Here is a 57,117-nt window from a genome sequence, read left to right as displayed (position 1 = left end):
CAAGGGCTGGGTCACCGGCGAGTATGGCATGCTGCCGCGCGCCACCCATACGCGTGGTCGCCGGGAGGCTGCTTCGGGAAAACAGTCTGGTCGAACGCAAGAGATCCAGCGCCTGATCGGCCGTTCGCTGCGGTCAGTTTGCGATCTGTCCGCGCTGGGTGAGAACCAGATCACGATTGATTGTGACGTGCTTCAGGCCGATGGCGGCACTCGCACGGCGTCGATCACTGGCGGCTTTGTCGCGCTTGCAATGGCATGCCGTTACCTGAAGGCGGAAGGCGTGATCTCAGCCGACCCGATTACCAAGCAGGCTGCCGCGATTTCAGTCGGCGTGTATCAGGACCACCCGGTGCTGGATGTTGATTACCCGGAAGATTCGCGCGGCGAAGCAGACATGAATGTCGTGATGAGTTCGGATGGCGGCTTCATTGAAGTGCAGGGCACGGGTGAAGAACGCCCAATGACCCGCGCTGAGCTCGACGAAATGCTCCGCCTTGCTGAAAAGGGATGTATGGAACTGTTTGAAGCGCAGCGCGCGGCGCTCGGCTAAAGGCCAAGCTCGAACATCCCAAGCTGAAAGCTGCGGGCAATTCGGTTGGCGCGTTCCATGAAGTAGTCGATCGTCTCTGCAGAGTCGCTCAGCTCTTCGAGCGTTAGTCGAAACAGGGCAAGCCAGATGTTGAAATGGGCGGGCGTAACGCCCGTCAATTTTATATGCGCCGGGAACGGCTTTCCGGAGTAGCGTCCTGTATTCATGGCGACGGACGACCAGAAATCCTTCATTGTCGCCAAGTGGGGCGTCCAATGGTCACCGATCTCCGTTTCGAAGACCGGGCCGAGCAGGGGGTGGGCACGTACCCGCGTGTAGAAATTCTCGACCAGGTCAGAAATGAAGGCTTCGTCGATGCCCAAGCGGGCCGCATTTTCCTGGATTTCGCGGCGGCGGTCTTCAGCGGATCGAATTCGTACGGTCATGGCAGACCAAATGGGCAGCCTGCTGAGGCGTGTCCATAGGTAGAAGTCCTTGGTCGGTCAGTTTGCCGATGCGGGCTTGCCGTTCTGCCAGGTCACGTCCCGTCCGAACAGCGGTACGGTCGATAGGCTCATCTTGGCGGATCCGTCCACGATCTTGCGGCTATAGGAGACATACATCAGGCTGTCGGAGTCGGCATCATAGATGCGGCGCACAGCGAGTTGTTTGAAGATCAGGCTCTGGTTCTGATCGAAGACTTCCTCGCCCGATTTGTCGAGATCGATCCGTCCGATGCGAATTGGTCCTGACTGCAGGCAGGAAATGGAGGAATTGGACGGGTTCTCAAACCAGTTTCCCTTTCCCAGCCGGTCCCACACGCCGCGATCAAAGAAGGATAGATGGCAGACCACGCCTTCGATTTTCGGGTCAGTCAATTGCTTGATCTTGATCTCATTGCCGAGCCAGTCATTCTTGAACTCGCCAACTTCCTTGTCGCCTCCACAGGCGGCGATTGGCAGGGCGAGCGCGAGCAGGGCGAGAGAAAGTTTCCGCTTCATGAGACATGCTACGCCGCCCGGAGGCATGCGTTCCCGAACTGGATCAGTAAAACTTGCGCCGAGCCGACAACATGTCGCCGAGCGCGCGAACCGTTGCGGCGCCGATCTGCATCGGTGTCGGCTTGCGGCGGTGGGCGTGGCGGACAAGATGACCGCAATTGGAGCCGAAGAGATCATAGTCCCGCCCCAGCTGCCTGCGGGCGCGGTTTTCGACGAGATGCGCGTCGAGCGAGCTGTAGCGGCGGTGTCGCCGTATGTCGCGCCCTGTCGCGAATTCTTCAGGGGTTTGCTCAATCACGCCGTCATGAAGACGCGAATTGCTGATGATGGTTCCGCGCGACGTGACAACGCCATAATGTGACAAGACCACACCAAACCGCACCGACACGACGTCGCCTGGCTCGAATGGGAGTTTGTCGCGATAGCTCATCTACTCGGCCGCCACCTGTTCATGGTCGGCTGAATCCTCGTCATCAAAAACGAGCAAATCTCCCGGCTGGCATTCCAGCTCACGACAGAGGGCTTCCAATGTCGAAAAGCGCACGGCCTTGGCCTTGCCGGTTTTCAGAATGGACAAATTGGCGAGTGTCACGCCCACACGCTCTGACAGTTCGGTCAGGGACATGCGACGATCCAGAAGCACACGGTCGAGGGTCACGCGAATGGACATTTCCTGTGCTCCTATATGGTCATCTTCTCTTCATCGCGAAGGCGGGTGCCCTCCCGGAAGACTTGGGAAAGAATGAAGAGCGCCGCAACCGATGCCCATGCGATAAGGTCGAAGGAAAGCTGTATTCTCGTGCCGTCAACGACCAGGCCGACCACGATGGCGATGGCATAGCGCAGCAGTTGCGTCACGGCGATGGCGATGGCGATCCGGGTCAATCTGACGGCATTTTCCGGAACAAACGGGTCGCCTGCTGTCAGGGTTGCCAGAATTTTGCGCAATTCGAGACATACGAAAATCACGGCAACCACAACGACGAGCGCGCCGAGCAGGCCAGCGCTCAATTCCTGCAGCGTTATGTCGTGGTCGTCGATCTTGATGGCGCCGATACTGATGGGGGTGCCCGACAGTATTGAGATCAATTCTACCCCGCCGGCCAGAATGACGATTGCGCCGATCAAGGCAGTCATCCACATGACAATCGTCACCAGTACGGTCATGACCGCTGCCATGGAGTTTCCCGCATTTGTGCTCATGTGTCTCTGTTTACCTTCCGGCGATTGTTGACATGATGCTCGAGGATGAAGTTGCTCGAGGCGGTGGGCTTACCGAATAACGATATATACATTTATGTCAAAAGCAAGAATAGGGCCATTACAGAATGGGTGAAAATAAAATGATTCGAAGGCTTTCGCCCGGTCGACTGGTCGCAGCGACCCATAACAAGGGTAAGGTCTCCGAGCTTAAGGATTTGTTCGAGCCGCTAGGATTTGATGTCGTCTCCGCCATCGAGCTGGACCTTCCTGAGCCGGAAGAGACCGAAGCCACCTTTGCCGGAAATGCGATCCTGAAGGCGCGTGCGGCTGCTGAAGCCACCGGCGCACCGGCGCTTTCCGATGATTCCGGGCTCGCCGTGACAGCTTTGGGCGGCGCGCCGGGTATCTATTCTGCTCGCTGGGCAGGTGAGCCGCGCGACTTCGGAAAGGCGATGGAGAAAGTGCAGCGGGAGCTGGATGAGATTGGCGCAGTGGACCGGTCAGCCAAGTTTGTCTGCGCGCTGGCCGTTGTATGGCCTGATGGTCATGCGGAAGTCTATGAGGGCGAAGTGCATGGTGAATTGACCTGGCCGCCGCGCGGGGACAAGGGCTTTGGATATGATCCGGTCTTTGTGGCCAAGGGCGAAACCATCACGTTCGGTGAAATGGATCCGGACCGGAAGCATGCCATGAGCCATCGTGCAAATGCCGTTGCCAAGCTGAAGGCGGCTTTGCTGGCATGAGCGAGGGGGCACCCCCTTTCGGTCCAGAATATGGATTTGGAATCTACATTCATTGGCCGTACTGTGCGAAAGTCTGTCCCTACTGCGACTTTAATGTGTATGCAGCCAAGGATCGAGATCCGACCTCTTTGTTGGAAGCGATCAAGAAAGACCTTCAGATCCATCGGCCCAGACTGCCTGAGCATGGCCGAGCGGGCAGTCTCTACTTCGGGGGAGGGACGCCCTCCCTGCTGAAGCCGACTGAAATCGCCGGATTGGTGCGCGCGGCTGAAGAGAGTTTCGGGCTGGAGGCGGATGCCGAGATCACGCTGGAGGCAAATCCTAACGACATCCTGCGGATGGATTTGCAGGGTGTGAAGGCTGCCGGGGTCAACCGGCTCTCTCTTGGGGTCCAGTCACTTCGCGATGACGCGCTTGCATTTCTTGGGCGTGACCATGATGGCAGTGCGGCGCGCATTGCCATGAGCCGCGCTTTGGATGTGTTTTCAAATACATCCGTTGATTTGATTTATGCGCGACCTGGACAGTTGGCGGAGGAGTGGCAATCAGAACTCAGTGATGTTCTCGCTTTCGGTGCACCGCATATTTCCTTGTACGAACTCACCATTGAGGAGCGCACGGCCTTTGGAAAAGCGGCGGCACGTGGCGAGCTGTTGCCAATGGAAGATGATGATCAGGCGGACCTTTATGAACTTACACAGGAAATCCTGACCTCTGCGGGTCTGCCGGGCTATGAGGTTTCGAACCATGCGTGGGCGGATGAGTTCCGGTCACGGCACAATATGACATATTGGAATGGAGGCGACTGGATTGGCGTGGGGCCAGGGGCGCATGGGCGGCTCAGTGTTGGCGGGAACCGCTACGCATCCGAGGCTGAGCGCCGACCGGAGGCCTATATCGCAAATGTGCAGGCACTCGCTTCCGGATGGTCTGACGCATCAAAACTGTACCCGCTGGACAATGCACGGGAATTGCTCGCCATGGGATTGCGTTCCGAGATGGGAATTGACCGGACCCGGATCGAGACGGTCTCGGGCCGCGCGCTGCCACAGGACAAGATCGATGTCTTTGTCGAAGAGGGATGGATGCGCGAAGAAGGCGCGCGCATCGCCCTGACGCCGAAGGGACGCCTGCTGGCTGATGCGCTTACAGCAGAGCTATCCCCCTGAGGGCAATTTGGGTGGGAAGCGGCCCATGCGCTCTTCCCAATGCCGCCGACACAAGGAGAGATAGGTCGCTTTTGCGATGCTGACTTGTTCTCCCTCGGTCAGGGCTTCCCCATCAGGGCCGAGCCGGATGACCATTGTCGCCTTGCGTCCGCACTCGCAGATTGTCCGGATTTCCCGCAAGGAATCGGCGATGGCAAGTAGCGCTGCAGAACCTTCGAACAACTCCCCCTGAAAATCTGTCCGGAGGCCGTAGGCCAGGACGGGCAGGTTCAGATGATCCGCTGCCCTGGCCAATTGCCAGACCTGCTCCTTGGACAGGAACTGTGCTTCATCGACAAACACGGCGCTGAGGGCGTGGGTGTCGAGTTCATCCGCGATCAGGCCAAAAATGTCAGTGTCCTTATCATACAGGACTGCGTCAGCTCCGATGCCGATGCGAGACGAGATGTGCCCGTCCTCATCATCCTTGTAGAGCGCAGATGTCAGGAGCAGGACTTCCATTCCTCGCTCCCGATAATTGTAGGCTGCTTGCAGCAGGATCGTCGACTTGCCCGCATTCATGGCGGCATAGGAAAAGTAGAGCTTTGCCATCAGGGCTATTCCAGCGCTTTGGCAATACCTTCGCGGCGCGGATCTGCCCCGCCCTCAAGGCCAGCTTCGCGGACGATGATCACGTGAAGGCCGGAGTTTTCTCCTTCGCGCTCTTCAACATTGTAGCCGAGTTCCCGCAGCGCATCCGCGGCCTCCATACCGCCGGGGCGGTCAATTTCCACGCCAACCGTGTCACCGCGCGCGATGATGTTCGGCAGGTCGATCGCTTCCTGGGCTGACTTTCCCCACTCCAGCACACCGACCAGTGTCTTCGATACATACGCCACAATGGAGTTCCCCCCAGGCGACCCGGTGACCATGAACAAGTCTCCTGCCGGATCAAAGACGATCGTTGGCGACATGGAACTGCGCGGGCGTTTTTTCGGGCCGGGGGCGTTGGCGACAGGTTTGGTGCCCTTGGTGGGCTGCCGAGAGAAATCGGTCAGTTCATTGTTCAGCATGAAGCCTTTCACCATAATAGAGGAGCCAAACGCAGCCTCGACTGTCGCCGTCATGGAAACCGCATTTCCGTCCGCATCCACAATCGAGACATGCGTGGTGCCCGGACCATGTTCTGTTGCATCTTCACCCCATAGCGGGCGGACAGGATCCCGGCCGAGCGCGAGGCCAGGGTCGCCCGGATGGGTCGTCGCGTCGGGTGCAAATGCTTCCTTGGCGCGCACGCGCAGATAGGCTGGATTGATCAAGTCCGTTGCCGGAACGGTGACAAAATCAGAATCGGCGACATAGTGGTCGCGGTCCGCATAGGCGAGGCGCTGGGCGTCAATGAAGGCCTTGAGGTAATTCTCTTCCGTCATATCGGCTTCTTCGGTTGGCTCCAGAAGGTCATAGAGCCCCATGATCATGTTTTGCGTCACGCCGCCGGAAGAGGGGGGCGGTGCAGAGCAAATCCGATAGCCGTCAGCGCGGTCACCGCAGAGTGCTGGGCGGATCTTCACGCTGTAGTCGGCAAGGTCTTCAAGGCTCATGGCGCCAGGATTGGCGTCACTGTTGACGGCGTCCACAATCGCTTGCGCGATTTCGCCCTCGTAAAAAGCGGATGGGCCGGATTCCGCAATTGCTGACAGCGTGGCGGCATAGTCCGGATTGGTGCGGATGAAGCCAACCGGCAGGGGCTCGCCATTCGGATAGAAATAATCTGCCGATGCGGGCAGGTCGTCCAGTCTCACAGCACCCCGCAGGCGTGGATTCGCCAGAAGGCCGGCAAGGCGCGGCGAGACCTCGAACCCATCTTCCGCCAGTTTGATGGCGGGCTGGAACAGAGTTGCCCAATCAAGCTTGCCTGCAGCCTGATGCGAGGTTTTGTAGAGGGCGATCTGGCCGGGAACGCCGACAGCTTTCCCGGATTGCCACGCTTCAAGGAAACCAAGCGGCTTGCCATCCTTCATGAAATGGTTCGGTGTCGTGGAGGCAGGCGCAACTTCGCGTCCATCGAACACGGTGATCTCATCGGCGTCGCGATCATAATAGACCATGAAGGCGCCGCCGCCGATGCCTGAGCTTTGAGGCTCCACCAGGCCTAGAACGGCATGCACCGCAATTGCGGCGTCGATCGCGCTGCCGCCCTGACGCAGCATTTCAAGGCCAGCCTCCACGGCGCGGGGATCTGCTGCGGCGACCATCGCGCCCTTCGTCCAGGCGTCGACCTCTGCTTCGGTAGCAATCGCGTCCGTTTCCGACGTTGCCGTTTGCTGAGCTGCATCTGCGGCGCGACGGGCTTCTTCAGTCGCGTTGAATGGGCGGTCGTCCCCCGGTGCGCAGCTGGCGAGCGCCATGCAGGTGAGAAGGATCGGCAAACGTCTCATAAGGTGCCCCTTTGGCTTGGCGAGTGTTGCGGCTGACCTTATGAAACATGGCTCACAAGGGAAAGGCAGGGCGACAGCGTATGGCAAAACCAGGCGCAAGAAACACCATTACTGACGTGCCCGGCTTCAAGGTCGGTCAGACCGAAGACACGAAGGTGCGCACCGGAGTCAGTGTCATCGTGCCGGACGCGCCAGCCATCGCGGCCGTTGCCGTGTCCGGTGGAGGGCCCGGCACGCGCGAGACGGACCTCTTGTCTGCGGGCATGCTGGTCGATGGAATCGACGCCATCTGTCTGTCTGGCGGCAGCGCCTTTGGGCTCGCTGCAGCGGATGGCGTTGCGTCGGGATTGAAGCAGGAGGGGCGGGGCTTTGCGCTCGTACCGCTAACGGGTGTGCCGCGCACGCCGATCGTGCCCGCGGCCATCTTGTACGACTTGGCGAATGGGGGCGACAAATCCTGGGGAGATGTTTCCCCCTACGCCGCGCTGGGACTGGGAGCCTATAGAGCGCGTGGGCTGGGCGTTGAGCTTGGTCAGGCAGGTGCTGGCTTTGGCGCCAAGGCAGGCGCATTTGCAGGAGGCACAGGCTCTGCCAGCATCGTGACACATGACGGCATTACGGTCGGCGCGTTGGCAGGCGTGAACTGTTTTGGATCTGTCTTTATGCCCGGCACGGACGCCTATTGGGCCTGGCCCTACGAGATTGATGGGGAGTTCGGCGGCAAGCGACCACCTGAAGACTATGCGGCCGATGCAGAGGATTGGGGCGCTGCGAAGGCCAACCCTGCACTTGGGCAGAATACGACCATCGCCTGTATTGCAACAGATGTGGCGCTGACGGCCAGCGAAGCGAAGCGCGTGGCGCAGATGGCCCTGTCCGGCTTCTCACGGGCCATTCGGCCTGTGTTTGCGCCATTCGATGGCGATGCCCTGTTTGTCATGTCATCTGCAAAGGTGGAATCGGGTGAAGAGCGCGCGATTCTTGTCGCACGAATTGGCGAATTGGCGGCGTCAACACTGTCGCGTGCCATCGCCAGAGGCGTGCATGAGGCCAATCGCTGACTGTATCGTGTGAAGCAGGTGGCGAGATTTTGTCGTCATTTGTCGCGCAATGTCTATTGGCCGCATGAGGCCTCAGATGGGGCACTGCACAGGAATGACAGTTGGATGGCAAACAGGCTTGCATCCCCCGATTCCTCGCTGTATGTGTCCGCCTTCAATAAAGGCAGGCACCCGTAGCTCAGCTGGATAGAGCACCAGACTACGAATCTGGGGGTCGGGCGTTCGAATCGCTCCGGGTGTGCCATTATTCTTTTCCACGCACTTCGAAACTTTCATTTCCGGTTTTTCCGGGCGGTCGGGTTGACCCTGTTCGCGCGGGCGTTGAACAATGAGAGCGCATTCAGTTTAAGTGTGGGGACTCTTATGCGTTCGTTTTTTGTCGCGGCTGGAATGGCCGTGGTCGCCAGCCTGTTGCCAGCCGCCCATGCGCAGGACATTCCAATGGCCGGATGGACGGTCAAAGTCTCCCCCAACAGCGTTTATCTCACACGGCCTGACCTGCCGGGGATCAATATCGGCATCGTCAGCGATGTCCGGCCGGACCTGACACAGCAAGAGAAGTTTGAATATGTGAAAGGCTTTTTCGCCGGGCGGGCCGCGTGTCCATCCTTGGCGAGTGCGGAGACTGTAACTTCGTTTGCAGGCTTTTCCGCGAAGAGTGGCGGACCTGTTGCCCGGTGCACCCTCATCTCAATGGGGCATTGGGAGGAGGGCGGACTGCAAAGTGCGCTGATCCTCGATGAGCTTGTGGAGGAGAACAAGATTTTGGGCGGCGTGCCGGCCGGCCCAACGGCGATGAGTGTCACCGCGCTGTCCGAAAAGATTCAGCAGGAGGTCACGGAGTATCTGATGGGTCGCCATCAGGTCGCCGAAGCGGGCATGACGGCCGATCAGGTGCGGGCCGCCATGAGCGCGCAGGGGCTGGCAAAGCGTGTTTCGCCGGACCGCAAGCCGGTCGGCATGGTGCGCATGATCGATAGCAGCGGCTTCGACTCGGTCAGCTTTGCGGGCAAGGAAGACACCCAGACCCTGTTGCTGTTCGCAAAACGTCCGCAGGATTTTGCGGCGAGCGCCGTCACCTGCATGAATTGGGACGCAGCACTGTTTGACCCTTACTATTATGAGTCGCCATGGAAGGTCGCGCTCGGATGCGACCGGTACTTCTGGCGCGGCTCCGTCGATGACTTGGATTTGAAAGACCTCGACGCTCGCATGGACTGGTCCGGTGCGTCTCTCAAGCTCGGAAAGTTCACCTTCAGGAAGGCCGAGACATACCGGAAGTTCGCGAGAGGCGCGGCGCTGGACGTGCGGGTCGGCATCGGCCGTTCTCATTTCGACGATGTGCTGGCCGGCAATCGCTCGCTTTCTGAAATGCAGCCCCGGGACATCCTTTTCCTGCCGGATGGTCGGTTCATGGCCGGGCACGTGCGCGCATCATCTCTAGCAGGTGGTGGCACAGAGGGGCCCGTTGCGGGACAATACTATTTCGATGGTCATGTTGTGACCCTGCTGCTGGACAGCGGTGAGGTTGTGTACGGACATGCCGGCTGGTTCCCCGGCGCGGGGTCTTCGGACCTCGACCACAAGGCCGTCGTGAACATCAATGGCTGGGTCTATACCAGCTATTGCCGGGACGAGTGGGACAATTGCTGAGCGATCCGCGACCGCGGTCTCAGAGCCCTGCGGCGTCGCCCTGGTTCATGCTGCGATATTCATCCCGCATGCCGATATAGAGACTGAGGCAGCAGGTCAGCAGGATCAATGTAAAGGGCAGGGCAGCGGTGATCGTGCCAGCCTGAAGTGACTGAAGAACATCCGTCCCGCCGCCATACAACAGGGCAGACGCGGTCAACCCAATCAGGCACGCCCAGAAGACGCGTTGCCGCCGGGGAGAATCCGTCTTGCCTCCGCTGGTAATCGTGTCGACGACGAGTGCCCCGGAATCTGCAGATGTCACGATGAACACGACCAGCAGCATGATGGCTGCCGTTGAAGTGATCGCGGACGCCGGCAGGTCAGCCAGCATCTGGAACAGGACGAGAGAAGCGCTGCTCATCCCTTCGCCAAGCTCTCCAGTGCCGGATTTGAACTGGGCGATGGCTGTCTTGCCGAAGGCTGTGAACCAGATAACGCCGATTGTTACCGGAGCGAACAACACAACCGCGAAGTATTCACGGACAGTGCGCCCTTTCGAAATACGGGCAATGAACATGCCGACAAAAGGTGACCAGGAAATCCACCACGCCCAATAGAAGATCGTCCAATCATGGAACCAGGCGATGTCCGGCCTGCGTACCCAATTCGTCAAGGCGGGCATATCTGTGATGTAGGCCAGGAGGTTCTGACCCATGCCTGTGAAGATCAGGATGGTCGGGCCGGCAATGATCACAAAGATGAGCAGGGCGAAGGCGATCCCCATATTGATGTTGCTGAGCAGTTTGACGCCGCCATCAAGCCCTCGAAGAACAGACAGGACAGCCAGACCGGTCATCGCCACGATCAGCAGGATCTGGATGTACACGTTGGGTTCAAAACCGAGCAAATAGCCGAGCCCGCTTGCAGCTTGGGTCGCGCCAATGCCGATTGTCGTGGCCAGCCCGAACACGGTTGAGACGACAGCAAAGAGGTCGATGATGTGCCCCGGCCAGCCCCAGACATGCTCTCCCAAAATGGGATAGAAAGCCGACCGGATGCTGAGGGGGAGGCCCTTATTGTGCGCGAAGAAGCCGAGCGACAGGCCGACGATCGCATAGATGCACCAAGGCGCCAGGCCCCAATGGAAGATGGTGGCGCTGTAGGCAAGGCGTTCGGCCTCGGCCGTAAGCGGCTCGGCATTGAGCGGCATGCCGTACCAGTCGGTGTAATAGGCTAGCGGCTCGGCTGCGCCGTAGAACATGAAGCCGACGCCCACTCCGGCGGCAAACAGCATCGCGACCCAGGAAACGATCGAAAAGTCCGGTGTCGCCGAGGGGCCGCCAAGGCGGATTTTTCCCAGCGGGCTGATGGTCAATGCGATGCAGAAGCCGAACACCAGCACCGCCGTCAGGGCGAAGAGCCAGTCCGCGCTTTGAAGTGTCCAGGTCTTGGCGGCGGTCAGGTATTGAGATGACACCGTCGGAAACAGAAGCGTCAGCCCGGAAAACAGGATGATGAGGCCCGCACTGAGAAAGAAGACGGGGTTGTGGATATCCAATCCGGCGACTTCGATATTGTCCTGCCCGATTTCATAGTCCGTTTCGTAAACGAAAAGCGCCTCTTCATCTTCCTGGATGAGGTCGGCGGGCGTGTCGGAAGTATCTGTGTCCATGTCTGGCTTGTGCCGCAAATCCGTAGATTATCAAAGCATCGATGTGAGGAAAATGTCTCGCCTAGACAACGAAGTGCGCCATTGATGCAACACTTGTGAGGCGATTCCCATCCTTTGCAGGCGAATAGCTGGGCAAAACCTTTCTATCATCGAAATAAACCTGTACCTCGGACGCATCGAGCAGCCATTTGTTCCGAGCTGCGCCTGCTTTTGGCGCGCCATGGCTGGAGACGACCCAAAGGGAATACATATGAAGAAGCTAAAGTACGGAGCCTCGCTGTTTGCGATGGCCAGTCTGGTCGCGCCAGTTGCACTGGCACAGGATGCACCAGCTGAAGCTACCAGCGCCAAACGCCTGCAGACGGTGACCATCACCGCGACGAAGCGGACAGAAAGCGCGCAGGATGTGCCGGTTGCTGTAACTGCGCTCGGTGAGCAGCAGCTCAAGGAACTCGGCGTCAAGAATTTCTCCGACTATCTGGTTCAGCTGCCAGGGGTGACGGCAGGTGGGTCCGGCCCCGGCCAGAACACGATCTATATCCGCGGTCTGGCTTCGACCACGCCGAATTTGACGGTTGCCGGTGTGGCTGGCCTTGCGCCGAACGTCAGCTTCTATCTCGACGAGCAGCCGCTGGCCCAGCCGGGTCGTAACCTGGATGTCTACGCAGCTGATATCGAACGCGTTGAGGTTCTGTCCGGTCCGCAAGGCACGCTATTCGGCTCCAGCTCCCAGGCTGGTACAGTTCGCATGATTACGAACAAGCCTTCGCTGAGCGGTTTTGATGCCGGGTTCAATGCGTCGACGTCTTTCACCGATGGCGGTGAGATGAGCAACAGTGTTGAAGCGATGGTCAACGTTCCGGTCAGCGACAAGCTTGCGCTGCGCGGCGTCATCTATACGGACACTCAGGGCGGCTTCATCGACAATGTCGGCGGCACATTGTCTGTTCGTGACTCGGCCCGTTTCCGCGCTGAAGGTACGGTCCGCGACAATGGTGTGCCAGTGAATGCCAACCGCGAAGGCTTCCAGGCTGGTGCTGATCTGTCGGGTGTTACCTTCGTCGACGCCAACAACGGCAACATCGTCGAGAATGACATCAACGATGTTACCTATCAGGGCTTCCGTCTCAGCGGTCTCTACGAGATCAACGAAGACTGGGATTTGCTGATCACGCACGCCCAGCAGCAGATCGAGGCCGATGGCGTTTTCGCCGCCGACCCGGATCTGGACGATTATGACATCGTTCGCTTCACGCCAGAGAACATTGAGGACAAGTTCCACAACACGTCCTGGACGCTGGAAGGCCGCCTCGGTGCGTTGGAAGCTCTGTACACCGGTGCGTATACCGACCGGACGACGGACCAGACAGTTGACTATTCCGACTACCTCTTTGTCGGTCAGTACCTGCCTTACTATATCTGTGACTATTCGGTCACTTATCCGGCAGGCGCACCGACCGGCACATGCTATGCGCCGAACCTGTTCGTGAATTCGCACAGCGAAACCAAGGTTCAGACGCACGAGCTGCGCTTCAACACGCCAAGCGAGCATCGCTGGCGTGCGACCTTTGGTGCCTTCTACAGCGACCTTGAGCTGGCAGAGCGCAACGACTTTGTCTATCCGGGGTCCACACAGGTGGCCTATACGGATGGTTCGATCGGCTTTGCGCCGAACTATCCTCTGACCCAGACGGACGTGACCGGCGAGATTGGAAGCGCGTCTCCGGGCTATTACAGCGTCGCCGGACCGTTCCCGGAAGGCGTGATTTTCCGCAACGACGTGCTGCGGACCGACCAGCAAATTGGTCTGTTTGGTGAGACGACGTTCGACCTGACCGACCAGTTCGCCGTCACAGTTGGGGCACGCTATTACGATGTTGAAGTTGACCTTGAAGGCAGCGCCAACTCGTCCTTCTTCAACCTGTTTGCTGACACCGATCAGCAAGTGTTCGGTACGAACATTTCGGCCATCTACGGTCCGAATGGCCCCGCCGATGCGCCAGACAAGGCCGCGACGGATGGCATGATCTACAAGATGACCGGCGAGTGGACGCCGACAGATGATGTCATGTTCTACGCGACCTATTCCGAAGGCTTCCGCGCAGGCCTGCTCAACCGTCCGGGCGGTGCATCCGGTCCGGGTGGCTACACGGTTCCATATGCTGTCGATACGGATGAAGTGAAGAATTACGAACTGGGCTGGAAAACAGAACTGTTCGACAATTCGCTTCGCTTCAATGGTTCCGCCTTCTTCGTCGACATTGAGGGCCTGCAGACCACGATCTTTGATCCGTCTATCGTGAACCTGTTCTTCTCGGACAATGCGGCGAATGCTGAAATTCAGGGTCTCGAAGGCGACTTCACCTGGGCGCCGGCCTCTGTCGATGGTCTGACCGTTGCGGGCGCATTCTCGCTGCTCGATACGGAGATCACCGAAGTCCTCGTGCCGACAGATGATGTTCAGGAAGGTTCCGACCTTGCGTTTGCGCCAGCCTATCAAGGCAATTTGCGTGTGCGGTATGAGTGGGACCTTGAGCAAGAAGTCGCGGGTCAGCGCCTGACGGCGCATGTGATGCCACAGGTTGTTTTCTCGGATGACTCTGTCAGCGACGTGATCGAGATCAACAAGATGGAGCTTGATGGCTATGTCACGCTTGGCGGTACGCTTGGCGTCACGGGCGACAATTGGGGCGCGGAGATCTTCGCCACCAATCTGACGAACGAATATGCCGAGCTTAGCGGCAGCTTTGTCTACGACCGTGAGCGCATCACGCCGATGCGTCCGCGCACGATCGGCATCCGTGTGTCTTACGACTACTAAGACCGGCGCCAATTTGGTACCAAAGCAGCGCCCTGACACGTTCAGGGCGCTGTTTTCATTTTTGCGAGAGATACTTTGCCACGCCATGACGACTACCGCTGATCCGGAAGCTTCCCTGAGAGATGCGCAGAAGGCCATACAGTCAGGAAATTTTGCTGCGGCGGCCGCGATTGCGGACGCTATTCTGGCAGAACACCCTGAACACAAGGATGCGCTTTACATGGCCGCTGTCAGCGCGCGGTATGAGGGGCGTCATGAGGATGCCGCTCAGCATCTGTCGGCGTTGAAATCAGTGTCGCCGGATTTCGGTCGGGCGTATCAGGAAGAGGGGCATCTGAAGCGCAAGCTTGGGGATATGGCGGGCGCGATCTCTGCCTTCGAGCGGGCGACGCGATACAACCCCTCGCTTGTGGCAAGCTGGACAGCCCTTGCGGAGTTGTATGGGCAATCCGGAAATACAACAGCAGCGGTGAATGCACGCGCTCAAGCAGATCGTGTTCGAGCGTTGCCCCGTGAGTTGCTGGCAGTGACCAACCATATCCATGAGGGGCGCATTTTCCGCGCAGAAGAGATCGCGCGAGCCTTTCTTCAACGGAACCCGACCCATGTAGAGGGGATGCGTTTGCTTGCCGATATCGGGTCACGACTGGGCGTGCAGGAAGATGCCGATTTTCTTCTTGAAAGCGCCGTTGGTCTTGATCCGGACAATATTCAGCTACGGCTCGACTATATTCAGGTGTTGCGGAAGCGTCAGAAGTTTTCCGAGGCGCTGGAGCAAGCCAAAGCGCTGATGGCGCGCGACCCGGACAACCCTGTGTTCCAATCCCATTTTGCCATCGAAAGCATGCAGGCCGGTGACTATGAAACTGCGTTGGACCAGTTCGAGAAGGTCTTGCAAAAACTTCCTGACGATGCAGCAACGCTGGTGTCCCGTGGGCATGCGCTGAAGACATATGGCCGGACGGAGGATGCGATTGCGTCGTATCGCGCCGCAAGGGATGTTGCGCCGTGGCAGGGTGATGCCTGGTATGGACTTGCCAATCTGAAGACGTACAAATTTGACGACGAAGAGCTGGCGAGGCTGCAGGCGCAATTCTCAGCACCTGACATTGATCACATGTCACGCATTCACATCGCTTTCGCGTTGGGCAAGGCCCAGGAAGATCGCGGAAATCATGATGCAGCGTTCGCCGCATATGCGCAGGGAAATGCGCTGAAGCATCAGACTGTTCGGTACACGACTGAACAGATGCATGAAGAGTTTGACGCGCAGAAGGCAATTTGTACGGAAGACCTGTTCGATGCCCAATCCGGAAAAGGCTGTGACGCGCCGGATCCGATCTTCATCCTGGGATTGCCGCGCGCGGGTTCAACGCTGATTGAACAAATCCTTGCATCCCATCCAGTCATAGATGGAACGCTGGAGCTGCCCAATATCCTCTCGCTGGCCCATCGGCTTCGCGGGCGCAAGCAGTTGACGGATCGGGAGCGGTATCCGCGCATACTGCATGAACTAGGCGCAGACGATCTTCAGGCGCTGGGCGAGGAGTATGTTGAAACTACGCGCATCCATCGTCAGGGAGCGGCCTTCTTTACTGACAAGATGCCGAACAATTTCCGCCATATTGGCCTGATCCATTTGATCCTGCCCAATGCGAAGATCATTGATGCGCGGCGACATCCGATGGATTGCTGCTGGTCCGGCTTCAAGCAACTTTTCGCGGAAGGACAGGAGTTTACCTACAGCCTGGAAGACATCGGGAATTATTATCGCGGCTATGTTGACCTGATGGCGCATTGGGAGCGCGTCCTGCCCGAAGGACGCATCTTGCGCGTTCAGCATGAAGATGTGCTCGACGACCTGGAGGGGCAGGTGCGGCGCATTCTCGACTATTGTGGGCTGCCTTTCGACCAGGCCTGTGTCGACTTTCACAAAACAGACCGCGCTGTGCGCACAGCCAGTTCAGAGCAGGTTCGCAAGCCCATTAACAAAAGCGGGGTTGAGCAGTGGCGGCCCTATGAGGCACATCTTGAGCCATTGAAAACGGCGTTGGGGCCTGCCCTGACGCACTACCGGGACTAGGTTGATGAGTACGCGATCTGATGATGCCTTGATTGCACTTCGAAAGATCCAGCGCATGACGGAGTTGGCGTCGAAACGGCTCGCCCAGACAGCCGGTTTGACTCCTTCGCAGATGACAGTGCTGCGTATGCTGGAAGAACAAGGCGAGCTCTCAGCAGGACACGTTGCAGAAATCACGCAATTGAAACACGCGACGATAACAAGCCTTGTGGACAAGCTGGAAGCGCGCGGACTGATTGCACGTCGTCGCTGTGATACTGATCGCCGGAAGGTCTGGCTCAGCCTGCTGCCAGCGGGCAAGACCGCGCTGTCTGTGGCACCAGACCCGTTGCACGAAACCTTTGCCACTCGCTTTGACAGATTGCCGGATTGGCAGCAATCCATGCTGGTCGCAGCGCTGGAGAGATCGGCACGCCTGCTCGATGCAGAGGAGCTTGATGCGGCGCCATTCCTTGATATCGGGGATCTTGGCTAGCAGCCGCATTATATGCAATTGCAAATCATTATCATTGATGCTAGAGCGCCCTCTCACCCGTTCCGGGGAGGCAAGTATTAAGAGGGCTACCAATGGCTGCGATGAGTCGGATCGTTTTCTCCTTTTCCCTTCTGGCGAGCGCCGGGCTGGCTGGCTGTGCGACAGCACCCGTAGCCGCAGAGACAGCACCGATGCCAGTCTCTGAGTTCGTTGCAGACACGCCGGATAGTCAGTTTCAGGCAGACCGCGAAGCCATCTTGTCCATGGCCGGAAACTTCAAGGTAAAGTTCGACTTCAACGAGACCGTGTCTTTCCCCGATGATTACTATCTGAAGCCGCGCAAGGTCTCTGGCGGTGATGAAGTTGTGCTGGTGGTCGAAGATCGCGGAGACTTCATCAGTCTGCAGCACATTCTCGTGGTGGGCGGTGATCACAAGATGGCCATCAAGCATTGGCGTCAGGATTGGCAGTACGAGCCAGCGCGTGTGCTGACCTTTGTCGGCGGCAACGCCTGGGAGTGGCGTGATGTGCCTGCAGAAGAGCGAGCCGGAACCTGGTCGCAAACCGTCTATCAGGTGGATGATGCCCCGCGCTATGGCGCAGTTGCGGCCTGGTCGCACGAGAATGGTGTCGCCGAATGGCAGCCTCTTCATGAATGGCGTCCATTGCCGCGCCGCGACATGACCACGCGCGATGACTATCACGCCATTAACGCCATGAACCGGCATGTCATCACGCCGTGGGGCTGGGTACATGAGCAAGACAACAGCAAAATCATACTGAGCGGTGATGCGCCTCAGATCCTGGCCCGTGAGATGGGGCTGAACACCTATCGCCGCGACGATGATTTCGAAACCGAGATCGCGACGGACTATTGGAGCGGCACCGCCGAATTCTGGGCTGGTGTGCGCGACCATTGGAGCCGAATCGAAGCGGAACATGAGGCATTCGCGATCACCATCAAAGGCGAAACCGAGGCACTCTACATGCCACTTCTCAGTCTCGCGGCCGAAGTGGCCGACGGCAGCAAGAAGAATATGGAGGCGCAGGAAGAGGCCCGTAAGCTGATCAATGATCTTGTAACGAGCGATCTCGGAAATCTGGAAGACCGACTTCGCCCGACCGGTCATTATTCAGAAGACGCCGAGTGATTGGTGCCAAGAGTTTTGATCAGATGCTCTTCTGATTGACTCGTCTCGAGAGTTTTTCAGGGCTCTCCTTTCGCTCTGAATACCTATCTACAAGATAGTCTGCGCGATCGCGTGTCAGCAGGGTGAACTTCACGAGTTCCTCCATCACGTCGACGATTCGGTCATAATAGGGCGACGGCTTCATGCGGCCGTCGTCTTCAAACTCCAGGAAAGCCTTTGCGACCGAAGACTGGTTCGGGATCGTGATCAGGCGCATCCAGCGTCCAAGGATCCGCAACTGATTCACCGCATTGAAGCTCTGCGATCCGCCGCAAACTTGCATGACGGCAAGCGTCTTCCCTTGCGTTGGCCTGACGCCGCCGAGCGAGAGGGGAATCCAGTCAATCTGTGTTTTCATGAGGCCGGACATCGCACCATGTCTCTCTGGTGAGCACCAGACCATGCCTTCGGACCACATCACAAGGTCCCTCAATTCCTGAACCTTGGGATGGGACTCATCGGTGCCATCCGCCAGGGGAAGGCCGGCTGGATCAAACGCACGCGTTTCGCAGCCAAGTTTCTGGAGGATGCGCGCAGCCTCCTCATTGGCAAGCCGGGAATAGCTCCGCTCGCGCAGCGATCCGTGCAACAGGAGGATACGGGGCTTGTGATCACTCAGCGTCGGGGAAAGGAGCGCGTCGCGGTCGACCTCCTGGAAGCTTGAGGCATCGAGGGCAGGCAAGGATCTATCAGATTTCATAAGCGGCTTGGACCTTCGTGAGATGGGTGCGTTGCCGTGTATGTGGAGGCGCGTCATTAAATTTCAACAGATGTTGAAATATTGGGGGGGTACGTTGCGCTTCAGGATGCAACCTCAAGCTAATCCGCTGACGAAGAAACAGGAATGGCGCACCTAGAAGGAGAAACTTCGAACGCGCTTTTCGACACTCTGGCTGAGTGGAATGACCATCTCAAAGCCTCTGATCTTAAAGGACAGCCTGGGCCAAAACCGTGAGGGGGTCATCTCGCGATCCCTTCAACAGCGCGGCTGTCGGACAGCCGAGCGCCCCAGACTATGGGAAGCCGGTCTCAGTGCGTTTCACTGAAGAGGAACGTGCGGAGCTTGAACGCAAAGCGGGCGATCTGACTCTCAGCGCATACATCCGCTATCGCTGTATCGGTAATGCCGCCCCTGCTCATCGGACTCGTGGGAAGCGTCCCGTTAAGGACCATGAGGCGCTTGCGCGGGTTTTGGGTGCTCTTGGCCGTTCCCAGCTTTCAAACAATATGAACCAACTCGCTCGTGCCGCGCATGCCGGGACATTGGGCTTGCCGCATGAAACGAAAGCGGCAATTGAAGACGCCTCAAACGACATCGCCTTCATCCGTGAAGCATTGATTGAAGCGCTTGGCCTTCGAGATTCGGCACCATGATCTTCGTTGGCAACTCGCGAGCCAACGGGCAAAATCTGGCCCGCCATTTGATGAGCCCTGAGAATGAGCACGTCACCGTCCAGGAAATCTCGGGATTTGCTGGTGATGACCTGTCCAGTGCATTTAAAGAAGCGGAAGCTACGGCGCGAGGCACACGTTGCCAGAAATATCTGTTCTCGCTCAGCCTAAATCCTCCGGCCTCGCAAAAGGTCGGAACCGAAACCTTTTTGCAGACCATCTCACAGGCGGAAGAAAGGTTAGGTTTGCAAGGGCAACCGCGAGCGATCGTCTTTCACGAAAAAGGCGATCGCAGACACTGCCATGTCGTTTGGAGCCGGATCGACAGCGAGGAAATGAAGGCGATTCCTCTGGCGTTCACGAAGCGAAAGCTGATGGAGCTGTCGAAAGAGATATACCTGGAGCATGGCTGGGAAATGCCTGAGGGCTTCATTCAGCCATCCTTGCGCGATCCCAAAAATCTCACGCTAGCCGAATGGCAGCAAGCAAAGCGCGTCGGGCAAGATGCTCGTGAACTGAAGGCGATCTTCCAAGCTTGCTGGAAACAATCAGACGATCAGAGATCGTTCGCGCGCGCGCTTCAGGAGCATGGTCTTGCTTTGGCTAAAGGTGATCGGCGCGGATTTGTCGCGACTGACCTCAATGGCGAAGTTTATGCCATTGCGCGCTTTTGCGGTGTTAAATCCAAAGATGTTCGGGAACGGCTGGGCCATTCCGAGACACTACCTTCAGTTTCGCAAGCCAAAGATGATTTGGCAAAATCTGTCTTGCCCGGTGTCGAGAAGCTTAGGCAGGCTGAAGTGCGCAAGCTCGCCAAGGTCAAAGAGCATCAAAAGAACCTTCTACGGAAGCTGACCGAGAAACATCGTGGAGAGCGAAAATCTCTGCTTGAACGACAAGAGGCACGGTCGTCTGCCGAGTTGAAGGTAAGGCAGGACCGCTTCAACAAAGGGCTTCGTGGCCTCTTTGATAGGATCACTGGCGCATACAGCAGAACGAAAAAGCAAAATGAGCTTGAGGCCTATAGCGCCATCAAACGCGACCAGAAAGAGCGGGACGAGCTTGTTCATCGCCATCTGGCAGAAAAACGCGATTACCTCAGCCGGCAGCGAGCCAACCTGCAAAAAGCGCAGCGGACCGGACAGCAACTGAAAAGCGACCTCGACCGCCTCCGAAACGAAAAGCAGCGTGATCGCACAATGCGCGATGGTCCTAAGCGGTAGAGGCAAAAGCAACTCTTGGATTTTCCAAATCATAGCCCACACTATTTTTTAAAATTTTTGCTGAATTTTCTCACAAAATCTGGTTGGATAGAGCGGAAATGAAGATTGACTGCATAGAAATAAGAAACTTTCGGCGCCTAGAAAACGTATGCTGCTCCATAGAAGAAAATGAGACAGTATTTGTAGGGCCGAACAATAGCGGAAAAACATCAGCAACCGCAATTTTCCGGTGCTTTCTGGGTTATCGCAAATTTCAAATTTACGATTTTTCGGTTTCTAAAATTACGGATATTGACGCATTTGGTAATGATGGAAATGCCCAAGGACTTCCCGCTATAGAGCTCGATATCTGGTTTCAGGTTGATCCTGAGACCATTGAATTTGGGCGCGCTTTTGCACTTCTCCCCAACCTCTCTGATGACTTTGACCGACTTGGTGTCAGATTGACCTATGGTGTCGCCGAACCCCAAAAATTGAGAGAAGCCTACCTGCAAAACTTTCCGCCTGATGGCGAGAACCCACACGCCAAACGACTTTCGCAGTATCTTGCGGAAAGCGGAAATTTGAATCAACACTTTGGAATTTCATACGCTTCGCTCGAAAGAACGGCCGAAGGTGTTCAAGCATTACCTTTGGAGCAAACTGCTGGGAAACAGCTTCTTCAGAGCCTCATCAGGATCGACTTTGTCGATGCACAGCGGAACATCGATGACGATGAGGGGCACCGTTCCAATCGGCTTTCAAATGCTTTCGCAGGGTTTTATCGGAGCAACCTTGACCAAGTCGAAGCAGCTGCCGAAGCGCAAAAAGTCATTGATGAAAACAATCAGAAGCTCTCAGAACATTATGAGTTGCAGTTTGCAGGTTTGATGAAGGTCATAAAGGACCTCGGTGTACCGTCAGCCAATGACCGTGATCTGAAGATCGTTTCGACCCTAAGCCCAGAAGCAGCACTACGTGGAAACACTGATCTATTATATGTTGATGCTTCGAGGGGACATGAGCTTCCAGAAGTCTATAACGGACTTGGTTTTAAGAACCTGATCTACATGGCGATACAGGCCAAGCATTTTCATTCGCAATGGCTAAGAACCCCAGCCAACAGACCGATGTGCCACGTTATCTTTATAGAAGAGCCCGAAGTTCACCTACATGCACAAGTTCAGCAAACATTCATCCAAAATATCTGGGAGGTAATCGAGGCCTCTGCACAAGAGGAAGGTGAAGCAGGCCGAGCCCCACAGCTCGTCATCACGACGCACTCGTCCCATGTCCTCGATGCGACAGATTTTGGGAAAGTGCGCTATTTCAGGCGTTGCCGACTTGAGGATGATCCAGACGACGCAAAAATTCTGAATGCGACCGAAATTCATAGCCTCAAAGATTTCCAGCCCGAAGCGGTAAAAGTCGGTGACCAAGTTGCGACAGAGACGGAAGCGTTGGAGTTTCTCAAACGGTATCTGCGACTTACGCATTGCGACTTGTTTTTTGCAGATGCCGCGATCCTCGTGGAGGGGGCTGCAGAAAAGCTGTTGCTCTCCGCAATGATCAACAAGACAGCGAAACGATTGAACGCATCCTATCTCACCATCTTGGAAATTGGCGGCGCCTATGCGCACAGGTTTGATGAACTTCTGACTTTCCTACAAATCCCAAGCCTGATTATCACTGACCTCGATTCTGTGAGTCCGCAAGGAAGGCATCCAGCGTGTCGAGCTGATGAAGCTGGCGCGCTCACATCGAATGCATCTTTGAAGCGGTTACTGGGAGTTTCGACCGTGGCAGAGCTGAATGCGCTGACTGACGAGCAAAAGAGCAGTTATGCAAAGAGCCGCTACATCAGCTTTCAGTCCGGCATTGCCGTTCACGATAATGGAACAGATTTGGAGATGTGGCCCCGCACTTTGGAAGAAGCAATCGCCTATCAAAATTTTGGGTTCTTACGTGGAGGCGATTTGAGCATCGGAATCGATATCCCAGATGGTCTTGGAGATGCATACGAAGAGATTTGGAGGCATATCGGCTCAGGCAGCTTTAAGAAGACTGATTTCGCTATGGAATTGCTCGCGAAAGATGTTGAGTGGAATGTTCCAGAGTATATTGCCGAGGGCCTCAGAAAGCTGGAAGAACGCTTGCACGGCCCCCAGGATGAGGCCTAATTCCTCATGACTGACCGAATTCCTACAAAAGCTGATGAAGACATCGCTGAGTGCTTGGGCAAACATCGAAGTTTCGCACTGACAGCTGGTGCCGGGTCTGGAAAAACTTCTTCGTTGGTTGATGCTTTGGATCAAATACGGTCGAATGAAGGTGCTGAGCTTCGCAAAAATGGGCAACGGATAGCTTGCATCACATATACTAAGCGCGCTGTGGGCGTAATCCACAGTAGGCTCGGGGCTGATGAACTTTTTCATGTTTCGACACTGCACAGCTTTTTGTGGGCAGAGATAGGACGGTTCCAAGAAGACATTCGAGACGCGCTAACTGTGCGGCGGCTTCCGGCTTTGATCGAGAAAGCAGAGGAGAAAGATAAAGGCGGTAACTCGCAGACAGCGCTTAAAGCCCGTGCCAAAGCTGCTCGCCTTTCGGAAGAACTCGAGGCGCTAGGTGCCGTGCCCAGTTTCATTTATGATGATGTAGCCTATAGCAGTTATTCCGAAGGTCAGCTTAGCCACGATGACGTAATTGAGGTGGCGGCACATCTATTACTAGAGCGTCCAAATTTCCGGCGGCTGCTAGGCAGCAGGTATCCTTACATTTTTGTGGATGAGGCTCAGGACACCTTCGTTCCCATCATCGAAGGCTTAAACATTGTAGGCGCTGGCGATGGTTTACCTCTCGTCGGATATTTCGGCGATCCCTGGCAGCAGATTTACGAAGGCAGAGCCGGAGATTTTCAGCCACCGGAAGGTGGCAAAGAAATCACTAAAGTGGAAAACTTTAGGTCGGCACCTCAAATTATCGCCTTCCTCAATGCGTTTCGCGATGATGTCGAGCAGGTTCCTGCTGGGGACAATAAAGAACTAGCGGGAAGCGTCGAGATTTGCCTTGTGCAATCTGAAGAGCCGGGCGCCCCACGCAAGCGCTACACCGAGGAGCAATTGAAAAGTGCATTGTCGGCAATGGACAAGGCCGTGGAGAACTGGGGCTGGGCCGACCGCGACGATGTAATGCGGCTTTTTTTGGTGCGCCAGATGATTGCGCGTCGCTTGGAGTTTGAAGAACTCAACCGCCTGTTCACGGGGCCTTTTGCCTCAATGAGGGCTCAAGATGATTACGAGAATGGAGAGCATTTCCTTCTTAGACCATTCGTAGGCGTTTTATGCCCGCTACTACGGGCTCATCTGAACCATAGGCCGAGAGAGGTTATCGATCTTCTGAGAGAAAATTCTCCTGCATATAGCACTTCCGGTTCGAACGCTGCGGTGAAGCTGAAGGTGATGATCGATCGCTCAAAAGAGCATCTTGAACAGCTTTCAGCCATTTGGGCCACAGGAAATGTAAGAGACGTTCTGAGGTTTTCCAAAGATAACGAAATAATTAAAGTTCCGGACCGCCTATCTGAACATCTTTCACGCGCTCCGAGAGACGAAGAATATGATGAGAAAGAGCACGGCGAAGACAAGGGCGATTGGCTGGCCGATTCATTTCTAGCAATGCCCACGGCTGAGTTACAGAACTACTGCGATTTTATCGTTGAGAATACGCCGTACAGCACACAACACGGAGTGAAGGGGGAAGAGTTTTCTGATGTGTTGGTTGTTTATGATGATGTGGAAGCGGGTTGGCATAATTATAGCTTCACAAAGCTTCTTACCCCAGAGACCGCGGGCGATCCTACTGATGGACAAAGAGAGCGTGGACGCAAACTCGCTTATGTGAGCTTCTCTAGGGCTCGGGAGAATTTACGTATATTGCTTTTTACCCAGAATGCCGAAGCTGCACGAACCGAATTGCTCGCGAAGGGTTTGGTTGCTCCCAATCAAATTGTGATCCAGTAAACCTGGGTAGGTCGAGGACGTCCAGAGAGAGATCTTATCTAACAAGATAGGAAGCCCAATATGGCCGATATAATTATAAAGCGAGTGCGCGGAAAAATCCTGGCTGTCAGTAAGGAATGTCTGTTATTGAAATAGCTGTATCGTGCGATGAGAGCTGCGCTTGTCGCAACGGAATCCCGCGCTTCGCACAGAAATCTTGCGCATATTCCAAATCGCCGTCGCTTACGGATGCGCCCACAATCAAAGCACTGGGAGGCGGCATCGGATAGGCTCGGTTAGCATCATCCGGGCCGATGGGATGTACCAACCGCCATTCCTTTTCATATTCCCAGTCCCTGCTCTTTATGAGCGACAGATATGTGCCAATTAGATTGTTAAACCTTCTTCGCGGGCGCACGGCGAGGTAACGGCTGACATCCGTCCTTTTATTCCGATAGAAAACCGGAAAGCACATCCGGTTACGCAAATCCGTATAAGGCAGAGCCCCAAAATCATATTCGATGCAAAATCCAGTGTGTGATGCAGCATAATGTGACCACATAAGGGTCGATGTCGGATTTGCGGATAGCGATAGGACGGAAAAACCGGAGCGAAAAAATGCGGACATACTGTTCACAAGGTCATTGTTCACTTTTGAATTCCACGACTTCGTGAACTCGCGCATAGGTTTGCGCTGTTCCTCAGGCAATTGGTCGATCAATGGCGCCACGATTTGCTTTTGCATTTCATCCCAACTCATCGGGTCGGTAATTTCCGGCGGCACCCATTTCTGACCTGCCGCTTGGGTCTGCTTTATTTCCTCAATTTGCGCGAGGATTTCCTCCAGCGTCTGCCTTTGTTGCGGCAATCTTTCTGTCCGAAATGAAGCCACAGTATCAAGAGGATCATTAAATTTGTTGGGGCTGGAGAACCATTGCTCATCGCGCTCTAGGCCCTTGCGGTGAAACGGATTTGAGAAATCCCGATATTTATAAAGCTTTTCCGGGATGTGCGGATATTTGGCCATGAAGGCCTGCTCGATCCGTAGTCGGTCCGCATTATAGGGAAACAGACACCGGATCATCTGACATTGCCAGGATTCTAACGCCATTCGCCCGCTCCTATGATCGCGCGAACGCAATCAAAGCCTCAAAATCGTGATTGTCGGCCGCTTTGAGCGCTGCGACATAGGCTTTTCGTGTTTCGTTCGGATCAACAAGATTGGCACGTCCCCATGTGAACGGAGCCTCGCCCAGCTTTTGCGCCAGCAAATCTCCGACCAGGCGAGAGAAGCGGCCATTGCCGTTTGGAAACGGATGAATGGCCACCAGCCGATGCGAAAAACGAACAGCAATTTCATCGGGTGAATAGGTATCATGCGCGACCCAGTAACGCGCATCGTCGATGGCCTGCGCGACATCCATGCCGATGCGATAGGCATCCACGCCGATGTTGCGGGCCGTGATCCGATATTCCCCAGCCCATTTCCAGACCTGACCGAACATCTGTTTATGCAAACGGCGCAGAAATTTTTCATCCAGCAATTCACCACGCTGTGATGACAGCCACTTCATGGCGTGAGCGATATTGACCTGCTCGGCCTCGTTCAGTTCCCGCCGCAGCGTGATGTAGGATGGAATAAGCGCTTCCCGCTCATCAGCTTCAAGCGGAGTGTTGGCATCATCATCTTCTGCGAATAGATCATCACTCATGTGTCATCCCACAATTTACGCGGGGCGCCATTGAGGATGTCCTGCCGCAAGCGATCGCGCTCATCGGCAAGGTCGGCCTGACCAGGCGTCTGGTTTTCCAGTCGCATTGTATGCTCAAGGCGAAGCAAACGCTCATCAGCTAGCCGCTGCGCACGCTTCTCTACAATGTCCTCAAGGGAGCCATTGGGCACGAAGGCATAGACCAGCGTGCAATCCATTGCCTCGGCAGCCTGCCGCAAAGATTTGAGCGTCGTTGCATCCGTTTTTTCCGCCTTCTCAAGCGCGTTGATACGCGGGCGCGAGACGCCCATGCGCTTCGCTAATTGCGCAGGAGACATACCTAAAGCCTCGCGGATGGCGCGTATCCATCCGAAAGGCGGCACGGCAACTGCCTCGCGATCGAGTTTGCTCAATCGACGGTCGAGATTTTTGCGGGCAAGGCGTGTTTGTTCGGTATTCATGTCACTATCCTAAAGGCAGGGTGACACATATATGTGACATTGTCAATGATATTCGTAATATATAAGTTACGATAAACGCCAGCAATAGAAACATATATATTTCGCCTAACAGCATGTATGCCGAAATCACCGGGAGTCCATGAGGGGCAGAATGTCCTTCTGGTCGTGTCCACGTACGAAAGCGTGGCGGCATCCAATCGGCGAACGGTTGGTCGAGGGTGTCCAGAGGGGCGGCGACTGCGCCCCTTTCGGTCATGGGGCCAAGGGGAGCAGACACGCTCCCATCGTCGATGGGATTTCACAAGGGAGCGGCGATGCGCTCCCTTTGATCCTTCTGAAAGAAGCGATGGGTTTGCAAAGGGAGAGCGAAGTCTCCCTTGCGAGTGATTGACCGGCGATACGGTCTTTGGTGCGGAAATGGCTCCGACATCTGGCAATCGGGCCAGATCCTCAGGATGCCTACTTTCCGCGCCAACTGCGAGAGGGATGCAACGGGAGAGCGCTTAGCGTCTCCCTTGCCAAGGTAGCTTTGTAATACAAAGCACACCTTGCGTTCTCATTTACCGAAAAATTGTACTACAAAATATTGGTGTAAGACAGAGCTCACGCTGCCGCAGCCACTTCAATCACGCCGGTTCATATTGGTGCTGAAGCTGACGGGTTCGGCTTTCGAAGAAAGTGTAGAGCGCGTCGGTCTTCGTGTGCAGATCACCTTCGTCATATGCATCGACCGGAAGGCCTGTGCGGTCATCGTATAGATAATCATAGATTGTCTGACGGAACCGGTCGCGCGTGGCCGTTTTCGAGAAAATATCCTGTACTTCTCGCATCTGGGATTCCAGCTCCCGTAGCAAGGATACGGCGACGCCCTTGATCTTCTTGATGTCACCTTTCGATAGATCGGGCTTCAGTAGGAGATCGAAGACCGCAAGCTGCTCCTCGTTTTCCAAGCCCTCTTTGACATGGCGATGCTCCTCTTCGCTCATTTCCGCCGTCAAACGCATGAGAGCTTCAAAGGTCGCCTCAATCGTGTTCTTGTCTTTCTCACGATTGTAGTCGCGCACGATCTCATCGAAGCGTTCCTGAAAATCCGCTCTCAGTGGATTTTCGGCCAGCATCTTTCTTAATCGCTGTTCTATGACGGATTTCACATCCTGGACGTCAGACCGCTTGGTTTCGCTCTTCTCAAATTCCTTTCTCAGAAGCTCAAAATTGATCTTTGAAATGTCGAAAATCTTGTCGTCCGATTCCTTGTCCTCTTTTACCTCGACGGCTTCACTGACGATGGCATTGAGCTTCTGTATGATGGCAGACGTGTCGGCCTGATCTCGATCATCTTGAAGCGTCTTATATAGGAAATTGATGGCTTCGCTATCGGCCCGATGGGCTTTGACGCCTTCAAAAGTCAAACAGGCCTTGAATTTACGGAATACGGACCGCGCCGAAATTTCAAAGCGCTTACGGGTTTCGTCGTCTACATTGACCGCCTCTTTTGCATCCAAGATGGCTTTATTGCGGGCAAATCCGGACTCTGTGATCAAACGATCGAGCTTAAAATTTCCAGCGGCGAGCTGTTCTCTAACCAACGAGATCGCTTCGGAAAGCTCGCCGAGCAGCTCTTCTTCAGGGTGCAATGGGTCGGTTTCGGGATCGCCTCCTCCATCCAATTCACCATCGCCTTTGTGGCCTGCAAAGGTCGAGAGAGCTTTGCGAAGATTTTTGAGTATGCCACAATAATCGACAATCAGCCCGTTATTCTTGCCCTCCTTCACGCGATTGGCACGAGCAATAGCCTGCATAAGGGTGTGGGCTTGAAGTGGCTTGTCTAGGTACAGCGTTGACAGCGAAGGTACGTCAAAGCCAGTCAGCCACATCGCGCAAACGATTACCACACGGAACGGGTGATCTTCTCGCTTGAAGGCACTGTCCACATCAAGCCGTTTGCCGTCTTCGAGAAGGAAGCCCTCTTTCATCAGCTTGCGGTGTGGCAGGATGTCCAGGTTCCATTTCCTGAACTTATCGACTTCGCCTTGCTCATCACTGACGACAACGGCGATCTCAGTTTCCTTCATCCAGGCAATCTGTCTCTTGCGCAGCGCTTCGTCCTGATCATCGCGGGCGGAGCCCAGGTCAGCTTCCAAAAACTTGATACGCTCCGCCCAGGCCTCCTTGATGAAATCATGCATCCGAACGGCTGTGATTTTATCGATGCTGACGAACATCGCTTTGCCGGTTTCCCAGTTGGTCGAATAATGGGCCGCAAAGTCTTCAGCGATGTGCCGTAGGCGCTTTTCCGCTGTGACGACGTGGTACTCGCGCTTAAGCTCGTTTTCCAGCTTCGCTGCGACGTCTGCGTCTGAAGTCTCGGCCTCCTCGATGGCCTTTGCGAGCTTGTCGTTGAGACCTTCAGCAGTCAGACCGAGCTTATCTCCTCGCGCATCGTAATAGAGCGGAAGGGTCGCATTATCCTCGATCGCCCGCTGGAAATCGTAAGTTGAAATGTAGCCACCAAACACGCGCTGCGTGATCTCATCTCCGGTGAAGAGCGGCGTTCCGGTGAATCCGATATAGCTCGCATTCGGCAAAGCATCGCGCATATTCATGGCGAGCGTGCCGTACTGCGTACGGTGCGCCTCATCTGTCATCACGATGATGTTATCACGCGTGGAGTATTCTTCGCCTTCGCCGATCTCCTTGTTGAACTTCTGAACGAGCGAGAACACGAACGACTTCTGCTGGCTGAGGAGCTCTTTCAGCTCCTCACCGCTATCGGCGCGGCAAGGGTCCTTCTCATTGTTGGCAAGGCCAACGCCTGCAAAGGTCTTGTAAATCTGGTTGTCCAAATCGGTGCGGTCTGTGAGTACTAGAAAGGTGAAGTCGCCACCGAGCTTGCGCCGCACCTTCTGTGCGAACAGCGCCATCGAGTAAGACTTGCCCGAGCCCTGGGTGTGCCAAAACACACCTAGCTTCCCCTCGCGCTTTTTGCGGTCGATCACAGATTGGATCGCGCGATTTACGCCGAGGTACTGATGGTTTCGCGCGACGATCTTGATCAGCTTGCCTGAGCTGTCGTCAAACAGGATGAAATTTTCGAACAGGTCGAGAAAGTTCGCGCGATCGCAAACGCCTTTGATCAGCGTTTCCATCTGAACGACCCCATTGTCGCCTTCGGCCAGTCGCTTCCAATCGCTGAAATGTTCATACTTAGCGGAGAGCGAGCCAATCTTCGCCTCAACGCCGTTGGCCAAAACTATGAAGGCGTTGAAGTGGAAGAGCTGCGGGATCGTATCGAGATAGTCCTTGAAATTATCCTCATAGGCACGGCGTAGGGATTTGTCGGGACGCTTCAGCTCGACGAACATCAGCGGTAGGCCATTTACAAAACCGATGATGTCAGGGCGGCGGCGATGGCCGTTGGGGCCGCTGACCCACATCTCACGCACACATAGGAAATGATTGTTGCGAGGATCGTTATAATCGAAGACCTTCAGACGGCGTTTCTTGATCTCGCCGTCTTTCTTATAGCTCGCGAGCACCCCGTCACGGATCAGCTCATATTTTTCCTGATTGGTTTGAACGGCAGACTGAAAGCCAAGGGTGTCGGTGATCTGGCGGAGTGCGTAAGTGTAGGCTTCGTCGGGCAACCCAGGATTCAACCGAACGAGAGCTTCGCCGAGATAGCGTGTGAGGATGACTTCACGATCGGATAGGCGGCCAAATGTGCCTTCAGGGCCGAAGGTTTCAGCGTTAAATGCGAGAACGCTTTCATCCCACTTCAGATCATTTACGAGATAATCTGAGAGCGTTTCCTGCGCTAATCGATCTTCGGTGAAATCGTTCATGCCGCCACCTCCACTCGGCCATCCATAAGTCGGGGAAGAAGGAGGTCACGCGCAGTTGAAAGCGCGTTGACTTGTCGTCTCAGCAAGTCGGCCTGGTCGAAAATTGGATCGACGATCTCGTTATAAGAATGAAGTAATTCCCTCTTCGGAACCAGTGCCTCAACATGGCCAATACCTGCGATTGTCAATTGCGGCTGAGCAGCCCCGGTCCGCATCTCCTGCATTCGGAGTTCCTGAGCTGTGTGTATGGCAAAATGGAACCTTATGCTTTCCGGCTGCATTCTAGGTCGGAATACAAAACAGTTATTAGTCACAAAGGTGGGGCCAAAGGTTCTTCGAACATTTCCACATCCAGCACCTCTACATGTTACCAAGCATAGGCTCTCATCCACGTTCTTTTCTGAATAGAAGCCAATAATCTTATCGGCACCATGTACCGGATACTTCCCTGAAATCGAGATCTTCGCTGTTGGCAGGTTTTTGCCATATGAAATATCCCAGATTTTAGATATCGGCTGCTTCGCCCAACCTGTTGGAACGCCATCGACGATTTTGACGTGCTCGTGGCCCGGAAATCGAAAATGAACGAACCATTCGCGATAGAGAAGCCGCGCCGCTTCCTCTAACAACGCAATCCGCCGCCGGTTGTTTTCGATCAAGTCATCGTAGGCTGAGAGGATGGATGCTATTCGCTTTTGCACCGCAAGTTCAGGAACCTTAACTTTGCAAGCCAGAATCCGGCTGGGGCTCGTGTGTCGAACAGTAGCACCGCTGGCTGAACCTCGAACTTGCCCCCTGTAATCGTGTGTGTTGAAAAGATGATATAAAAAACCAAGATCAGCCTCAGCGCCTTCCTTCAGAGTGACGAGGCCTAGCCGCTGATTGTGTAAATAAAAATTATCCTCGGGTATCAAAAAGGATCCGCCCAATACTGGTGCCGTACCTACAAGATCAGTCATAACGACCAAAAGATCACCCTTGCTCAGCAGGTAGCCAGGGGGAATCTCGCCGGAATAGCGTTTCTCCTTCTCGCCTTTGCTTTTAAACCCTCCGCCGTTGTGGCAGTTTCCCGGAGTTAGAACGACATAATCGCCGTCATTGTCAAAGAACTCACCTTTAAAAGCGAATCCATGTTTAATTTCAACAAACTCTCCGATTGTCGCTTCATGCCAACTCATGCGATCAGCTCGCTCAAGTTTTGCTGAATTAAAGAAGCCAATTCAGCAGCTTCCGTATTCAAGCCGTCAATCTCAATGTGAATATCCTGAAGTGCTTCCTCGAAGTCGAAGTCATCGTCTTCTTCTTCCGGCGCAACGCCGACGTAACGCCCTGGGGTCAGGCTCCAATCATTCGCCTTCAGCTCCTCGCGACTGACGAGCTTCACTAGGCCCTCTACGTTGCAAAGCTCGGCATCTGGAAAGCGCGTTTGCAACCATTCGGCCTGGGTGTGGAAATAGCGCGCGTCTTTAAGATGCGCGGCAACCGCTTTTCGCGCTACATCCAGTTCGATGAGACGCTTTTTTCCTTCGGCTGGCTTCGTGCCGTTTTCGACATCAGCCTCATGAACGCGGGTCGCCAGCTTGTAGAGGTGATCCAATTCCTTAATCAGAGACTTGGCTTGATCCGCAACCGGTGCCAGCGCGTTCGCAGATGCTTTCAGACCATTGTTATCTCGGGCAGCACCGTTCCAGCCACTTTCGCATGCATTCTTTGCTTCCGATTGGAATGCTTCAATGTCGCCTGAGACGGTAGCAGCGAGCTTGTTGAGTTGATCATCCTTGTGGCTGTCAACGACAACCTTGAGCGCCTTGTTGAACCCGCTGAAATCACATGCCTGCATCTGTGTGAAGGCTGTTCCGAGGTAACTCTCTACAAGCTCCAAGAACCGGGCAGTCTGCCCACGATAAAGCCATACGATGGCAGTGATGTTCTGCTGTTGCTCCGGCGCGAAGTCGTAAATTTTACGCGTCACTTTGCGGTAGATATTCCGCGCATCAATCATAAGGACCTTGTCCTTGAGATGCTTGGGTTTGGCCTTGTCGAAGAACCATAGCTCGCAAGGCACGGTTCGCGTGTAAAAGAAATTGCCGCGTATGGCGATCATCACATCGACATCGCCGGTCTTGATCATGGCCTCGCGGACCTTGGCTTCGCCACCACCAGCAGACGACGCCTGGGAGGACATGACGATCCCGGCACGGCCTGTGTCTGACAAATATGAATGAAAGAACGACATCCAGACATAGTTGCCGTTTGAAACCTTGCCCGCTTTGTTCACGCCGGGCAGGCCAAACTCCAAACGCGGGTCATTTTTGATTTTCTCCGCGTCGATTTCATCCACGTTGAAGGGTGGATTGGCCATGACAAAGTCGGCCTGGCCAAGCATTTCGTGCGGGTCTTCGTAATACGAGATCGCCTTGCTAATATCGCCCTCCAGCCCATGAACGGCGAGATTCATTTTGGCGAGGCGGATCGTTGTTGGGTTCTTCTCCATTCCATAGAATGTCACGCGGTCACTTGGATTGGCCTTCATCTTCTCGATAAAATGAGCAGACTGAACAAACATACCACCTGAGCCGCAAGCAGGGTCGATGATCTTGCCATGATCAGGCTCAATTACATTGACAATGGTTTGCACGATTGAGATCGGCGTGAAAAATTCTCCGCCATCATGGGCCTTCTGATCGGCGAATTGTGTTAGGAAATACTCGTAGATACGCCCGAACACGTCCCCATCGGCCTTCTCTAGAGCAGGGTCGTTGAACGTACGGAGAAGTTGGCCAAGGTCGTCGTCGCCAAGCTCCTGATATTCAGACTTAGGGAGCGCGCCATCCAGTGAATCGTAATCAGCCTCAATGCTTTCCATCGCGGCAATGATCGCACCGGCACGGTCGCCACCGTCGGGGATCGCAACGAGGTGGTCGAATTGAGCCTCGGGTTTTAGAAAGATTGAGCCGCGCTGAGAGAAGTCCTCCTTCGTTAGATCGCGGGTCTTGCCGCCACGTGAAGGTAGAGTGGCTATAATCTCGTCTTGAACTCGGAGAAAGCGGCTGTAGGCATGACGCAAGAAAATCAAACCCATCACGGGCAGAAAATACTCATTGCTAGCAAAATTTGAGTTTGCTCTCAGATGATCCGCTACCGACCAAAGCCTTTTCTCAATCTCTCCTACGTGTTCCATTCGTTCCCCTGTGTTCCTTTTTACCTTCGGCTTCAGCGATATGTTGTCTCATGAATTCTCGGATAACCTGTGCCGCTGGTCGATCTTGTTCACGACAAATTTCGACAAACCTATCGCGTAGCTCGCGGTCAATCCGAATTCGAAAGCCTGAATCCTTCATCCGGGGAGTGTACCCAACGGATACACATCTGAGAAGAAAAAATTTAGGAAATACAGAGGCTTTTTATTTCCCCAGAATAATAGCTCCGCCGCGAACGACGGAGCCAGGTGGTACGCAGATTAGTGCGAACTTATGGTTTTTTTGCGCTCGTCCAGTATCTGAAGGTAGGCGTCGATGATCTGAACCCGAGGGTCTTCCATCCGTCTGCCCGACAGAAAGCCGTAGATGTTTTTTGGCTGGAGCTGCTCGGCATACACGCCCAGCTCGCCAGAAGGTTTGCAGACCCTCTTCCTATGCGCGGACACCAGGTCATGGATTTCTGCGAGGAGCGTCGGGACACCAACGTCCAGCTCCAGCTTCCGCTCGGTCAAAGCCTGTCGAAGCGCGTCGCGCTCTGACGGGGAATAGATATATTTGACCTCAATGATTTGCTTTTCGGCATTGGCCAGATTGGTATGTAGCACTGCGCACCTCCATGCGTTTTTGGATTTGATGTGCCACGCGACGTGACAGTGCCGTACCAACTATGGGCAAAACGCATTCCGGGGAAACGAACAACGAAAGAAGAGCGGCGAATTTTCGAGAAATTCCGGGAAGCAAATGGCTGAAAAAACGCAGAAAAATCGACGCTCGCGCAACGCAAAAATTTCAGAATATCGGCTGCGGAAATTGGTTACGTGCTTCGCCAAAAACCTGACAGCACGGGAAACGGCAGCAGAAACGAGACTATCTGAACCGACCGTCCGTCACCGCTTCATGCAGATCAGGCAATTGCTTTTCGATCATGGCCCTATGCGCATCGACCTGGACAATGTTGAGGGACGACCGCCGAAAGATCGGCCCGCGAAATATATTTATGAACGCCACTACAAGGGCGTGAAACAGGAATATGCCCACCTCTTTGAGATTGAGGTGCTGAACCGAATCTTTGCGACTAAAAACGTCAACAAGGTCCATCGTTTTGCCGCGTGGAATGACGGCCACATGAAAGAGGTCATGCGGTATGTGGACTACAACAAGCTTCATGCGAAATACGACATCGTCGAAATTCTCAACGATGCCTCTGGCGTGCCGCATTCACAGCGCGAGCAAAGGCCGTTTGAGCCTTTAGATTATAATACTGACAGCCTCATTGTTATAAACGAGCACAATATCGCGCCCGATGAGGCGTTCTTCAGGGTTATCTGGGAATTGATGCGCAAATTCCCCCTCCAAGATAATGAGGGACAGGCTTAGCCCATTCATGGGATGCCGGGGGCCAATCCTTGTCCCGCCACCGTCAGGCATCTTCCGAGCATCAATTCAGCTCGGAGACTACATCCATGAATCACGACAATATGAAAGCGAATCGTCCGCGTGACTTTGCTCAAGCACCAGCAGGTGGAGGCAGTACGACTGCCCCGCCGCACAGAGCTCAGCCTATGCAACCGGTTGCGGTTCCGAGAAACTGGGCGCGTCTCATTTTGACGATGGGCGCGCCTGGCGTTCTGCTCTTCATCCTGCTCGGCGTGACGCAATTGGTTTTGCCATATGATTGGAAGCCAAGCGTTCTGGTGGGTAAGGCAATCGCGACATATGAGGTCACGATCCTGCGCGGCACAGTGATGGATCGCTCTCAGGCCGAGCAGCAGATTGCGGAAGCGCGTGCTGACGGTGAACGCGCTGCCGAACTCGCCTTTCAGGAAAAACTGAAAGAGGTTGAGCTGGCCTACAATATCGAGCTTCAGGAAACGCAAGCTCGCCTGCAAAGCGGCGTTGAGGCGTACAAGTCTCTCTATGACCGCGCGAACATGATCCAGCAGGCCGTCTACCAGATGGAAGGCACTATGCTGCAATTCCGGCAGCAGGCCATTCGCGATACCCAATCGGGCAATGCCTTCATGGCTAACGCCGCCGATATCGGCTGCATCTTCCTCCCGGAATTCTGTCAGGTCGGCAATCACATCCGGTCGGATATGGCAGACCAGTTAACGCAAGCCGGTCGGCAAGGAGCGGGTAGCCTCAGTCGGGATTTGCTACAGGGCCTGCCTGATCCAGCACAGTTTCAGGGGCAATTGCTGACGCCTTCAGAGCAGCAAGAGCGCTAGGCCTGACCTGCTCAACCCAGCCGCCTCGCGTTCATACGCGGGGCGGCTTCTTTTTCGGAGAGCCGAGATGACCAATCGGAATACGTCTTTCGCACATCAGCTCGACCGGTCGGCCTCGAAAAAGGCGAGAAGCGCGAGCCCGGCCAATTCCAACAAAGCTCCATCGCCTCATTCGTCGAGGCCCTCTTTCGACACTGCCAAGTCGCAGACATTGCAGGTCAAAGCAGCGAAAATAACGCGCAAGACAGACGAGGATTTTGGGCCAGCGCCCGAGCGATCACCGCAGCCGCGTGGTATGGGTGCGCACGGCGTCAATTGGCAGGCGCATATCAAGCGGGCCGAAGCGCTGCGCGACAAGGTCGAGGGGGTAAAAAATCAGCCTCGAAAACCGCCCACGCAATTGCTCGACAAGGCAAAAAAGGCGGCACGGAATAACCGCGGCGCCGGTCCCTCATTCGACAAATCAGCCTCGCGCTAGTCGGGCTTCGCCAAACCCTTGAAAGCCTCGTCCGAAAAATATGGCGTCCGGTTGACCGCGTAAGGTCCCTTCCCACTGACAAAGGCGATCATGCGGCCGGTTTCGCGGGCAAAATGCGCTGCAATCTCATCGACTGTCATCAGTCCTGTTTTGATTATCTGCTCTGATCTTGATCGGCCTGCCGTTGTGGACGAGCTTTCAGCCGTGGAATGGGATTCTGATTTTTGGCTCGACGCACCTTCGCTCCTCCCGGTCTGGTGACTCTGCGCTGTCGATTTTTCAAAGCGCCTGGTGAAGACATCGAAAATGGATTGCCCGCCCTGAACTGTTGCTAGCTGGCTGAGCGGAGCCATGTCAGCTTCGGTTTGTGACCGGCTGTCGGTATAGCTTTCGCCTTCCTGCTGGCTAGTCCCGTTGGTCTCGCTGGTGCCCTTCGTTTCTGAAGCCGAGCTGCCCTTATTTTCACGAATGACCTCGGTTTCGCCCATGCGTCTGGATAGCCATTCCAGGGTGGTCAAATCGCTATTCGCAAAGAACGTCATCGCGCCCGCGTTCGCCAAGAACGTCTCCCAGCTTTCGCGGTAATGCTTTTTGATCTGGGTAAGGTCCTGGACGATCGGCCACAGCTTCACACCATAACCCGCCATCAGGCCTGCGGCCTTTTCAAGCATGTCCATGTGCCCGAGCGATGCAAATTCATCGAGAATGAAGAGGACCGAATGTCCGCTGGCCGGTTTTTCCAGACCAATCTCCTCCATGCGGTAGAGCAGCATTGAAATGATAAGCCTGAGGTAGCGCGCATGTGTCGGAAACATGCGCGCGGGCAGGCAGAGATATATCGTCTGACCCCCTTTCGACGTTTTGAGACGATCAATGTCGAAACTGGTTTTCGAGAGGCTTTGCGTGATTTTTGGCGTGGCCAGAAATCGCAGATTGCGGCGCGCAGTGCTGAGCACGCTCCCCCGCTCATTCTGACCCATCGCGGTGATCGTCTCCGCCGCGCCGACGATCATGTCGCGGATGAATTCGTTTTCCGCATCGCTCGCCTTCATATGCGCCCAAAGAGCGTCGAAGCTGTTCGTGGGGCGCTTGGTATCTTCCTCATCCTCGTCCGTGACCATATCGAGCGCACAAGCGAAATCAGAATCACCTTTGATGAGCAATTGTCTCACTCGTTTGAGCGTGCGCTCTTGTCCCTGCTCGGTGTCGCAGACATGCAAGATGACGCCGGTGATAAGATCACGACCACTTTCATCCCAATGCGCATCTTTGGCATTGGCCTTGACCATCACGGCATCGGCAATGAGGCCCGCTATGTCGATTGCATCGTCACTTTCGATGTCGATCATATCTAGGGGATTGAAGCTTCCGTAAAACTCGGGGCCGAGTCCGGACTCGCGGAATGGGTCGAGCGCGATAACCTCGTGGCCCTCCATCGCCGCGCGGTGGTGGGCGGTGATGGCGGCGTTTTCGCCCTTGGGATCGATGACAACGGCACTGCCTGGCCAAAGAGCAAGGTTCGGGATGATAAGGCCGGTTCCTTTACCGCTCCGGTTTGCTGCCGTGGTGAAGAGGTGACGATCGTCCGCCACTCCAACCGGTTCGTCGTTATCATTCCGGCCAAGCCAGACCATTCCAGGCTTGAAATCTGAAAGATCGAAGTGCCAGCGGGCGGTTGCCAGCTTCATCGTCTTGTCGTCCGCTCCAGTACCCCTAGGGAACAGGCGCTCTGCGGTGTCATGTGACATCGATTTTCCTTGTTCGTTTAGGAAAGGAAAAATGTCAGCACAGGGCGATCCAAGAATATGCCCCTGATGCGCCGCGATTATCCAACGCATCAAGTTTGCCATTGTTAGGTATAGGTGAGCGGACTCACCCGCAGCGGTAGATGATGCGACGGCCCGCGATGGTGGCGGCAGTATAATCCATGCTCAAATCCCGCGCTATCGCCTCGAGGTCGAGGTAGAAGCGCAGGCGATCGGGAATGTCGCCAAACAGGCCCTCTTCGATGAATTGCTCGGCCAGTTCGGTCAGGCTGTCCAGCTCATAGATATCGATCTCGACCTCATCGGGATCGATGGACGCATCATATCCGCATTCGGCAACCGCAATCACAAAGCGTATTTTCTGATCGTCGTTCCAGTTTTCGGAGCTTTCCAGAAATTCACCGAAATTGCACTGAGAAAGCTCGAAAGCCCTCGCCAGCTCGGCATCAATTGTCTCACCGTCGATAAATTGAATTTCATATTCCTCGACGATCTGGCCAAAGCGGTCACGGTTGGCGTTTGAGCGCTCCTGAAATTCCTCTTCCGATGTGAAATAGAAACCGATGGCGTCGATATTGTAAGGTTGTGCGTAAAGCTGAGTCATGTCCTGCCTCCTTTCTCGTTGCTTGAGGACGCGAAGGAGAAAGGGAGAGGATTGAGGCCTGGCAGTCAGCGGAGCGGAAAGGGCAACACGGGGTGAAACCCGGCGCGGGCAGCCCTTTGACGGCCAGCCGCCTCTCCCACAGTCGCGGGCAATCTCAAGCCGGGAAAGGAAGCGCAGGTCACACAGCTATCGTGATCGCACAGGCCGATAATTCCGCGGTTTCCCACTCATGGAATAGATACGGTGACAGCGCTCATCCTACCGGGGCGGAATCACTCACTTGGAGGAAGCGAACATGAGTCGTGAAGACACCGATGATGCCATCAGGCTCTTATGCGGGGCTGTTCAGGAAATTCATGGGATAGCACTCGGCGCAAGGCATAAATGTTTTTTCGAGTTGCGGGAGCATGAGCCGTTGCTGGTTGAGGCCTTGCGCTACCTGGCTCTCGGCGATATCCGAAATACACGGGTAATGCTCGACCGCTATGAGGCATTTATCGCCAACCCGCCGCAAAGGGACAATCATGATGTGCCGTTCTGACGGTCCTCTGGGCAAATAGTATCATGGAGATACAATTAAAGTTCATAGCGTGGGCCGGGGACAACGGAAGGCCCTTTAAGGATTAGTAGCCGTATTTGTCCTTGCGATCTCTGAAGGCCTTTTCACCACCCTCCATAGTCTCCGTGATCTTCTGGCATACTTCGTCTTTATCAATCGCCCCCGCGCAGGCTACAGCGCGTCTCGCGTCAGACGTGACATCCATGCCCAAGACAAGCTCTGAAGAGCCATTGACGACTATATTCGCGTTGTGACTAGCGAAAAATATCTGGCGGCGCTGTTTCGCTGTATGCAGCTTCTCGGCGAGCTCAGAAACGATCTTGTTATCAAGGTCGCCTTCTGGCTGGTCCACAATCAAAGGGCCTCCTGGCTGTTCAAGGAGCATGAACAAGAGCGCAGCTGCCCGTTGTCCCTCTGAAGCTTTCTCAAAAGCAATCTTACGGTTGTCATCACAATAGTAGAGAGTGATTTCGGGCTTGGGAACCGCGGTCGCCACAGCTTCTACTCGTGCTAAATCAATAAGGTCCATGAAACTCGAAATCATCCGATCTGTTGCACTCATGGCTAATTTTAGAGTGTCACAAGTCGGCTGCTCCGCCCCGCCGCTTGAAGCGATTTGCTTCCAACGAAGCGCAGCCAAGCTATCGGATCGCAGCGCGTCAAGAAATGACCAAGGGCCATCTTCCTCAAGTTTGGCAATAGTCCGCTGATGACGAGTATCGCTTTGGGAGCCGGTCTTAGCAGCAAGCACATCAACCGCATCAATGATCTCAGACCAATCTTTGTCAGCATTGAGCTGCGCTTCGATCCTGTTACCAGATAATTCTTCGATCTTTTTGGCCCACGCTTGTACTCGATTGGCTCGTTCAACCACGGTCTCTTTGAGGGCCTTAATTCCGACGCGCAAGTCGTCGAATTTTGATTCGCTAGAGACACGAGTGGCCGATAGCTCGCCCAATTGGGTGGCGATATCCTTCAAATCATCCTGAAGCTTCGTGATCTGAGCTGTCACGGATCGATGCGCGGTCAACTTTTCTAAAACTTTGTCCCGCTCTGCTTTGGCTGTAGCGAGAGGACCGCTAACTGATAAACCTGCGGAAACGATTGCGTCGCGATCAGCAGCTAGCTTCTTACCAAGCTCCTCAATGCCTACCGTAAATTCAGCATTAAATTTTTCATACGCTGCCTGAAACCCAACCGCCTCAGGCAAGGCAGAGTTTAGTTCGACCGGTTGTTGAGAAGTCTGCCAAAGCGCAGTCAAATCATCCATAACTGACTGTGCCTGATTTTCAGCAAGCTTACGCCTACCGTCGAATTCTGCAAGACTCTCATATTTTGCGATGTGCTCACGGTCCTCCTCGGGTAGAACAGGGAGGGTTTTCTGGAGTGCTGCAATCCTTTGCTCTAGCGATGAGCGAGCGGTTTTCAGTTTGTTGAGCTGTGCTTCTTGAGACCATGCTCCAGACAATTCTTGAACTGCCTTTCGTACCGATAGTTTAGCCTGGTCTATCGCGTCATTTAATCGCTCATCTTCGCGCTTAAACTGTGGCTCCACGAATTGTAGCAAATCAGAAAGCTGGGCTCCTTGCCCTGCGTGCTTCCCGATCTCCGAAAGCTCGCCTTGACTGTAAACTACAGCTGGGAAAAGCGACCTGAGTTCCTTGATCGACAACTCCTGAGACGAACCGTCAGGATATGTAACTTTGGGGACGTAAGACGTAGCTCCACCTCTGCGGATATAGAAAGTGGCATTGTCCTGCATCACAGCGAGCTCAATGGTCGCCCCCGACGATATCAAGGTATCTAGGACGAGGCCTGAAAGTCGTTCCGTTCCAGAATATTCTGGCCTTTCAATATCTCGACAGCTTCGCCCTAAACCAAATGCCAGATATTCGAGAAGAGTACTCTTACCGCTTCCACGCCCTCCAATTGTTGAATTGAGTTCTGGGCTAAAGTAGATGCTGCTGTCTGACAAAATGCCAGAGCCATTTATAGAAATGGATTTTACGGCCAGGTTGCTAATGTTTGGTTTTTCAATGGAGATACGAGACTGATGGCCAAGGAAGGCCTGACGGATCGCCTCTGCTGTAGGGGCAGCCAGTTTAATCCAGCAATCATTCGTACCAAGTTTAGGGTAGTTTGCATCGCGAGCGTCGGAAGTGGGAAGAGGGTAAATGAATCGCGAACTCCACTTTGCATCCGCACCGGAAATCCGGCGCAAGTTTTTAGACGAAAGGCTGTTTATGGTCTGGCCGACGTCGAGATAGCCGCCGATGTAGGACATTCGCTTGAAATCGGCATGCGCTCCGTCTGTAAGAACAGTGTGACTATTACCTTGAGAGACGTTCGGAAGAACAACAAACTTACCTTTGAGTTCGCTTACGCCGTTAAGCTTCTCAGCCACATCTGGATACAGACATTCTAACTGTGTTACTCGGGGGCCTTGGCGTGCGGTTAAATTCAGTGTCGCAGCCACGATACCAAGTCGCGCTTGCGCGGCATCAAGCCATTTTGCTTCGAGCTCAGCATCAAATAAAATAAGGCATTGAACTCCGCCAAGGCATGTCAGCTCCATTCCGGGAAACAGCCAAAGATCGAATTCTGGCTGAGCTTTCTTGCGGGACTCAATCGCTGCTTGGACGTAGGGCACCATGACCATCTCGTGATGGTCTGTGATCGCCACAGCCTCTAAGCTTCTGCGTACGCATTGCTCAATAAACTCTTTGGCCCAAGCCGCGCGGCCAGATTCTACATCTGCCGCCGTAGCAGCAGTACCATCGACGTCGTCTCCTAAGCCTGGTGGTCTAGCTCCTTGCCAATTTGGGTCGCGCGGCGTGTGAACTTGAAAGTCACACTTCCGCCAATATGCGAAACTCACGCAGCCGCCCTCCCACTAACTTCTTTCGGCACTTCAACGATACGCTGCACATCCGTGTGCGAGATAAAACCACTGATTTCTTGATCGTTGAGATCGGTGAACAAGCTCTCATAGAAGCGCCGGGGGTACCTTGCTCCGCGCTCGGTGTTTCCGTGACGAGGCGATGAGCAGCGTGAGCCGATCAAGCATGATAGATATTTCGCATCAAAAACTTCCGACATTTGCTGCTTGACGGCGTCTGCTTTAGTCTCCCATGAGGTACCGTTCTTCAGCGTTTGAAATTCATCCCGACAATCTGTTTGGAATTTCATGCCGCCCCCTTTCTAGTCACCAATCCTTTGGCGATTAAAGCACATTTCGAGAAGTTGCTCAGCAATGAGTTTTGTAAATCAGTGTTTTATCCACACGAGGCCCTCCAACTGTGAGGCACGCTCGCGCGGTCCTTCTGACAGCCATCTTAGGGAAATCCGGGACGGCGGGGTCAACCCCAGCGGGGTTCTCCACATTTGTTGCTTCCACTTACGTGATGACCCCTTACCCAATCTCCACGAGGCGGCCTGACAAAAGGCCGCGATAAGCGTGGCCTCCCAATCGATGGAGGACATTATGCTGGATCATTTTAACACAGCGTCACTTGCCAAGCTCAGCAGAGCTGATCTGCTCGGCCTGCTTGCAAACTATCAGGCGAAACTGCTCTCGACATCGGATGAGATGGAACGCGCTAAGCTGCAATCTCAAATCTCAATGATCCGATCAGCGTTTGAAATCGGCTAGGAATCGCCGCTAACCCGCGCTCCGCTTGGCGTGGGTTAGTATTTTATTAACCATAATATGCCATACTGAAATCAGATAGTCCGCAAGGAATCCGCGCATTGTGTCGGAAATGAAGGGAAGCGGACCAAGCTTGTAAAGTAGGTCTCCTGCTGAGAAGTCGCGGTAGAGTAGCTCGCGCTGAGCATCCTCTTCTCTACTTGTTCTCATCCCTTTCCTCAAAATTGCACTGCTGTTTGCGGCATCTGGATAGGTGTGGCGCGCTGCTCTGATGCGCACGTCACAGATCGGGAAGCGAGCGAAGGGATGTGGTGTTATGGAGCGCGATGGTATTGATTTTCCGGCTAAAAGAGAGCCGATGCCCGCCGATTATATTGAAGACCTGGATAATGCGGACGGTTTGACCGAGGAACAGCGGCTCGAACTGCTCAGCATCCTCTTCGATATCATGAAAAGCTTTGTCTTGATGGGTTATGGCATGGAGCCTGTGAATAAGCTCATCGAAACCTTCGAAATTTCTGCCCGAGGGGAGACCCCTATGGTAGACTTCGAGGATGACGAAAATGGTGGCGGCGATGCGTGAGACGCCTGAAAGATCAGCGGTTATTTATGCCCGCGTATCCTCTCGCAAACAGGTCAAAGAAGGCGGCGGGATAGAATCCCAGGCGACGCGCTGCCGCGCCTATGCAGCGTCACGCGGATATGAAGTGGTGGCCATGTTCACCGACGACATGACCGGCCAGAATGCTCGTCGTCCCGGCATGGATGCAATGCTGTCCTTCCTGAGACAAAACAAAACCAATCCTCACGTCGTCCTCATCGATGATATCTCCCGCCTCGCGCGCGGCTTGAAGGCACACATTGAGCTGCGCGATGAATTGGCGCGCGCCGGTGGCATCCTTGAAAGCCCTTCCGTCGTTTTTGGGGACGATTCAGATTCACAGTTTCTCGAAAATGTGCTCGCGAGCTCTGCCCAGCACTTTGCCCAAAAGAACCGCGAGCAAACCATCAATCGCATGAAGGCGCGGCTGATGAATGGCTACTACGTCAATGCGCGTCCGCCGCTCGGGTACAAATACATCAAAGGGCACGGCAAAGAGCTGGTTCGCGATGAGCCGATGGCCTCCATCGTCCAAGAGGCGCTCGAAGGGTTGGCCTCCGGTCGCTTTGGCTCGCAAGGGGAGGTTCGCCAGTTTCTCGAAGCCCAGCCTGAGTTTCCCAGGAACGGCAAAGGCGAAGTTACTCACGAGCGCGCCAATCAACTCCTAACCCAGCCCGTGTATGCAGGTATGATCGAAGCCCCCGCCTGGGGCATCTCGATGCGGAAGGCCCAGCATCAAGGCCTGATTTCATGGGAGACCTTTCAGAAGGTCCAGGAACGTCTGGCCGATGGCGGTCGGGTTCAGAACCGTGCTGACCTGCATGAAGACTTTATTTTACGCGGTGCCGTCGATTGTGGCGATTGCGACAAGCCTCTCACCGCTTGCTGGAGCAAGGGCAAGAACAAGCACTATCCCTATTACCTGTGCTTCAACAAGGAATGCGACAGCTACCGGAAATCGATCGCACGCGACGCACTCGAAGAGGAATTTGAGGAGCTGCTTGCTGAACTTCAGCCCAGCCGGAACCTGTTTACGGTCGCCAGCAAAATGTTCCGCGATCTATGGGATCACATGGCCCTGTCGAATCGAGAGCGCCAAACACGTCTGAAGGCCGATCTCAGTCGCATGGAGAGCGACATGACCCGGTTGGTGGACAAGATGCTCGATACCGATAACCACATCGTTATTGAGCAAATCGAGAAGCGCATGACCGCGCTCGAAGGCGAAAAGCTTTTGCTGTCAGAAAAGATCGAGAAACTGGGCGCACCCGTCCGAGGCTTCGACGAAATGTTCGAACACGCCCTGACGTTTCTCGCAAACCCTTATAATATTTGGAAAAATGGCACGCTCGCGGATCGCAGAAATGTGCTGAAACTGGCCTTTGCAGAGCGGCTGAAATACAGCCGCGATGAAGGACTTCGAACACCCCAAACCTCTATGCCTTTCAAGGTCTTAGGAGGATTTTGGGATGGTGAAAAAGAATTGGCGCACCCAAGAGGATTCGAACCTCTGACCTCTGCCTTCGGAGGGCAGCGCTCTATCCAGCTGAGCTATGGGTGCGAGCCGAAGCCGGTGAATACGGCATGCACGGGCCGAGTGCAACGCCGGATTGCCGTTCTGGCCGAGCTTGGCGCTTGCGTACCGGAAGGATTGGGATAGGTCTGGACCAACGAGGATTTCAGGAGTGACATATGCGGAGTTTATCCACGGCAATGACTGGCGCCGCGCTCGCGCTGCTGCTCGGCGTTTCAGCCTGCGGTTCGGAAAAGAGCGCGCCAGACGCCCCTGTTCAGGACGAAGCGGCAGACCGCGCCGCTCAGCTGGAAGCTCAGAAAGCCGCCTATGCGGACGCGCTCGCGCAAGCGCAGGCATCCCGTGGGGCAGGGGAGCCCGCGCTCTGGACGCTCAGCGATGAGGATACGACGCTTCACATCTTCGGCACGGTTCATCTGTTGCGGCCGGGACTCGATTGGCGGAGTGATGCGCTGGATGCGGCTCTGACAGACGCTGACACCATCGTCTTCGAGGCAGATGTCACCAGCCAGGCCGCCGCGTCGGAGATGATGAAATTCATCTCGACCGAGGGCATGCTTGGCGGCGGGCAGCAATTGTCGAACCTGCTCAGCGATCTGGAAAAAGCGGAGCTTCAAAAGGCGCTGGATCATGTCGGCCTGCCTTTGGGGGCGATCGAGCCGATGAAGCCCTGGTGGGCAGCGGTGAATCTGTCAGTGCTCCAGATCCAGAGCGAGGGATATGATCCCAACTCCGGGGTCGAAATGGTTATTGGCGCCGAGGCGCGCGAAGCGGACAAGTCCTTCGAATATCTGGAAACGATTGATGAGCAACTTGGCCGGCTCGCCAACATGCCGACAGATGTTCAGGTCGACTTCCTGATCAGTTCGGCGGAATCCATCGAAGAAGGCGGCGAGGTGCTGGACACGCTGGTCTCCGAATGGGTGGATGGCGATGTGAACGGGATCGGCCTTCTGATGTCCAACCCCGACATGATGGGATCGGATGAGGTCTATGACGCACTGCTCAAGGCGCGCAATGAAATCTGGGTCGGCAAGATCGAAGCGATGCTGGATGAACCGGGCACGAGCCTGATTGCCGTGGGCGCAGGTCATCTGGCCGGCGATGACAGCGTAATAAAGTTGCTTGAGGCGAAGGGCTACGAGGTGGAAGGCCCCTGAAGATCAGGTTTCGGCTGAGCGCCGCAAGGCGAGCAGGGCCTGATCCAGAATTTCCTGGCTTGCACAACAGACAATCTGGCCACCGAGCTTTGGCGGATTGCCGCGCCAGTCCGTGGCGAGTCCGCCCGCGCCGCGCACAACGGGAATCAAGGCTGCGACATCCCATGCCTTCAGGCCACTTTCCGCGACAAGGTCAATCGTGCCTGCAGCGAGCCGGGCATAGGCATAGGCATCCAGGCCGTAACGGCCGATGCGCGCGGTCGCGCGCAAATGCGTCCAGGCGCCTTCTTCGGCGGGTGTCAGGATGAACGGATCTGTCGTCGAGATAACAGCTTCGCGCAGATCCTTGCAGTCAGACACGCGGATCGGAGTTTGCTGGCCATCCTGTTCCAATGCCGCGCCGCCAGGCCATCCCAGATAGCGCTCATCCAGAACCGGCTGGTCAATCACGCCGATAATTGGCGTTCCGGATGCGTCACAGAGCGCGATCAGCGTGGTCCAGCTTGGCAGTCCCGCGACGAAGGCACGGGTGCCATCAATCGGGTCCAGCAACCAGGTAAAGCCGTTCTTTGACGGCTTTGCGGGGAATTCTTCTCCGGTGATGCCGTGATCGGGTCTTTCCGCTTCGATCAGCGCGCGCATGGCCTCTTCGGCCGCGGTATCTGCTGCAGTGACAGGATCAAACGCGGATTGTGCCGCGTCCATCTTGTTGTCGACTGTATCCAGAGCGCGAAAATGCGGCCGGATCGCTGTCCAGGCCGCATCTGCGAGTCGCCTGGCAAAGGCGAGCTCATCTTCAAGGGAGAAGGTGTTTGTCATCGGAGCAGGGCTTGCCCCGCCCGGCGGCACCCGTCAAGCGACGCCGGAGCTGCTCGTGTCGCCTTCGAGCGCCTTGGCCAGTTCCAGCAGGCGTTTACGTGGGCGCTCACCCAGGCGGTAATAGGCGCGGACCAGTTCCAAAGTCTCTTTCTGTGAAAGAATGTCGCCTTCCATACGCTCCGCATCGTTTGCCGCGTCGGGGGCGTTGGGCGAAGGGATACCGTCGAAGAAATACTGGACAGAAACATTCATTGCCTTGGCCAGCTCAAAGAGGCGGGAAGCTGTGATGCGGTTTGCGCCACATTCGTATTTCTGGATCTGTTGGAAGCGCACGCCTACCTGACTTGCGAGGTCCTGCTGGGTCATGCCCAGAAGGCGGCGGCGGCGGCGAAGGCGCTTGCCTACGTGAAGGTCTGTTTCATCAGCCATATTCAGCTCCTAGCGGATGGGACCGGTATCAGTCCCAAAACGGGATAGTTTGGCTGGAGCGACGCAAATGGTGTGCCGTTGGGCACAAATGCTCATTTTTTGGCCTGCAATCTCAAAATGCAGAGAAATCCCGATTCAGTGGTTGCGTTTTGTGCGGCGCAACATAAACCTGTCCTTGCACTCCGGTGCAGACGCCTCTGGCGTTTCCTCCCTTTGACCTTGGCCGCGCTTTCGTAGCGCGGCCCTTTTTTTTTGAAAACAAGGTCTTGAGGTTGAAGTGCGTGTGTTGCCTCAGCGGGACGTGATGAGGTCGGCCACGCTCAGGATCTCGGTGACAACGTCGGACAATTTTTGCTGCAGCGGCTCAAAGCCTGCGCTCTGCGTAACCGCATCCTCATTCATATAGAGACCGCGATTGATCTCGATCTGTATCGCGTGGAAGCCGCGCTTGGGCCGGCCATAGCGACGGGTTGTATATCCACCGGCATAAGGCGCGTTGCGTGCGACGCTCAGCCCGAGCCCGCGGAACGCCCGTTCTATCCGGCTCGTCAGACGCGGATCGCAGCTTGATCCGAACCGGTCTCCAAGCACGATATCCGCCAGATTGCGTCGCCCGGGTTGTGTGCTGGGCATGGAGTGGCAATCGATCAGGAAGGCTTGACCGTGTCGCTCCTTCAGGCTGGCAAGTTCGGTGGCCAGGCACTGATGATAGACATCATGAATGCCAGCCAGGCGGGCTTCGCCCTCCGCCCGGGTGAGGAGGCGTGCATAAATGGCTTCGCCGCGGGCAGCGACCCGGGGCAAGCACCCCAGTCCTGCCTCAACTCTCGCTGTCGGCAGTCCGCAAGCGCGCGGTACGCCGTCACTGAACATGCCGGGATCCAGTTCTCTGGGATCGCGGTTCAAATCTGTGACAGTCCGCGCATATTTTGCGGCAATCAGCAGGCCCCCCTGTCCCGGAACGCTCGAGAACAACTGGTCCACGAAGGCATCTTCGGTGCGTCTGACGAGCGCAAGTGGTACGCAAAGGGCCGATTGCATGTCTTGCGGATAGAGGTTTCCGGAGTGCGGGGAGGCAAAAACAACAGGTGCACGCATTTTTTCTGGCGGCTCTAGCCGGAATGGTATGGCGTATCTTGGCAGGCCACGCGTGTTGCGTTCTGGCGTTTGCGAGGTCTGAAAATCCTCAGCCCTGTCAAGAAATTGCGGAGCATCTGTCATCCGGCGCATCGTTTCCCTGTTTGCCTGAAGGTCAAGCCTTTTCGCTGAGCTGCGCCAATATTTGAGCGGTGGATCCTGACAATATTCACGCCTGATTTACCGAACTGCGTCTTTATGCTTAGGGTTATATTGAGAAGAGGGACATTCAGCGTGACCAAGATTCTGCTGGCTGAAGATGATGATTCCATGCGCATGTTCCTGGCCGCCGCCCTGCGCCGGGCGGGACATGAGATTCAGGACTATGCCGACGGCGAAAGCGCCTTGTCCGCGCTGGAGCGCGAAGTGTTCGACCTTCTCCTCACCGATATCGTGATGCCAGGCCTTGATGGCATTGAGCTGGCGCGGCGCGGCGCTGAGCTCGATCCTGCCATGAAAATCGTCTTCATCACCGGGTTCGCCGCTGTTGCCCTGTCATCCGGTGCGCCGACGCCTGCGGGCGCCAAGGTACTCTCCAAACCCTTCCATCTCCGCGAGATCGTGGATGAGGTGGACAAGGTCATGGCTGCCTGATGGACCGGGGCGACTCCAATGAGACGCCCAAACTGCTGAAATCTGTGTCGCGTGATGCCGGGCGTCATTTCTTTGATGCGCCCGCCAGAATGAATCTGGGTGATTGTATTCTTCGGCTGAGACATCTCGCCGGCCTGGAGATCATTTCTCTCACGCCGTCCGAACTTGGCCACTGGCTGTCTTTTCGGTTTGAAGGGCATGCCTTTTCCGCAAATGATCCATTCGGAGAGGTCTGGTTCTTTGCCGAAGATCCCGAGACGCCGGATGCGCTACTGCAGAAAATTGCACTCTGTGTGGTTACAACGACAAAGCCGTCTTGACGCCGGGCGCTGAATTATCCATTACCCCTGCTTCCGACTGGATCGGGCGGTTAGCTCAGTGGTAGAGCACTACGTTGACATCGTAGGGGTCACAAGTTCGAACCTTGTACCGCCCACCATCGTTTTCTGATTTTTTGCGCAACCCTTCACGCGAGTTCAATCAAGAACCTGCGGGTGCCTTTTCTCCAGTTCGCTTTGCGAATTTTGCTCGCTGTACGGGATGACGCCCAATGATCGGAGCTTGTTCCACGAACTCATCTTGACAGTGATATATTATAACAATACGGGCGAGGTGTCTATCCTGGAGGGAATAGTATGAGACGAGTTATGAGACACTTGGCACTCGGCGTAGCGGCGATGGCTGTTACAGGTTCTGCATCAGTTTTTGCGGAAGAGGGGCAAGAAGGCGGGTCGGAACTAGATGCTGATGCAACACGTGTAATTGATAAGGTTGTAACGATTGGAACCCTGGCCGAAGCGGATGCAAATTCAGCGTTGCCACTTGAGGTGCTATCCGGCGCTGAACTGGCAAATCGCCGGCAAGGCGGATTGGGAGAGACACTGGCTGGCTTGCCGGGTATTCACTTGGACAATTTCGGCGGCGGTGCTTCGCGCCCTGTGATTCGCGGGCAGACAATCCCGCGTATTGAGATTCTGAGTGATGGTGCCAATCTCTACGATGTGTCGTCTGTTGCACCAGACCACGCCATCACTGCAGAGCCTCTTCTGCTTGATGGCATCGAGGTCCTCCGTGGTTCGGCTGCGGCTCGCTATGGTGGCAATGCGCTGAATGGCGCGATCAATCTGATTGATGGCAAGATTCCGAAGCACCTGCCGGAGAACGGCCTCGAAGGTGGCGCCGAGGCGCGATTCGGCACGGGAGATGAAGAGGCGGCGGCTGCGGGCCGGGCGACTCTCGGTCTCGGCCAGTTCGCCCTGCATGTTGAAGGGTTTCGTCGTGCCAGCGAGAATTATGCCGTGCCGGACGGTTTCGGAAGTGACAAGTTGAAGGATTCCTTCTCGGAAGGTGATGGCTACAGCGTCGGCGGGTCATGGATAACGTCCAAGGGATACATTGGCGCTGCATACTCCCGCTTGGACAGCGAGTATGGCCTGCCTGGCCACTCGCACAAAAATGCCGTTTGCCACACGCATGGCACGGATCTTCATTGCGCGGCACATGGGGGATATGGCGACCCGTTTGGGTCTTCCGACGATCACACCGCCAAGATCAATCTTCGTGCGGACCGGATCGACGTGCGGGCTGACTATGCTGATGTGCTTCCCGGGGTCCAGCATGCGCGAGTTCGCCTGTCCTATACAGACTATCAGCACGACGAAATCGACGGCCCCTTCATCTTCACAGCTTATTCGAACGAAGTTTATGATGGTCGCGTGGAGTTGACCCACAAACCTGTCTCCGGCTTCGTCGGAACGTTCGGCGTCCAGTACACCGAAGGCGAGTTTACCGGGATCAATGTCAACGATCTGCATGAGGAGTTCCCGGAAAACGGGTGGGGGTTTGATGGCCCGTCCTATCACCAGACTGAAAATGTCGGTATTTTCCTGAGCGAAGCACGCGCGTTTGGTGCCGTCGATCTAGAGTTTGCGATCCGTAAGGACTGGCGCGAAATCGACGTAACTGTACCGCCATTCAGGATGCAGTTAACTCCGGAAATCGAGGCGCTCTATGCCCCCTTCTTTGTGGTGATCTACGGCGAGAACTGGAAGGAGGTCTTGGAAGCGAACTCAATTGAGACCTTCAAGAAGCGCAATCCGACATCGAAACATGATCCCCTGTCGGCATCTATCGGAGCGACCTGGAATCTCGATTCAGATTATTCCATCGCGTTGTCCTTGGCTCATTCCGAACGTGCGCCGAACATTCGTGAACTCTACGCGTATGGAAACAATCTTGCCACGAATAGCTACGAAGTGGGGCTCACACAATCCAGGAGGGCATCATCATCGTTTCCCGAGAGCGCCACGGATGTGCTTGAGAAGACGGACTCCCTGAACCTCACCTTTCGGAAGACTCAGGGGCCTACACAGTTTGAAGTTGGGGCTTTTTACATGGATGTGGAAGACTACATCTTCGCGCGGCTCATCGAAACCGATGATGAGACTGGCTCCCCACACAACTATCTGCTGTACGTTACTGCAGATGCGAAGTTCAGCGGAATCGATGGACAAATCAGTCATCAGATCTCACAAGAGTCGCGGCTTACCGTTTTTGGAGACTACGTTCACACGGATATGACCAGTGAGGACGATGAGCTTCCGCGGATTCCGCCCGCTCGCCTCGGCGTTCGTTACGAATTGGACAAAGGGCCGATTTTCGCTGAGGTGGAGTTCATTCACACTTTTGATCAAGATCGCATTGCATCATATGAAACCGAGACCGATAGCTACAATCTGGTCAACGGAACCGTGACTTATCGGCTTGATCCCGATGCTGAGAAGTCCACGGAGTTCTTCCTGCGCGGGACGAACCTGTTTGATGAACTGGCCTATGTTCACACGTCGTTTGTGAAGAGTCAGTCGCCACTGCGGGGGCGCAATCTGGTACTGGGTGTCAGAACCAGCTTCTAGGTCCGTCAGTTCTTGAAACAGGCATTTTCCGAAAGGGCGCGGGACATGGTCTCAGCGCCCTTTTTTGACCGGCGGCGGAAACTAATACCTGTCTGTTGCGTAAATGCGGGATATTGCCTGCAGGAAATCAGAATGCATGATACAGAATGGCCGCGATCAGACATGTTCATCGTCTACTACACTGGCGGAAAGCTGCTGGAGGCGGCGAATATTTCACACATGGCGCGCAAGCTGGATGACCGGTTGTTTCTTGTGCTCTCGCCTGAGACTCAGTCGCGACTCTATCATCATGTCAAACGCTTGGCGTCGCCAGACGCATTGTTTGTTGGCCGACTAGCAGCCTTGCCGAAATTCAAGGGCATGCAGGCCGGCACGACCAAATGGGTTGGCAGCCACATGCCGACATGAAAAAGGCGGCCCGCTCAGGCCGCCTTTTTCCTTGTTTGCGTCTGCAGCGCGCTAACCGTCCAGATCGACCATGGGTTCGCGGTTCCAGTGGCGCAATTTGGCGAGGGACTTCACGAAATCTGATGCGTCACCTGCCTTGCTAAGGACAATGCAGCCTTCATCCTTGTCATTCCAGATTCCGGCCTTTTCCATCAGGGGCCCGGCCGTGTCGACATAGCCGATGAATTTGCAATGGGCGAAGGCGTCAGCCACGAAATCCCGGCTTGGCGCATCTTCCTTCACTGTGGCCGCGCCATCGTCGGAGATCAGGAGCGCGACGGCGTCATACAGAACCGATGGGCCACCATCGATTTTTTCGTCCGCCTCAATGTGAGATCCGTCGCTGAGCGTGATGCCGCCCACTTTCGGACTGATGATGGCGGTCAATCCGCCAGCAGCACTGACTTTCTCTTTCAGCGCGTTGAGAAGGTCCGCATCCGCTCCGTCGGTCGCGAAAATACCCAGCTTGCGGCCGGCAAAACTGTCCGGCGCATTCTTGAGAATGCTGAGTGGATCTGAGACGGGCAGATCGGGCAGCGGCTTGCTGGCCGGCTTTGCGGCCGCTGGCATGTCGGATACGCCGAGCCCTTTGGCCACTTTCCTTGCGAGATCCTTGTCGATGTTAAGCAGATGGGACAGCATCCGCAGGCGGATGTCCATGGTCTGCACCTTGCTGAGTTCGAACGTCAGCGCGTCGGCAATGTGCTTCTGCTCGACCGCTGTCTGACTTACATAGAATTGCCGGGCTTGGCTGTAATGATCCGCAAAGGATTCCGGGCGCAGCCGGGTTTTTTTGTCCTCCACCGGTTCTGCATAGGAGCGGAAGCCCCGTTTCGGATCTTCCCGCGGGCCACCATCTTTCGGGCCCCAGCTATTTGGCTCGTAATTGGCGCGCCCTTTCGGGTTCTCCATTGCCATATGGCCGTCCTGCTGGAAATGCCGCATCGGACAACGCGGCCGGTTGATCGGAATATGGGTGAAGTTCGGGCTGCCAAGCCTTTTCAATTGGGTGTCCAGATAGGAAAAGTTCCGGCCTTGCAGAAGCGGGTCATTGGTGAAGTCGATACCCGGAACAATGTTCTGGGTACAGAAAGCCACCTGTTCGGTTTCGGCGAAGAAATTGTCGACCACCCGGTTCAGCACCATCCGGCCGATGATACGGACCGGCACCTGCTCTTCGGGGATGAGCTTTGTAGCATCCAGCACATCAAATTCGAATTTCTCGGCGAAGTCTTCATCGAACAATTGCACGCCAAGCTCCCATTCAGGGTAGTCGCCCATATTGATGGCGTCCCACATGTCACGGCGGTGGAAATCGGGGTCAGCGCCGTTGATCTTGAGCGCTTCATTCCAGGCGACCGACTGAACGCCTTGTTTTGGCTTCCAGTGGAACTTGACGAAGGTCGCCTTGCCTTCTGCATTGACGAAGCGGAATGTGTGAACGCCGAAACCTTCCATGAAGCGCAGGGAGCGCGGGATGGTCCGGTCAGACATGATCCACATGACCATGTTCATCGATTCCGGGCTGAGGGAGATGAAATCCCAGAAATTGTCATGCGCTGTCTGCGCTTGCGGGAAACCGCGGTCGGGCGCGGGTTTTGCCGCATGGATCAGATCCGGGAATTTGATGGCGTCCTGTATGAAGAAGACCGGGATGTTGTTGCCGACAAGGTCCCAGTTGCCTTCCTTGGTATAGAATTTGACGGCAAACCCCCTGACGTCACGGGCCAAGTCTGGTGACCCCTTGTTTCCGGCCACAGTGGAGAAGCGCGCGAAGACATCTGTTTTCTCACCTTTTCGCTGAAATATGTCGGCTGTCGTAATGTCTTCCAGCGTGTCGAGGGTTTCGAAATAGCCATGCGCGCCATAGCCGCGGGCATGAACGACACGCTCAGGAATACGTTCATGGTCGAAGTGAAAGATCTTTTCGCGGAAAATGAAGTCTTCGGTCAGCATTGGCCCGCGTGGCCCAGCCTTGAGGTGGTTCTGATCATCAGCGACCGGGACACCTTGCTGGGTGGTCATGGTCTCGTAGCCATCTTCAGTTGTCTGATGAGGTGCGCCGCCTGAGCTCAAGTTCAGGTCTGCTTTGTCTGACATGGAATTCCGTCCTGTTGAGAAGAGTGTACAGACTAACTTCGCAAAGCGGAACCGGTTCCTGAGAAGGCGTGAAGTTTTCCAACGTCATGCCCACACAAGACAACGGACGATCCGCCAGGGATCGCCCGTTTCGCTTGCTGATTGAGATTGCCCTATCAGGACAGGCGGTCTGCGAAGGCTTCACCTTCACTTGCGCTGGCATAGGCTTCTTGCAGCAGCGCGCGGGACTGGCCCTGGACTTCCGGTTTGTCCATACGATCCTTGATGGCGCTGGCAAGGTGGGCTTCACCATCATCCACGGCTTCGAGCGCGGCTTTGGCATCATTCTGGAACAGGGATGAAAACTCCGTCAGCGTACGATGCAAGGCCCCAAGGGTGCCGCCCTCGGTTTGCGGCTCGCCGCCCAGGGAGCGGACCTGCTGTTGAATGCGGTTAATCAGGCCAGCGCGATCGTTTGCGCGTCTGCGGAATTCCGCCTGGAACGCAAAATTCTCATCTGTGACATCTGCACATTTCTCATAGCCCTTCTGGCTGTCGATCAGCACTTTGGTGACATCATTCAGGGCGTCGATTTCGGTCTTGTTCATTGTGTCGGACATGTCCGGTCTCCTTGTTGCGTGTCTTGACCAACAAGTCCCCCGAGCGGGAGTTCCGAACGCCCTGACTTAAATAATGGATATGGTTTCCGGAGATTAACTCTCGAACGGGTCTTTCATCAGGATCACGTCCTCGCGTTCCGGTGAGGTGGAGACGAGGGCGCAGGGCTTTCCGACAAGCTCTTCCAGACGGCGAACATATTTGACGGCTTCGGCCGGCAGATCGGCCCAGGAGCGTGCGCCCTTAGTCGAATCCTTCCAGCCGGGCATGGTTTCATAGATCGGTTCGACAGCGGCCTGGTCGGTGAGGCCAGCAGGATAGTAATCGATTTCCTTGCCGTTCAGCTTGTAGGCGACGCAGACCTTGATCTCGTCAAACCCGTCCAGCACGTCCAGCTTGGTCAGGGCGAGGCCGTTGACGCCGGAGGTGGCGCAGGCCTGACGGACCATGACGCTGTCAAACCAGCCGCAACGACGCGCACGGCCCGTGTTCACGCCAACTTCGCGGCCGATCGTGCCGAGGCGTTCGCCAATCTCATTGTCTTGTTCTGTGGGGAAGGGGCCCGCGCCGACGCGGGTGGTGTAGGCTTTTGCGAGGCCGAGAACGTAGGAGATTGCGCCGGGGCCGACGCCCGATCCGGCAGATGCGTTTCCGGCGACCACGTTTGAAGAGGTCACAAAGGGATAGGTGCCGTGGTCAACGTCCAGCATCACGCCTTGAGCGCCTTCGAACAGGATTCGCTTTCCAGCGCGGACTTCCTCATCCAGCAGCTTCCAGACCGGCTGTGCGTAGGACAGGATCTTGTCAGCAATTTTCAGCAATTCAGCCTTCAGCGCCGGGCCGTCTGGCTCTGGCAGGCCAACACCGGCGCGCAATGGGCGGTGGTGGGCGAGCAGGCGCTCGATCTTCAGGTCCAGTGCGGCCGGATCTGCCAGATCTGCGACGCGAATGGCGCGGCGGCCAACGCGGTCTTCATAGGCCGGGCCGATGCCGCGCTTTGTCGTGCCGATCTGGCCAGCGCCGAGCGCGCCTTCACGGGCAGCGTCGATGTCCTTGTGCCAGGGCAAGATAAGGGAGGCATTATCAGACAGGATCAGGGTTTCCGGCGTCACATCAACGCCTTGCGCGCGGATGCCGTCGATCTCTTCCAACATGTGCCACGGATCAACCACGACGCCATTGCCAATGACCGAGAGCTTGCCGCCGCGCACGAGGCCGGAGGGCAGCAGCGCCAGCTTGAACGTCTTGCCGTCAATAACCAGCGTGTGGCCGGCATTGTGGCCGCCCTGAAAGCGCACCACGACATCGGCGCGGCTGGATAGCCAATCGACGATTTTGCCCTTGCCTTCGTCGCCCCACTGGGCCCCTACAACCACTACTCCGGCCATGATTCCTGCTCCTGAAAGTCCGCCGGGACTTGGGCAGGATTTGAGCGGCAATTGCAAGGGGAAGAGTGAAATACCTTTGTCGCAGGCGGGAGCGGATTCTCCTGTGACCGGAGACGCGGCGTGCGTTCCGGCAGGGTGGGCGCATTGTCGGCTGGCTCAGCCGGAATCAGTCCAGGCCGACACTAGCCTTGCGTTCAGCAGACCGGGAAGGGCGGTCGAGAGTGCGCCAAGCTCGGCGTTGAGGCGAAACGCATTCGGCGCAGGACCCGCCACCGGGCTGGGGCGGCCCTTTGCCTTGAGGCGCTG

General features: G+C 55.5%; 52 protein-coding genes, 3 tRNA genes and 1 pseudogene (2 of these 56 only partly in view). 27 read left to right on the top strand and 29 right to left on the bottom strand.

Translation table 11 applies throughout. The features are described 5' to 3' along the window. Positions 1–550, top strand: the 3' portion of a protein-coding gene (gene rph / locus HF931_RS02485) for a ribonuclease PH (protein WP_273241739.1). The gene continues 176 nt to the left of window position 1, outside the view; only the last 550 of its 726 coding nucleotides appear in the window; the start codon falls outside the window, past its left edge; it ends in the stop codon at positions 548–550. Here the strand turns inward: rph and HF931_RS02480 are convergent. The 5 genes from HF931_RS02480 to HF931_RS02460 are packed head-to-tail and all read right to left on the bottom strand — an operon-like array spanning position 547 to position 2,733. Further along, a complete protein-coding gene (locus tag HF931_RS02480) occupies positions 547–975 on the bottom strand; it encodes a group III truncated hemoglobin (RefSeq protein ID WP_273241738.1) in 429 nt (142 codons plus the stop codon). The genes rph and HF931_RS02480 overlap by 4 nt on opposite strands. Before the next feature lie 57 nt (positions 976–1,032). Continuing rightward, on the bottom strand, positions 1,033–1,530 hold the full coding sequence (locus HF931_RS02475; protein WP_035554211.1) for a CreA family protein: 498 nt from the start codon (positions 1,528–1,530) through the stop codon (positions 1,033–1,035). A 43-nt stretch (positions 1,531–1,573) separates the two neighbouring features. Beyond that, positions 1,574–1,960, bottom strand: a complete 387-nt coding sequence (locus tag HF931_RS02470) for a C40 family peptidase (protein ID WP_273241736.1) — start codon at positions 1,958–1,960, stop codon at positions 1,574–1,576. Continuing rightward, positions 1,961–2,200 carry a helix-turn-helix domain-containing protein gene (locus HF931_RS02465; RefSeq protein WP_035554215.1) on the bottom strand — a complete coding sequence of 80 codons (240 nt, stop codon included), beginning with the start codon at positions 2,198–2,200 and terminating at the stop codon, positions 1,961–1,963. Positions 2,201–2,211: 11 nt separating this feature from the next. Continuing rightward, complete coding sequence (locus HF931_RS02460) at positions 2,212–2,733, bottom strand: DUF2975 domain-containing protein (RefSeq protein ID WP_241764216.1); 522 nt, start codon at positions 2,731–2,733, stop codon at positions 2,212–2,214. A 140-nt stretch (positions 2,734–2,873) separates the two neighbouring features. Between HF931_RS02460 and rdgB the strand changes: the two genes are divergently transcribed. Then, positions 2,874–3,476, top strand: coding sequence for an RdgB/HAM1 family non-canonical purine NTP pyrophosphatase (rdgB, locus tag HF931_RS02455; protein WP_273241735.1), 603 nt, complete (start codon positions 2,874–2,876; stop codon positions 3,474–3,476). Beyond that, the gene (gene hemW, locus HF931_RS02450; RefSeq protein ID WP_273241734.1) at positions 3,473–4,645 is read left to right on the top strand and encodes a radical SAM family heme chaperone HemW; all 1,173 of its coding nucleotides are present in this window, start codon (positions 3,473–3,475) and stop codon (positions 4,643–4,645) included. Before rdgB ends, hemW begins: the two co-directional genes overlap by 4 nt. Here hemW and HF931_RS02445 read toward each other — a convergent pair. After that, positions 4,634–5,236: a thymidine kinase gene (locus HF931_RS02445; protein ID WP_035554219.1), complete on the bottom strand. Its 603-nt coding sequence runs from the start codon at positions 5,234–5,236 to the stop codon at positions 4,634–4,636. The two genes, hemW and HF931_RS02445, sit on opposite strands and share 12 nt — an antisense overlap. Positions 5,237–5,241: 5 nt before the next feature. Further along, the gene (gene ggt, locus HF931_RS02440; protein ID WP_273241733.1) at positions 5,242–7,062 is read right to left on the bottom strand and encodes a gamma-glutamyltransferase; all 1,821 of its coding nucleotides are present in this window, start codon (positions 7,060–7,062) and stop codon (positions 5,242–5,244) included. An 80-nt stretch (positions 7,063–7,142) separates the two neighbouring features. Here ggt and HF931_RS02435 point away from each other — a divergent pair, with 80 nt between their 5' ends. From HF931_RS02435 to HF931_RS02425, 3 genes are all read left to right on the top strand, one after another. Continuing rightward, positions 7,143–8,123, top strand: a complete 981-nt coding sequence (locus HF931_RS02435) for a P1 family peptidase (RefSeq protein WP_273241732.1) — start codon at positions 7,143–7,145, stop codon at positions 8,121–8,123. 167 nt (positions 8,124–8,290) lie between these two features. Further along, positions 8,291–8,367, top strand: a tRNA-Arg gene (locus HF931_RS02430). Between the two features lie 119 nt (positions 8,368–8,486). Beyond that, positions 8,487–9,776, top strand: coding sequence for a hypothetical protein (locus HF931_RS02425; protein ID WP_273241731.1), 1,290 nt, complete (start codon positions 8,487–8,489; stop codon positions 9,774–9,776). A gap of 19 nt (positions 9,777–9,795) precedes the next feature. On the opposite strand, the gene HF931_RS02420 is transcribed toward HF931_RS02425, so the two are convergent. Continuing rightward, on the bottom strand, positions 9,796–11,430 hold the full coding sequence (locus HF931_RS02420) for a BCCT family transporter (RefSeq protein WP_081806207.1): 1,635 nt from the start codon (positions 11,428–11,430) through the stop codon (positions 9,796–9,798). Between the two features lie 250 nt (positions 11,431–11,680). Between HF931_RS02420 and HF931_RS02415 the strand changes: the two genes are divergently transcribed. The 4 genes from HF931_RS02415 (at position 11,681) to HF931_RS02400 (ending at position 17,960) form a co-directional block, all read left to right on the top strand. Then, positions 11,681–14,251: a TonB-dependent receptor gene (locus HF931_RS02415; RefSeq protein WP_035554230.1), complete on the top strand. Its 2,571-nt coding sequence runs from the start codon at positions 11,681–11,683 to the stop codon at positions 14,249–14,251. An 85-nt stretch (positions 14,252–14,336) separates the two neighbouring features. Continuing rightward, positions 14,337–16,334, top strand: a complete 1,998-nt coding sequence (locus HF931_RS02410; protein WP_273241730.1) for a tetratricopeptide repeat-containing sulfotransferase family protein — start codon at positions 14,337–14,339, stop codon at positions 16,332–16,334. A gap of 4 nt (positions 16,335–16,338) precedes the next feature. Beyond that, the gene (locus HF931_RS02405; RefSeq protein WP_273241729.1) at positions 16,339–16,809 is read left to right on the top strand and encodes a MarR family winged helix-turn-helix transcriptional regulator; all 471 of its coding nucleotides are present in this window, start codon (positions 16,339–16,341) and stop codon (positions 16,807–16,809) included. A gap of 92 nt (positions 16,810–16,901) precedes the next feature. Further along, positions 16,902–17,960, top strand: coding sequence for a DUF6607 family protein (locus tag HF931_RS02400; RefSeq protein WP_273241728.1), 1,059 nt, complete (start codon positions 16,902–16,904; stop codon positions 17,958–17,960). A 19-nt stretch (positions 17,961–17,979) separates the two neighbouring features. Here the strand turns inward: HF931_RS02400 and arsH are convergent, their stop codons facing one another. Then, positions 17,980–18,699, bottom strand: coding sequence for an arsenical resistance protein ArsH (gene arsH / locus HF931_RS02395; protein WP_273241727.1), 720 nt, complete (start codon positions 18,697–18,699; stop codon positions 17,980–17,982). A gap of 332 nt (positions 18,700–19,031) precedes the next feature. On the opposite strand from arsH, the gene HF931_RS02390 reads away from it, so the two are divergent. The 4 genes from HF931_RS02390 (at position 19,032) to HF931_RS02375 (ending at position 24,615) form a co-directional block, all read left to right on the top strand. Further along, positions 19,032–19,373: a plasmid mobilization protein gene (locus HF931_RS02390; RefSeq protein ID WP_273241726.1), complete on the top strand. Its 342-nt coding sequence runs from the start codon at positions 19,032–19,034 to the stop codon at positions 19,371–19,373. After that, complete coding sequence (locus HF931_RS02385; protein WP_273241725.1) at positions 19,370–20,614, top strand: relaxase/mobilization nuclease domain-containing protein; 1,245 nt, start codon at positions 19,370–19,372, stop codon at positions 20,612–20,614. The genes HF931_RS02390 and HF931_RS02385 overlap by 4 nt, the downstream gene beginning before the upstream one ends. A gap of 98 nt (positions 20,615–20,712) precedes the next feature. After that, a complete protein-coding gene (locus HF931_RS02380) occupies positions 20,713–22,773 on the top strand; it encodes an ATP-dependent nuclease (RefSeq protein WP_273241724.1) in 2,061 nt (686 codons plus the stop codon). 6 nt (positions 22,774–22,779) lie between these two features. Further along, on the top strand, positions 22,780–24,615 hold the full coding sequence (locus tag HF931_RS02375) for a UvrD-helicase domain-containing protein (RefSeq protein ID WP_273241723.1): 1,836 nt from the start codon (positions 22,780–22,782) through the stop codon (positions 24,613–24,615). 106 nt (positions 24,616–24,721) lie between these two features. Here the strand turns inward: HF931_RS02375 and HF931_RS02370 are convergent, their stop codons facing one another. The 8 genes from HF931_RS02370 to HF931_RS02335 all read right to left on the bottom strand — a co-directional run bounded on the left by HF931_RS02370 (position 24,722) and on the right by HF931_RS02335 (position 34,414). Next, entirely contained in the window at positions 24,722–25,621 is a 900-nt protein-coding gene (locus HF931_RS02370) for a DUF2971 domain-containing protein (protein WP_273241722.1), read from the bottom strand. Between the two features lie 94 nt (positions 25,622–25,715). Then, positions 25,716–26,306 carry a mobile mystery protein B gene (locus HF931_RS02365; protein WP_273241721.1) on the bottom strand — a complete coding sequence of 197 codons (591 nt, stop codon included), beginning with the start codon at positions 26,304–26,306 and terminating at the stop codon, positions 25,716–25,718. Next, on the bottom strand, positions 26,303–26,767 hold the full coding sequence (locus HF931_RS02360) for a mobile mystery protein A (protein ID WP_273241720.1): 465 nt from the start codon (positions 26,765–26,767) through the stop codon (positions 26,303–26,305). Before HF931_RS02360 ends, HF931_RS02365 begins: the two co-directional genes overlap by 4 nt. A gap of 626 nt (positions 26,768–27,393) precedes the next feature. Beyond that, positions 27,394–30,609: a type I restriction endonuclease subunit R gene (locus HF931_RS02355; RefSeq protein WP_273241719.1), complete on the bottom strand. Its 3,216-nt coding sequence runs from the start codon at positions 30,607–30,609 to the stop codon at positions 27,394–27,396. After that, complete coding sequence (locus tag HF931_RS02350) at positions 30,606–31,787, bottom strand: restriction endonuclease subunit S (RefSeq protein WP_273241718.1); 1,182 nt, start codon at positions 31,785–31,787, stop codon at positions 30,606–30,608. Before HF931_RS02350 ends, HF931_RS02355 begins: the two co-directional genes overlap by 4 nt. After that, positions 31,784–33,790, bottom strand: a complete 2,007-nt coding sequence (locus HF931_RS02345; protein WP_273241717.1) for a class I SAM-dependent DNA methyltransferase — start codon at positions 33,788–33,790, stop codon at positions 31,784–31,786. Before HF931_RS02345 ends, HF931_RS02350 begins: the two co-directional genes overlap by 4 nt. Further along, positions 33,768–33,950, bottom strand: coding sequence for a hypothetical protein (locus HF931_RS02340; protein ID WP_273241716.1), 183 nt, complete (start codon positions 33,948–33,950; stop codon positions 33,768–33,770). Before HF931_RS02340 ends, HF931_RS02345 begins: the two co-directional genes overlap by 23 nt. Before the next feature lie 119 nt (positions 33,951–34,069). Then, on the bottom strand, positions 34,070–34,414 hold the full coding sequence (locus HF931_RS02335; RefSeq protein ID WP_273241715.1) for a hypothetical protein: 345 nt from the start codon (positions 34,412–34,414) through the stop codon (positions 34,070–34,072). A 136-nt stretch (positions 34,415–34,550) separates the two neighbouring features. Between HF931_RS02335 and HF931_RS02330 the strand changes: the two genes are divergently transcribed. The 3 genes from HF931_RS02330 to HF931_RS02320 all read left to right on the top strand — a co-directional run bounded on the left by HF931_RS02330 (position 34,551) and on the right by HF931_RS02320 (position 36,515). Next, positions 34,551–35,186 carry a hypothetical protein gene (locus HF931_RS02330; RefSeq protein ID WP_273241713.1) on the top strand — a complete coding sequence of 212 codons (636 nt, stop codon included), beginning with the start codon at positions 34,551–34,553 and terminating at the stop codon, positions 35,184–35,186. Positions 35,187–35,272: 86 nt separating this feature from the next. Continuing rightward, positions 35,273–36,037 (top strand): hypothetical protein, encoded by a 765-nt coding sequence (locus HF931_RS02325; protein WP_273241712.1) that lies wholly within the window; start codon positions 35,273–35,275, stop codon positions 36,035–36,037. 67 nt (positions 36,038–36,104) lie between these two features. After that, positions 36,105–36,515 carry a hypothetical protein gene (locus HF931_RS02320; RefSeq protein ID WP_273241711.1) on the top strand — a complete coding sequence of 137 codons (411 nt, stop codon included), beginning with the start codon at positions 36,105–36,107 and terminating at the stop codon, positions 36,513–36,515. Here HF931_RS02320 and HF931_RS02315 read toward each other — a convergent pair. Further along, positions 36,512–38,365: a type IV secretory system conjugative DNA transfer family protein gene (locus tag HF931_RS02315; protein ID WP_273241710.1), complete on the bottom strand. Its 1,854-nt coding sequence runs from the start codon at positions 38,363–38,365 to the stop codon at positions 36,512–36,514. The genes HF931_RS02320 and HF931_RS02315 overlap by 4 nt on opposite strands. Positions 38,366–38,387: 22 nt before the next feature. Further along, the gene (locus HF931_RS02310) at positions 38,388–38,885 is read right to left on the bottom strand and encodes an antirestriction protein ArdA (protein WP_273241709.1); all 498 of its coding nucleotides are present in this window, start codon (positions 38,883–38,885) and stop codon (positions 38,388–38,390) included. Positions 38,886–39,180: 295 nt separating this feature from the next. Here HF931_RS02310 and HF931_RS02305 point away from each other — a divergent pair, with 295 nt between their 5' ends. Further along, positions 39,181–39,426 carry a hypothetical protein gene (locus HF931_RS02305; RefSeq protein ID WP_273241708.1) on the top strand — a complete coding sequence of 82 codons (246 nt, stop codon included), beginning with the start codon at positions 39,181–39,183 and terminating at the stop codon, positions 39,424–39,426. 82 nt (positions 39,427–39,508) lie between these two features. Here the strand turns inward: HF931_RS02305 and HF931_RS02300 are convergent, their stop codons facing one another. Together HF931_RS02300 and HF931_RS02295 are read right to left on the bottom strand one after the other, a co-directional pair. Further along, positions 39,509–42,322 carry a TrlF family AAA-like ATPase gene (locus tag HF931_RS02300; protein WP_337957152.1) on the bottom strand — a complete coding sequence of 938 codons (2,814 nt, stop codon included), beginning with the start codon at positions 42,320–42,322 and terminating at the stop codon, positions 39,509–39,511. Then, a complete protein-coding gene (locus tag HF931_RS02295; protein ID WP_273241706.1) occupies positions 42,319–42,633 on the bottom strand; it encodes a hypothetical protein in 315 nt (104 codons plus the stop codon). The genes HF931_RS02300 and HF931_RS02295 overlap by 4 nt, the downstream gene beginning before the upstream one ends. A gap of 295 nt (positions 42,634–42,928) precedes the next feature. Here HF931_RS02295 and HF931_RS02290 point away from each other — a divergent pair, with 295 nt between their 5' ends. The 3 genes and pseudogenes from HF931_RS02290 to HF931_RS17135 all read left to right on the top strand — a co-directional run. Beyond that, on the top strand, positions 42,929–43,096 hold the full coding sequence (locus tag HF931_RS02290) for a hypothetical protein (RefSeq protein ID WP_273241705.1): 168 nt from the start codon (positions 42,929–42,931) through the stop codon (positions 43,094–43,096). Between the two features lie 313 nt (positions 43,097–43,409). Further along, the gene (locus HF931_RS02285; protein ID WP_273241704.1) at positions 43,410–43,676 is read left to right on the top strand and encodes a hypothetical protein; all 267 of its coding nucleotides are present in this window, start codon (positions 43,410–43,412) and stop codon (positions 43,674–43,676) included. Continuing rightward, positions 43,648–44,685: pseudogene (locus tag HF931_RS17135) on the top strand (recombinase family protein); the annotation flags it as partial. The gene HF931_RS02285 and the pseudogene HF931_RS17135, both read left to right, overlap by 29 nt. 493 nt (positions 44,686–45,178) lie before the next feature. On the opposite strand, the gene HF931_RS02275 reads toward HF931_RS17135, so the two are convergent. Further along, positions 45,179–45,255, bottom strand: a tRNA-Arg gene (locus tag HF931_RS02275). Between the two features lie 131 nt (positions 45,256–45,386). On the opposite strand from HF931_RS02275, the gene HF931_RS02270 reads away from it, so the two are divergent. Continuing rightward, positions 45,387–46,388 (top strand): TraB/GumN family protein, encoded by a 1,002-nt coding sequence (locus tag HF931_RS02270; RefSeq protein ID WP_273241702.1) that lies wholly within the window; start codon positions 45,387–45,389, stop codon positions 46,386–46,388. 3 nt (positions 46,389–46,391) lie between these two features. On the opposite strand, the gene hisN is transcribed toward HF931_RS02270, so the two are convergent. The 3 genes from hisN to HF931_RS02255 all read right to left on the bottom strand — a co-directional run bounded on the left by hisN (position 46,392) and on the right by HF931_RS02255 (position 48,734). Continuing rightward, a complete protein-coding gene (hisN, locus tag HF931_RS02265; protein WP_273241701.1) occupies positions 46,392–47,207 on the bottom strand; it encodes a histidinol-phosphatase in 816 nt (271 codons plus the stop codon). A 33-nt stretch (positions 47,208–47,240) separates the two neighbouring features. Continuing rightward, positions 47,241–47,636 carry a helix-turn-helix domain-containing protein gene (locus HF931_RS02260; protein ID WP_035554240.1) on the bottom strand — a complete coding sequence of 132 codons (396 nt, stop codon included), beginning with the start codon at positions 47,634–47,636 and terminating at the stop codon, positions 47,241–47,243. 291 nt (positions 47,637–47,927) lie between these two features. Continuing rightward, complete coding sequence (locus tag HF931_RS02255) at positions 47,928–48,734, bottom strand: N-formylglutamate amidohydrolase (RefSeq protein ID WP_035554552.1); 807 nt, start codon at positions 48,732–48,734, stop codon at positions 47,928–47,930. Between the two features lie 273 nt (positions 48,735–49,007). Between HF931_RS02255 and cpdR the strand changes: the two genes are divergently transcribed. The 5 genes from cpdR (at position 49,008) to HF931_RS02230 (ending at position 52,687) form a co-directional block, all read left to right on the top strand. Then, positions 49,008–49,367: a cell cycle two-component system response regulator CpdR gene (cpdR, locus tag HF931_RS02250; RefSeq protein ID WP_035554241.1), complete on the top strand. Its 360-nt coding sequence runs from the start codon at positions 49,008–49,010 to the stop codon at positions 49,365–49,367. Further along, positions 49,367–49,687: a hypothetical protein gene (locus HF931_RS02245; RefSeq protein ID WP_273012213.1), complete on the top strand. Its 321-nt coding sequence runs from the start codon at positions 49,367–49,369 to the stop codon at positions 49,685–49,687. Before cpdR ends, HF931_RS02245 begins: the two co-directional genes overlap by 1 nt. A 44-nt stretch (positions 49,688–49,731) precedes the next feature. Then, positions 49,732–49,806: transfer RNA gene (locus HF931_RS02240), tRNA-Val, on the top strand. 208 nt (positions 49,807–50,014) lie between these two features. Beyond that, on the top strand, positions 50,015–52,279 hold the full coding sequence (locus tag HF931_RS02235) for a TonB-dependent receptor domain-containing protein (RefSeq protein WP_273241700.1): 2,265 nt from the start codon (positions 50,015–50,017) through the stop codon (positions 52,277–52,279). Between the two features lie 132 nt (positions 52,280–52,411). Beyond that, positions 52,412–52,687, top strand: coding sequence for a hypothetical protein (locus HF931_RS02230; RefSeq protein ID WP_273012217.1), 276 nt, complete (start codon positions 52,412–52,414; stop codon positions 52,685–52,687). 51 nt (positions 52,688–52,738) lie between these two features. Here HF931_RS02230 and HF931_RS02225 read toward each other — a convergent pair whose 3' ends face one another. The 4 genes from HF931_RS02225 to HF931_RS02210 all read right to left on the bottom strand — a co-directional run. After that, the gene (locus tag HF931_RS02225; RefSeq protein WP_273241699.1) at positions 52,739–54,826 is read right to left on the bottom strand and encodes a catalase; all 2,088 of its coding nucleotides are present in this window, start codon (positions 54,824–54,826) and stop codon (positions 52,739–52,741) included. Positions 54,827–54,981: 155 nt separating this feature from the next. Continuing rightward, positions 54,982–55,425 carry a PA2169 family four-helix-bundle protein gene (locus HF931_RS02220; RefSeq protein WP_273241698.1) on the bottom strand — a complete coding sequence of 148 codons (444 nt, stop codon included), beginning with the start codon at positions 55,423–55,425 and terminating at the stop codon, positions 54,982–54,984. 93 nt (positions 55,426–55,518) lie between these two features. Next, a complete protein-coding gene (locus tag HF931_RS02215; RefSeq protein ID WP_273241697.1) occupies positions 55,519–56,811 on the bottom strand; it encodes an adenylosuccinate synthase in 1,293 nt (430 codons plus the stop codon). A 156-nt stretch (positions 56,812–56,967) separates the two neighbouring features. Next, positions 56,968–57,117, bottom strand: partial view of a hypothetical protein gene (locus HF931_RS02210; protein WP_273241696.1) — the 3' portion only. Its footprint extends 471 nt past the window's final position; 150 of the gene's 621 nt are visible here — the last part of the coding sequence; its start codon lies beyond the right edge, outside the window; the stop codon is at positions 56,968–56,970.

The organism is Hyphomonas atlantica corrig. (assembly GCF_017795365.1).
Taxonomy (GTDB): domain Bacteria; phylum Pseudomonadota; class Alphaproteobacteria; order Caulobacterales; family Hyphomonadaceae; genus Hyphomonas; species Hyphomonas atlantica.
This window is presented reverse-complemented; position numbering and strand designations above follow the sequence as displayed.

Coding starts and splice junctions, on each gene's coding strand:
- HF931_RS02245 (WP_273012213.1), top strand. CDS start 49,367: ATGGACCGGGGCGACTCCAATGAGACGCCCAAACTGCTGAAATCTGTG.
- HF931_RS02215 (WP_273241697.1), bottom strand. CDS start 56,811: ATGGCCGGAGTAGTGGTTGTAGGGGCCCAGTGGGGCGACGAAGGCAAG.
- HF931_RS02420 (WP_081806207.1), bottom strand. CDS start 11,430: ATGGACACAGATACTTCCGACACGCCCGCCGACCTCATCCAGGAAGAT.
- HF931_RS02345 (WP_273241717.1), bottom strand. CDS start 33,790: ATGGAACACGTAGGAGAGATTGAGAAAAGGCTTTGGTCGGTAGCGGAT.
- HF931_RS02460 (WP_241764216.1), bottom strand. CDS start 2,733: ATGAGCACAAATGCGGGAAACTCCATGGCAGCGGTCATGACCGTACTG.
- hemW (WP_273241734.1), top strand. CDS start 3,473: ATGAGCGAGGGGGCACCCCCTTTCGGTCCAGAATATGGATTTGGAATC.
- HF931_RS02285 (WP_273241704.1), top strand. CDS start 43,410: ATGGAGCGCGATGGTATTGATTTTCCGGCTAAAAGAGAGCCGATGCCC.
- HF931_RS02410 (WP_273241730.1), top strand. CDS start 14,337: ATGACGACTACCGCTGATCCGGAAGCTTCCCTGAGAGATGCGCAGAAG.
- HF931_RS02445 (WP_035554219.1), bottom strand. CDS start 5,236: ATGGCAAAGCTCTACTTTTCCTATGCCGCCATGAATGCGGGCAAGTCG.
- ggt (WP_273241733.1), bottom strand. CDS start 7,062: ATGAGACGTTTGCCGATCCTTCTCACCTGCATGGCGCTCGCCAGCTGC.
- HF931_RS02260 (WP_035554240.1), bottom strand. CDS start 47,636: ATGGCTGATGAAACAGACCTTCACGTAGGCAAGCGCCTTCGCCGCCGC.
- HF931_RS02315 (WP_273241710.1), bottom strand. CDS start 38,365: ATGGCAAACTTGATGCGTTGGATAATCGCGGCGCATCAGGGGCATATT.
- HF931_RS02340 (WP_273241716.1), bottom strand. CDS start 33,950: ATGAAGGATTCAGGCTTTCGAATTCGGATTGACCGCGAGCTACGCGAT.
- HF931_RS02305 (WP_273241708.1), top strand. CDS start 39,181: ATGAGTCGTGAAGACACCGATGATGCCATCAGGCTCTTATGCGGGGCT.
- HF931_RS02330 (WP_273241713.1), top strand. CDS start 34,551: ATGGCTGAAAAAACGCAGAAAAATCGACGCTCGCGCAACGCAAAAATT.
- HF931_RS02220 (WP_273241698.1), bottom strand. CDS start 55,425: ATGTCCGACACAATGAACAAGACCGAAATCGACGCCCTGAATGATGTC.
- arsH (WP_273241727.1), bottom strand. CDS start 18,699: ATGAAATCTGATAGATCCTTGCCTGCCCTCGATGCCTCAAGCTTCCAG.
- HF931_RS02425 (WP_273241731.1), top strand. CDS start 8,487: ATGCGTTCGTTTTTTGTCGCGGCTGGAATGGCCGTGGTCGCCAGCCTG.
- HF931_RS02370 (WP_273241722.1), bottom strand. CDS start 25,621: ATGGCCAAATATCCGCACATCCCGGAAAAGCTTTATAAATATCGGGAT.
- HF931_RS02375 (WP_273241723.1), top strand. CDS start 22,780: ATGACTGACCGAATTCCTACAAAAGCTGATGAAGACATCGCTGAGTGC.
- HF931_RS02325 (WP_273241712.1), top strand. CDS start 35,273: ATGAATCACGACAATATGAAAGCGAATCGTCCGCGTGACTTTGCTCAA.
- HF931_RS02270 (WP_273241702.1), top strand. CDS start 45,387: ATGCGGAGTTTATCCACGGCAATGACTGGCGCCGCGCTCGCGCTGCTG.
- HF931_RS02225 (WP_273241699.1), bottom strand. CDS start 54,826: ATGTCAGACAAAGCAGACCTGAACTTGAGCTCAGGCGGCGCACCTCAT.
- HF931_RS02360 (WP_273241720.1), bottom strand. CDS start 26,767: ATGAATACCGAACAAACACGCCTTGCCCGCAAAAATCTCGACCGTCGA.
- HF931_RS02385 (WP_273241725.1), top strand. CDS start 19,370: ATGATCTTCGTTGGCAACTCGCGAGCCAACGGGCAAAATCTGGCCCGC.
- HF931_RS02365 (WP_273241721.1), bottom strand. CDS start 26,306: ATGAGTGATGATCTATTCGCAGAAGATGATGATGCCAACACTCCGCTT.
- HF931_RS02255 (WP_035554552.1), bottom strand. CDS start 48,734: ATGCGTGCACCTGTTGTTTTTGCCTCCCCGCACTCCGGAAACCTCTAT.
- rdgB (WP_273241735.1), top strand. CDS start 2,874: ATGATTCGAAGGCTTTCGCCCGGTCGACTGGTCGCAGCGACCCATAAC.
- HF931_RS02405 (WP_273241729.1), top strand. CDS start 16,339: ATGAGTACGCGATCTGATGATGCCTTGATTGCACTTCGAAAGATCCAG.
- HF931_RS02350 (WP_273241718.1), bottom strand. CDS start 31,787: ATGAGTTGGCATGAAGCGACAATCGGAGAGTTTGTTGAAATTAAACAT.
- HF931_RS02310 (WP_273241709.1), bottom strand. CDS start 38,885: ATGACTCAGCTTTACGCACAACCTTACAATATCGACGCCATCGGTTTC.
- hisN (WP_273241701.1), bottom strand. CDS start 47,207: ATGACAAACACCTTCTCCCTTGAAGATGAGCTCGCCTTTGCCAGGCGA.
- HF931_RS02435 (WP_273241732.1), top strand. CDS start 7,143: ATGGCAAAACCAGGCGCAAGAAACACCATTACTGACGTGCCCGGCTTC.
- HF931_RS02480 (WP_273241738.1), bottom strand. CDS start 975: ATGACCGTACGAATTCGATCCGCTGAAGACCGCCGCCGCGAAATCCAG.
- HF931_RS02290 (WP_273241705.1), top strand. CDS start 42,929: ATGCTGGATCATTTTAACACAGCGTCACTTGCCAAGCTCAGCAGAGCT.
- HF931_RS02320 (WP_273241711.1), top strand. CDS start 36,105: ATGACCAATCGGAATACGTCTTTCGCACATCAGCTCGACCGGTCGGCC.
- HF931_RS02235 (WP_273241700.1), top strand. CDS start 50,015: ATGAGACACTTGGCACTCGGCGTAGCGGCGATGGCTGTTACAGGTTCT.
- HF931_RS02295 (WP_273241706.1), bottom strand. CDS start 42,633: ATGAAATTCCAAACAGATTGTCGGGATGAATTTCAAACGCTGAAGAAC.
- HF931_RS02230 (WP_273012217.1), top strand. CDS start 52,412: ATGCATGATACAGAATGGCCGCGATCAGACATGTTCATCGTCTACTAC.
- HF931_RS02355 (WP_273241719.1), bottom strand. CDS start 30,609: ATGAACGATTTCACCGAAGATCGATTAGCGCAGGAAACGCTCTCAGAT.
- HF931_RS02415 (WP_035554230.1), top strand. CDS start 11,681: ATGAAGAAGCTAAAGTACGGAGCCTCGCTGTTTGCGATGGCCAGTCTG.
- HF931_RS02380 (WP_273241724.1), top strand. CDS start 20,713: ATGAAGATTGACTGCATAGAAATAAGAAACTTTCGGCGCCTAGAAAAC.
- HF931_RS02475 (WP_035554211.1), bottom strand. CDS start 1,530: ATGAAGCGGAAACTTTCTCTCGCCCTGCTCGCGCTCGCCCTGCCAATC.
- HF931_RS02400 (WP_273241728.1), top strand. CDS start 16,902: ATGGCTGCGATGAGTCGGATCGTTTTCTCCTTTTCCCTTCTGGCGAGC.
- HF931_RS02470 (WP_273241736.1), bottom strand. CDS start 1,960: ATGAGCTATCGCGACAAACTCCCATTCGAGCCAGGCGACGTCGTGTCG.
- HF931_RS02465 (WP_035554215.1), bottom strand. CDS start 2,200: ATGTCCATTCGCGTGACCCTCGACCGTGTGCTTCTGGATCGTCGCATG.